The sequence below is a fragment of the Microcoleus sp. B3-A4 genome, from assembly GCF_036705385.1.
Classification (GTDB): domain Bacteria; phylum Cyanobacteriota; class Cyanobacteriia; order Cyanobacteriales; family Microcoleaceae; genus Microcoleus.
In genome coordinates, this window is record NZ_JAUBUI010000052.1 from 1 (window position 1) to 47,437 (window position 47,437).

The following is a 47,437-nucleotide window of genomic DNA, read 5'->3' on the forward strand; positions in this document are numbered from 1 at the left end:
TTTGGCTGGCATACATTATAACTAATGAGCGCTTATTCTATATTTAGATTATACAATCTAGCTGCGTATCAGCTTAGCATGGGAATTATTTCCATATACTATTCATATATCTCTTCTCTTTATCTGCGTGAATCAGCGTCAATCCATTGTCATCTGCGGTTAACAAATTATCTTTCTTTTTTTAACCGCAAATAGAGGCAGATAAATACAGATAAACGCAGATTAATTGTATCAACAATTCCGGTTGCACCGTCGGTGATTGTTGGCCCTTCGGCGAAGCTGAGTGGGCATCGCTGTTGAGTGGATTTTACGCCCGACGATGCTACCGGATTTGATATAACTCAAAAAATGAATAAACCCGCCCTAGGTAACGTGGTTGTGGGAGCGGGTTTATTTAGATTGTGAGTTATAGTCAGAGATTGTGGGTGAAAGTCGCCCTCACAAAATGCGGTTATTTCTATCTCAACTCGCGACAAATCTATCCGTTAATCACAGAGCCGCCGTTGGGATGCAAAATTTGACCTGTCATGTAAGACGAATCTTTTGAAGCTAAAAACACGAAACTGGGGGCAACTTCATCGGGTTGACCGGCGCGTCCCAAGGCCGTGTCCGCACCAAATTTCTCCACTTTTTCTTCAGGGAAAGTTGCAGGAATTAGAGGGGTCCAAATCGGGCCGGGGGCGACTCCATTGACGCGAATTCCTTTCTCAGCTAAACTTTGAGACAAAGAACGGGTAAAGGCAACAATTGCTCCTTTCGTGGAGGAGTAATCTAGTAATTGTTGATTGCCTTTATAGGCGGTGACAGAGGTAGTGTTGATAATTGCACTTCCCTCTTTGAGGTGTTTGAGAGCGGCTTTTGTGAGATAAAACATCGAGAAAATGTTGGTGCGGAAGGTGCGCTCTAATTGTTCGGCCGTGATGTCTTCAATGCTTTCTTGGGGATGCTGTTCGGCGGCGTTGTTGACGAGGATATCGAGGCTACCAAACTCTTTAACTGTTTGTTCTACAAGGTTTTGACAGACGCTTTCATCGCCGATGTCGCCGGCGATCGCAATACAGCGCTGGCCTTGTTGTTCGATCGCCTCTTTGGTTTTTTTGGCATCATCATCTTCGTTAAGATAGCTGATGACCACGTTAGCGCCTTCCTTCGCGAAAGCGATCGCCACCGCACGCCCGATACCGCTGTCTCCGCCGGTAATTAAGGCTACTTTGTCCCGCAATTTGTCGCTACCGCGATATCCCTCCGCGAAGGACTGAGGTTGCGGAGTCATTTGTGATTCAATACCGGGTTGCTGGTCTTGATGTTGAGCCGGATTGGTTTGTTGTTGAGTTGGCATAACATATTCCTCTAGGTTCTACCTCTATAAATAAAGGTTTTCTTGAGGCGGGGAATCGCTCTTTTTGCCGATCGCGCTCTACGACTAAAGACAGTAATTAAAGAGATAAATAAACCCGTCAGCCGAGCCCATGATTGTGGCGGGTTGATTTATATAAATTGTGAGTTTTCCTCAAAGATTGTCGGTAAAACCGGCTCCTTGGAGCATCGGCATATATTTGTTGTAGAGGCGGGTTTCACGAAAAATATTTCCGGTAATTAAAGAAATCGATAAACCCGCCGCGCGAACCTCTAATTATTGTCAAAACAGCAAAAAGCACGCCAAAATATGATTTGACGTGCAGTTTAAACAAGCTAGTTGCTAATTGCTGAGTCTCAAACTAGAGACCTAACTTAAGATTAAAGCCCCCCAATTCGTAGAAGACTTAGGAGGAGCTACGAACAATTCTTCATCGCCACGCTTCTGAGCTTCTAAAAACGGTGCGATCGCAGCCTGTGCCCCATCTTCCCACTTCTTGCCATTAAGAACATTAGCCGCACCAGGATTATCAAGTACGATCGAGTTGTCAAATATGCTGACTTGTTGAGCGACTAAGCCACCGCCGTTAGTCAGAATATCTGAAGTATCAGTCACAGGCTTGTCGCCAGTCAGCTTATCAGGGATGCTCTGAATAGCTCTTTCTGGAGTTGTCGGTACTGGCGTCGGTGCCACCACCGTAGGCACGGTGTTAGGGCCCGGCACGTCAAAGCTAACCGGGTTGGGCCCAGTTGGGATAGGGAACGGGTTATTAACGCTCGCATCGAAGACTTCCAAAACCGAGTAAGTGGCTGGAGACAAATTATTAAACCGAGCAATACCAGCAGCATCAGTTCTCACCAGCGGTTCTGTTGCAGCATCATAGCGGCCGTTGTCGTTCAAATCCAAGGTGAATGGTATATTGGAAAGGGGCTCTTCATTGGGGTCCCGTACACCGTTGCGGTTATCGTCCCGGAATTTAGGAACCAAGAGGTCATAGCGGCGAGAGTTACCGACCAAAGCACAAGTAAAGGTTTGATTCGCACCGAGAACAACATCCACCGGTTGAGTCGTTTGGAAGTAACCAGGAGGCGTTACTTCTCGAATGCTGTAATTGCCGGGGCGCAAATTGTTGAATGCAAAGATACCAAACTGATCGGTAGTAGTAGTGGGTTCATTTGCTTGCAACTGACCGTCACGATTACTATCGATAAAAATGGTGACACCAGGAATAGCTGGTTCATTCCCATCTCGATAACCGTTCAGGTTGAAGTCCTCAAACTTACACCCGGTGATGTTGCTGTTAGGTGTGTTGGCAAAGGTAACGTTGGCATCCTGAGTGCTGAGGGTCACATCGACGCGATCTGCCGTAGAAGGGGAGAAATTCGGCTGTGCAACTTCCCTGACGACATAGTTGCCTGTTGCCAAGTTGGTAAAGGCACCTCTCCCCTGGGCATTTGTCGTGATTTGCTGTTCTCCAGCGTCGGCAGTGCCATTGTTATTGGTGTCGAGGAAGACAGTGACACCGCTAATTGGCGCTTCACCTTGAGTTGGTTCAAAGCGACCATTGGCATTCAGGTCATTGTATTTGAAGACAGCGATGTTCGGTCGAGTGTTGCCCACACCGGCATTGTTGCCAATACCCGGAGTTGCTCCCACAGGAGTAAAGGTAAGTGCTGGCGATGGGTTGGGCGCTGGTAAAGTTGTAACTGGCGCAGCAAAAATCGGTCGCTCACCAGTGGTGGCGATCGATCTTTCACCTGGTTGTTGAACGCCGTCGCGGTTGGAGTCTACGAATTTAGGGTCGTTTGGTTTCAGCGTGTAGGTTGAGTCTGCTACTAGCAGCGGTTGCTCTCTGCTGATCGTACCCTGGAATCGCGCCTGAGGCCCTGGTGCCGAAACCAGAGCGGGGTTTGGAGTGGTTGCTACTGGAGCATTCAGGTTTCCTGGGGCACCGCCACCTACTTCTGCAGGCAGTACACTTGGAAAAATTTCCAACACTCTGTAATCGCCAGCTCGCAAATCCTTGAAGGTAACTACTCCGTTCGCATCTGTGATGGCTATCGGTTCGGAGTCTGCTCCATCCCAGCGACCGTTCGCGTTCACATCTAAAATAAACGGTACTCGGGCAATGGGGGGTTCCAAGACTCCATTAACCACATTTCGCGAGCCGTTGCGGTCTATGTCTCGAAATTTGTTAACTTCAATTTGATAGAGCGGAGTATCGCCAACTTGAGCGCAGGCAAAGGTTTGACCTGCTGCTACCGTCACGTCCAGTACCGGAACGTTGCCGGGGGGAGTGCTTTGGGGAAAATCTTGTGTTTCTAAGGGTTCTGCGTCCGTAGCATTAACTTCTAGTCCGGTAACAGAATTAATCTGTCGTCTGATCCGTTCTTCCCGAATCTTGTAGGTTCCGGGTAATACGTTGAACGACCATGCACCATTTTTGTCTGTTAAAGTGTTCTGTTCGTCTGCATCGCGTTGACCGTTGCCATTGGAATCAATATATATCCTGACATTTTTAATCCCCGGTTCATTTCCATCTCGGAAGCCGTCGGCATCTATGTCTAAGTATTTGCATCCTACGATACGACTGCCTGTAACTGGTGGAACTCCCGCGTTGCCAAAGAAAACGTTGACATTTCGGTTGCCGAGAGTGACAGCCAGGGGGTTGGGAGTAGTAGCGGTGAAACCAGCAGGTAGTACCGTTTCGGTGAGTACGTAATTGCCAGGGGCAAGATTTATGAATGAGAACGCGCCGTTAGCGTCCGTCGTGGTAGAGATTTCGCCAGTACCAGCATTAAATACACCGTTGGTGCTTGTTGCTGGTTCGAGGAGGATGGGGATATTTCCCAGACCTGGTTCATTGGGCTGTCTGACCCCATCTCGGTTCAGGTCATTGAACTTGATGCCTAAAATTGCCGGGCCAGCATTCCCAACCACAACAGGCTGTAGTTGACTGGCAATGAGCTCTTTTTTAGTTAAATCTGTCATGATTTCTCTCCTTCACACCTAAATCCACGTAAATTACAGACTACTGTATGGGTTGTAACTTGCTGAGTAGTTTTTACTAATAGCTGACAACCGCTACTCGATTTTACATACGTCTGCACTTGAGGTAATGTTCCCATCTCACACAACAATGCCTCAAGCTTTGTCGCTGGCAAGTATATCAGGTTTTGAAGAACCCTGGCAATTTGAGGGCAACATCTTCAGGATTTGCACACCTTCTCTGTCCGTACATACTTGCTGTTTCGAGCTTTAAAAAGCCTAAGACTGACTTCTCCCCCCTGATATCCAGCCCGGCTGCATTGTTCTTGTTCGTCCTGGTTCGCTGTCCTAGACTATGGCCTCCTCCGGGATTGCCAAGGACAGCTTTCCCAGCACCGATCGAGCTACCGGACTTGATAGGACTTGCTTTGCCTGCAAATACGCCGATCTGGTTTGGGGGATTTACCTGATAGTTTCTCACTCACAGAGATGCTACTGCCTCTGAATATTGCACCCAATATACAAGCCAGCTTCGGAGTTGCCGGAACTTAGGCTTGAGAGTTGGAGGTTGCCAACAATAGGGTATCACGCGATCGCCCTTTAACCTCTTCGGGATTTTTATCTGCGGTTTTGGATTCCGGGCGATCGAGCTTTATGTCACCCTACATAACCGAGAAATCTCTCACACTGATCGGCTACAAACGAGTGAGCGAGCGCCCCATTATTATTTAATTCATTGGTATTGACAAACTTGCCAACTTGTGCATTAGGCTCCAGGCCGACATTCTGTTGCCCAAAGTTAGGAATATTGCCTAAATTCGCCAAAAATCCATCACTCAAAAATTTACTAATTCGATCGCTATCATGACCCTGGCTCAAAAGCAAGCGATCGGCCCCCATATTGTCTGCAGGTTTGCCCGCATAGCTGCTGCCATCCGTCAGCGGGTCGCCCTTCAAGGATTTAGTGGACCTACCCTCAGCCTCTCCCGTCACCACATCGATGCTGCTAGCCCGAATCTCTGCCGAGACAACAACCACCGCAGGCGGAGTCGTTAGAATGAAACCCGGCGGCGGAACTTCCCTGACAACATAACTACCTACGGGAACATTGCGGAAGCTGTAATTGCCCTGAAGGTCGCTTAAGGTACTCGCTTCGCCCGGATCTAAACTGCTGTTATTGTTGAGGTCGATGTAAATAGGAGTGTTGGCGATCGGGGGTTCCCCGGGATCTAGGCGGCCGTTGGCGTTAAAATCGTTAAATTTCACACCGCTGATTGTACCCGTTACCAACACGTTGCCAAAGCTGAGATTAGTGGCATTTGTGCCGTTGCCCACGGTTATCGGAGTCGGATTGGGCGTGGTTTGTCGAAAACCTGGCTGCGGGACTTCCCTCACCACATAGGTCCCTGGAGGCAAATTGATAAAAGAGAAATTACCTTCGGGGTTTGTTAAAGTCGAAGGTTCGCCTGGATCTAAGCCGCCGTTGTTGTTGAAATCAAGGTAAATCGGCCAGTTGGCAACTCTCGGTTCCGTCGGTTCGTTGATACCGTTAGCGTTGAGGTCGTTGAACTTGAAGCCGCTGATGCTGCCGGTAGGAAAATTGTTGCCGAAATTGACGCCCACAGCGTTGGTATTGCCGGTTATGTCGATCGGGCCTGGATTTGGCGTAGTCTGTACCCATCCCGGTTGCTGGACTTCCCTCACCAAATATCGGCCCGGGGAAACATTTGCCAAAGTGTAGTTGCCTTGCGGGTTTGTGATGGTGGTGGGTTCGCCCGGGTCTAGACTGTTATTGCCGTTGAGGTCGAGGTAAAGTTGCCAGTTGGTCAGAGGGGGGTCTGTCGCGTCTCGGATGCTGTTGGCATTGAGGTCATTGTATTTGATCCCGCTGATGCTGCCGACAAAAAAGAGATTGCCAAAATTGATGTTGTTGACAGTGGCGTTGGAAGTAACGTTAACCGGGGCGGGGTCAGGTGTGGTTTGGATAAAACCCGGCTGCTGGACTTCTCTCACCAAATATGTCTCTGCAGGAATATTGACAAAAGCATAATTGCCTTCAAAATTTGTCAAAGTAACAGGTTCGCCGCCGTCGAGCCTGTTATTGCGGTTGAGGTCGAGGTAAATTTGCCAGTTAGCTAGCCCTTGTTCCCCGGGATCTCGGCTGCTGTTGTTGTTAATGTCGTTGAATTTTGTGCCTGCGATCGTCCCTGCGTTAAAGTTGTTGCCAAAATTTATATTGCCAGCATTTGTGCCGCTGGTAATCGTGATGGGTGCGGGATTTGGGGTAGTTTGGCGAAAGTTCGGCTGCTGGACTTCCCTAACTTGGTAAGTGCCCGGCGGCAGGTTGGCGAAGATGTAGTTGCCTTGGGGGTTTGTAAAAGTGGAAGGTTCGTTAAGTTCTGGCTGGCCGTTGTTGTTGAGGTCGAGGTAGATTTGCCAGTTGGGAATTGGGAATTCTTCAGGATCAGGGCGGCCGTTGGCGTTGAGGTCGTTGTATTTGGTGCCGCTAATGCTGCCGACTTGGAAGTTCCCGATGTTGACGTTGCCGATGTCTATTTGGCTGGCGGTTCTGAATTCGGACATGGTGTTGCTGGGGCCCAATGAACGCGGTTCAATGTTTTCTGTAGGGCAATCTAGCAGTTTTTTTGCCAATTGCAGCTATTTCAGGGGATAAATTATTTTTAGGAAAGGCAAGGGGAGAAAAGTTGTGAGTTTTGAGTTAACTGGTTCGCAGGCTGTTGATGGGAATCAGTTAATGCCTTATGCCCAATTCCCAATGCCGAAATTCCCAATTTTTTCCAGATTTGATGTACGATCGCTACCAGTTTTCCAGAGGTCGAATTCCCAATGTCCCAAAACTTGACAGCAAGCTGGAATGAAGCCCGCGAGGTTCCGAGTTTGCTCTTCGGCTGGAGTTTGTGCGGTTTATTGGTAATAGGCTCGATCGCCCCTACTCGTGTTGCAGCACAGCTACCTACCTCCGAACAAGGTAACATTAACAGCCCGATCGCTCAAACAGGTGCGATCGTCCGCCCCGCAATCAAATTGGGCAGCCGCGGCGAGGAAGTGATCGAACTCCAAGCTGCTCTTCAATTGTTGGGCTTTTATACTGGCGCTGTAGACGGGATTTTCTCACAAAGCACCGCTAGAGCGGTGTCTCAGTTCCAGGAAGCAGCAGGTCTGCCTCCCGACGAAATAGTCGGTCAAGATACTTGGAATCGGCTGTTTCCTGCGACTCCTGGCGCGATCGAAAACCCGATCGCTAACGATCCTGTAAATGCCGACAATTCAGAGATTAACCCCCAAGCGCAGCCAACCAATTTTCCGGTTTTAAGAAGACGAATGCGGGGGCCGGTAGTCAGAGATTTGCAAGAGCGACTGCGGGCCAAGGGATTTTTGCGCGTGAGTGCTGACGGCGTTTTCGGCCCGGAAACTCAAGCTGCTGTCAAGGCCGCTCAGCGACAATATCAACTGCCAGCAGACGGCATTGTCGGTCGCGCAACCTGGGAAGCTCTGCTGCGTTGACAGCAAGCAAATAGTGCCGGCTATGCACGTTGCGCGACCGGGCGATCGTACAAATTGTTAATAATCGCTTTTGGAAGTATTTCTGCACGTCAAAAAGTGTCAAGTTTGGTAAACAAAGTGTTTTTATGCGCGGAGTTGGTGTTAACTTAAAAACATGAGGGGCAAAACCAAGAAGCACAAAAAACTTGGATAAAAAATTTGGAATTAGAGTATTTGTCCCGATCGGCTCTAGTTCGCAGGCAACGCCTGAACCGTGTAGCTTATTAGCAAAGAAAGGTTGATATTGCGATCGGGATTGGTTAGATAGCTTGAGGCTATTGTATGAATCAAAAGTTGCGATCGCACAACAGTCAAACACAGAAGTCTGAATAGACTCCGCTGATAGCTAGCTCGTCTCCAGAGTAGTTGCAAAAAAGTCCACCTTAGTTGTAGTTTGCTGAAACTCAGCAGAGCTAAAAACCCACTTGAATCAACTTAATTTACAAACTTTTTAGGGTCTGGCATCCGATATGCTAGGCCCTAAAATTTTGTTGTTGGTTATTGGTTATTGGTTATTGGTTAAGCTCCTTTAAATGCCGAACAGCTTAGCGGGAACGGATATTCCCAATGCCCAATGCCCAATGCCCAATGCCCAATGCCCAATGCCCAATTTTCAATAACTATTTAATCTCCTCAATTCGAGCATTCCAACCGTTAGCACTGAGCATTTGTAGCAATTCCTCAGCTTTTTCACGTTCTCGAAAAGCACCGGCTTGCATCACCGGTCGTCCGTTGGAAAAAGAGCGAAAAGCACCCGTAACGAGGGATTGGATTTTTTGTCGATCGCCCGAACTGTTGGCATCCACCACAACTCGATACCGCAAACCCAAAGCAGACGGTAGATCGAATGACGGCGAATTTTCCGCAGCATCGGGCAAAGAATTTCCCCCTAAAGGTGCAGGTACATAGCCGCCCCTTCCGATAGGAATGTTGCGACCAGGAACCGGCAATCTACCCTCGGAAGAAACCGAACTCGAACTATCAAAATTGGGAGGAATCATTGGTTGCTGTACCGAAATTTCTGAAACCGATCGATAATTCGGATCGGGGACAGGAATTGCGATCGTCCCTTGGACTACCGATGAAGCAGCGGCATTCCTCGGAGAAAGCTCTTGCTGCAACTGAGCGCTTGGCGGTGTCGATCGATTTTGCACCGGTCGCCTTGAAATGGTCGCAGGTGGCGAAATTGGCGCTCTTTCAACTCTGGGAGTTAGCCGCCCGGGAGTGTAAACCGGGAGAGAAGTGTCTGGGCCACCGGTTCTGGGGGGTCGATCGGTCGTTAGCTGCAAAGCACTTCCCCCCATTGCCGGAGGGGTAAAAGTTCCCGCCACATCAACCGAGCCCGTCGTCCGGCTGCTCGACAATTGATTGCCGTAAGCGGGGATTACTTGACCTTTGGCCGCATTGTTCACATCGTACTGACCGTTGTTGCGAATAACATTCCCCCCCGGTTCGGCCGCAGTGCCCAAATCCGGCAGAGCTCTCGATATCGCCACAATTCCGTCCCGCCGGTTACTCTCGATATAATTGTTACGCAGCACCGGCCTAGCATTAGCTTGCACCACCACGCCGTCCTTATTGCGAGTAATTTTGTTACCGATGAGCAGAGGCGAAGCGTTCTGCGCTACATTCACCCCAAATCCCGTGTTTTCAAACACATTATCTCGAACTTCCGGCTGGGAACTGCCAAAAATCGTGATGCCGTTAGCTCCATTTTTCGAGAAAACATTCCCGCCAATCGTCGGCCTAGAAGTACCCACTACCGAAATGCCGTCGTGAGTGCTGCCAGAAAAAGTATTGTTGACAACCGTTGGAGAACTCGATTCGATCCACAAAGCGTAACCGCGATAGTTGGTATTCGTCACCGTCACCCCGCTGAGTCCCGCCCCATCTGCGCCTAAAATCGCAATATTTTGACCCGCCGAAGTCGGACTGATAAAATATCCTCCGCCTTTGATGACAATATTCTGACCGCGAGTGTTGGGATTTCCCTGAACTGTCACGCTGGGCCTGAGCATTAATGGAAATTTTTCGCCGGTTTGCTCGCTGTAAGTACCGGGCGCTAGCAAAATCGCTGTTTTGGGCGGGGCGACGCTTAAGGCGTAGGTAAGGGTTTTAAACGGAGCTTGATCGCTGCCGTTGCCTCCTGTGTCGCTGCCGCCGGTCGAGCTGACGTACAGTATGTTGATGTCGCTCTGCAGCGTCTGAGAAAGTAGCTGCACTCCCGGTATCCCGGCAGCGATAACTGACGGTTGATGGTTGCAAAGGGCGGTCATCGCAAAAACGAGCAGAAGGCAAGAACTCAAACAAGATTTTTGCGATCGCTTTTCTTTGCACTCGCTATATTGAGAATTTAGGAGCATAAATAAACCCCACTGATTTGCGATCCGAGTTCCGCTTCCCGAATTCGGTGTCGGGTTTTTGCGATCGAACTTTGATTTCACCCGCCTGCTGGGGTTTTCTTCTGTTAATCTTTTGTGTTGTTCTGCTAACCTCACGGCTCTCCTCCGAAGTGTGGTATGCAGTTTAACGATTCCACTCTCATCAAGTTTGATCTATTATGCTTTGTTTTCATCAAATTCAATAAAACTTAAAAAAATATTGTCGAATTTACATTGGTTTATGCCAAAATTAAGCCGCCTGCTTTGCCACAATCTTGACGGCGTGGGACAATGTAGCGGGTTGATTGGTAAGAATAATTATAATTAGGGTGGTTCTGAATGACCGACAAACAAAACAGAACTTTACCGGCACAGCCAGCCCTCTGCCGGATTTTAGATGCAAATTTAGATCGATCGCGCGAAGGGTTGAGAATTATTGAAGAATGGTGCAGGTTTGGTCTCAACAACGCCGATTTAGCTGGCGAGTGCAAGCAACTGCGTCAAGAATTGGCTGCTTGGCACGTCGCAGAACTTCGCAGTGCTAGGGATACGCCGGCTGATCCGGGTACGGAGTTGACTCACCCGCAGGAAGAGCAGCGTTCGAGCATTCAGCAGCTACTGGAGGCGAATTTCTGTCGAGTGGAAGAAGCTCTGCGGGTACTCGAAGAGTATGGCAAAATTTACGATCGGAATATGGGCGCGGCTTTTAAGCAGATGCGCTATCGGGTTTATACTCTCGAAAGCAATTTGCTGGCTTACCGACGCTACCAGCAGTTACTTCGATCGCAGTTATACCTTGTAACTTCGCCGAGAGACAACTTGATGGGAGTCGTGGAAGCTGCTTTGCAAGGCGGACTGACTTTGGTGCAGTACCGCGACAAAAGCTCAGATGACGGCGCAAAGTTGGCTAATGCGCGACAGCTTTGCGAACTTTGTCACCGCTACGATGCTTTGCTGATTGTGAACGATCGCGTGGATTTTGCGATCGCAGCAGATGCCGACGGCGTACACTTAGGACAGGGAGATTTCCCTGTGGCGGAAGCGCGCAAGTTGCTCGGCCCGGGACGCATCATCGGTCGTTCTACTACGAATGGCGAGGAAATGCAGCGAGCTATTGAAGAGGGAGCCGACTACATTGGAGTTGGACCGGTTTACCACACTCCTACTAAACCTGATAAACAGGCGGCAGGTTTGGACTATGTGCGGTATGCTGCTGATAAGTCGCCGATTCCGTGGTTTGCGATCGGCGGAATTGATATCAACAACGTCGATGAAATATTGAATGCCGGAACTCAAAGGGTTGCCATAGTACGCGCAATTATGGAAGCAGAACAGCCTACTTTAGTCACGCAGTTTTTCATCTCGCAGTTGATTCGGATGGAGAATCTGAAAGCTCAGAAAGCTTTGCACGGGAAAAGCTAGGTTTATTTGCGATTCGTAGGGCGGGTTTAGCACAGGAAATCTGTGCATAAAATATAATTTTGTTACAAAACCCGCCCTGAAAACTGATATTTTACTTATGATAAATCAAATTGCGCTGCAAGTTAACGGAGAAACCCGCAATTGTGCGATCGACACACCGTTACCAAAATTACTAGAACAATTGGGATTAAACCCGCGCTTGGTGGCTGTGGAGTACAACGGCGAAATTCTGCACAAACAATTTTGGGAAACTACACAGATGCAAGAGGGCGACATCTTAGAAGTTGTCACAATTGTCGGAGGAGGCTAGCCATTTTTTAGGAGTAAAAACGAGAGTTTTTTCTGCTTCTGTGGTTCTTCGTAAGCACCCAGAGTCCTTTCTCCGGGGAAACAAATGGCAAAAAGCTCTGCCTCCTGTAACTTTCTAATAACATAGAAAATCAGGAGGCAGAGCTTCAATTATATGCGTTCCCAGGCATAGCCTAGGAACCATAAAACTAAACTGCGACAGCTTCAGCCACGGGCTCAGCCACAGGTGCTGCTACAACAGGATAAATGCTGACTTTCTTGCGAGTTTTGCCTTTTCTTTCAAAAGTCACCACACCGTCAATCATGGCAAACAGAGTATCATCTCTGCCGATACCAACATTATTACCAGGGTGAACTTTGGTGCCGCGTTGGCGGATCAAAATGTTGCCAGCTTTGACAACTTGACCGCCGTACTTTTTGACACCCAGACGCTGAGAATTAGAGTCGCGTCCGTTACGTGTACTGCCTGTACCTTTCTTGTGGGCCATAATATCCTCAACTGTATTTACTATTTTTTATTCTGAATCAGTTTCGGCGGTTTGGGGAGTTTCAACAACTGCTGCAGTTAAGTCTCTGGCGGCTAAGACTGTACCGTTGACGCTAATCGAGTCAATCATAAAGCGAGTTGTTTCTTGACGGTGCCCTTTTTTCTTCCGAGTTTTCTTTTTCGGCTTCATCTTGTAGACGAGGACTTTGCGGCCCCGGAAATGCCGGAGAACCGTTCCTTCTACAGTGGCATTTTCTAGTAGAGGCTGGCCGATATGAACCTCGCCTTCGTGCTGGATCAGAAATACTTTGTCTATGGTGACTTTGGATTCAGCTTCAACGTGAAGCAGTTCGATGTCGTAGAAGCGGCCTGGTTCTACCCGAAATTGTTTGCCGCCGGTTTCAATGATTGCGTAAGTCATGGGATGGTTGTTGAGATTGCCGTACAGGTAGCTGATGAGTCTTTGGTCATTGGTCGTTGTGGACTTTTGACTGCTGACTGCTCTCCAGCTTTTGGAATGTCTTAACCTGATCCGAGCCGGATTTAGACAGACAATCTACTATTATTGCGGATTGTTGTACTTTTGTCAAGGTAAAAGACACTTAATCTTTTCTAATTGTTAGTTTGAGAACAGATTTGTGGCGACGAACTACGGAATGCTTACAGAGTTAAATGTAGATTTTGTCAGATTCTCTCTTCTGAAATAGGGCAGGTAAAAATGGCAAATCGCATCTGGAAACTCTTAACTACTGATATCAAAGAACTGTATTCCGCCGAAGCAGCGGAGGGCATCGGAGAAGCTGGGAAAACAGCCGCCGAATTGGCAAAAATGTTCAAAGAACAAGGGCTGGACAATAGCAACTTGCTGCTATAGCAATCCTAAATCATTATCAAGACTGTGATACAATTATATGCAATACTTAATTATGACAAAAAAAATGAATAACTTACAACTTTCACAAAAAAATATGGAAAAAGAAATAGCCCAATTAGAAGATTTCATTAAAAGCGATGTCGATGCCAGAGAACTCAAACGAGCAATAGCTGTAAGAATGGCGCTTTCAGGTAATATCTACCATGAAATTAGCAAAATATTAGGTGTAAGTAATTTTTTTATTGGTTATTGGAAAAAACAATTTAAAACCAAAGGCATCGCCGGAATCAAACTAGGACATAAAGGGTCAAAAGGGTATTTAACAGCTCAACAAAATACTGAAGTAATCGAGTGGTTAAAGAATAAAGAATATTGGAATTTAGATGAGCTAGTTACTTATTTAGCTCAAGAATTTGGTGTGATATATAAATCAAAAGAGAGTTACTATGAACTTTTCGACCGGGCGAAAATTACTTGGAAAAAAACTCAAAAAGCCAATCCTAAATTTGATAAAGAACTGGTAAAAAAAAAGACGGAAGAAATTAACGATATTTTATTTAAAAACAAGGCTGGTATAGAATCTGGGGAAATAATAGTATTGTTTTTAGATGAATGTCATCTACTTCATGGTGATCTAACTGGTTATGTTTGGGGTCAATCAAAAATCAGAATTGAAGTCCCAATTACCAATGAAAAAGATAAACAAACTTATTTTGGCGCACTCAATTATCAAAGCAAAGAATTCCATATTCAGAGCCATCCATCTGGTGATGGAAAATCAACAGTTACTTTCATAAAATACTTACAAGATAAATATGAAAGCCGCAAAATTATCTTGATTTGGGATGGAGCTAGTTATCATAAATATGGAGAATTTAGAGACTTTTTATTAGAACTAAATGCTGACAAAGAACCTGAAAATTGGTCAATTACTTGTATTTTATTTGCTCCCAATGCTCCCCAACAGAATCCCGTTGAAGATATTTGGTTACAAGCTAAAAACTTTTTAAGAAAGTATTGGTATTTATGTAGGTCTTTTAAGATTGTCAAATTTTTATTTGAGTTTTTTACTAACGAACATAAATTTGATTTCCCCAAAATACGTCAATATACTTACACAGAGAAAATCATTTAGGATTGCTCTAGATATAGAAAATCATTTAGGATTGCTATAGAGGTTTTGAACTCTCCCTTAGCTCAAGTTGTGGGAACTGGATTGCCATTTGTCGGGATTGCGGCAAAACTGCTGGCACTTTTTATGGAAAAAACTCAACAGCAGCCGACTTTAGCTGAGTGCATTTTCCTGGTCAGTCAGGCCGCTTATCTGGAAAGTTTTAAGGAGTTTCTTGGACAAGACGCAAGTTTGTTAAATCGCATCGGACAAACTCCGGTTTCTGATGGAGTTAAGCAGTTGCTTAAAAATTTAGCGGATTTAGAATTGAGCGATGAAGCAGCCCAAAAAACAGTTATTTGCTTCCGCGATTCGATATTAGCCACGGAATTTAACCTAGTGCTATCAGAACGGCTGCAACAAGCCGGACTCAATGCCGATGAAGCTCAAATTTTGACAAAGAGAGTTGCTGCTAATACTGGTCGCTATTTAATCGCAGCTTGGGCAATTTCCGGCGAGGCCATGAAGCATCTTGGACAGCCTTCTATCAGCGAATGGCGGGAGGAACAGGAGAAATATCACAGCATTGACAACTACCTGCAAGAACAGATTGCCTCTCTACCGCTACAACCTGTATTTGCAGAAAATTTCTCATTCAAGGATATCTACGTGCCTCTGAAGGCAAAGGCAATTGATGCAAATGGCAAGCTTATTGAAGATGCAGAAGCTTTCGATTTAGAAACTTGGGCAAAGCAATTGCTTGCAGATGAAAATAAACAAAATCGGGTGATGTTTGTCGAAGCTGGGCCCGGACGCGGTAAAAGCGTTTTTTGTCGGATGTTTGCTGACAGGGTGCGACAAGATTTGCATCCAGTTTGGACGCCTGTTTTAATTCGACTGCGAGATATTCCCGCATTGCAAAAGAGTTTTCGAGAGACGCTAAAAGATGCAGTTACTGCGGGTTTTGCTAGCGATGACGACTGGTTGACGGATCGAAACACGCGATATTTGTTTTTCTTAGATGGCTTTGATGAGTTGCTGATGGAGGGGAGAAGTAGCGGGGGTTTAGAGCAATTTCTCAAGCAAGTAGGGCAATTTCAGCGGGATTGTCAGCAGAGTTCGGAAATGAGGCATCGGGTTTTGATTACTGGCAGAACTTTAGCTTTGCAAGGGATTGAAAGGCAAATGCCAGATAACTTGGATCGAGTCGAAATTCAGGTGATGGATGACGGACTACAGCAACAGTGGTTGAGCAAGTGGGAAGCTCTATTTGGGGCGGAAAAAACCTCTGCTTTTCAGCAATTTTTGCAAGATGAATGCTGTCCAGAGAATGTAAAATCAGAACTGTCGCGAGAGCCGCTCTTGCTTTATCTGTTAGCGGCGATGCACCGGGACAAAATTTTGAAAGTTGAGGATTTTCAAGGAACTAACAGCACTCAAGCAAAAATTTTGATTTACAACCAAGCTGTGAATTGGGTACTCACTGAACAGCGGTCTAAATTGCTCAATCGCAATTTGACAGAATTGGAAACAGAGGATTTGCGGCGCATCCTGACAGAAGCAGCGTTGTGCGTGGTGCAGTCGGGAGGGGAATGCGCTCCTGTAGCGATGATTGAGGAACGATTGAAAGCAGATAGCTCGGTTAAAGCATTACTTGAAAAAGCACAAATACCGATTGGCGACAATCCTCTAAGAAATGCTTTGGCGGTTTTTTATCTTCAGCAAGGCAGTAAAGAAGGTTCTGTGGAGTTTGTACACAAGAGTTTTGGTGAATTTTTGTGTGCGGAACGATTGAAAGAAAGTTTGGAAGAGTGGACGGAACCGGGAAAGAAACGTATTAAATTTAATACTCAAGACTCTCAGATGGACTGGGAGATTTATGATTTGTTGGGTTATGGGCCGCTGACAGAAGAAATTGTGGAATATTTGATGGGGTTGTTAACAACTCCGGCTGTTGCAGGGGAAGAAAGTCAGTTTCGCCCTGTGGAGTTATTCCAGCGTCTGGAAGATTTTTATCTGCGGTGGTGCGAGGGGGAATTTATCGATATGCTGCCGGAAAGTTTGCCTCAGAAGAAGATGCGCCTACTGCGAGATCAATTGAAAACCCAAAAATTGGGACAGCGACAAATAGATGTTTATGCTGGTTTGAATGTGATGATGTTGCTGTTGGAGTTGCACCGTTACGGTCAGCAGAGAGATGAATTAAAAGACAAAATAATGTTTTATCCTTGTGGGAAACCTAATGCTGAAGGTAGACTTGACGATGCAAGTCGGTTGTTGCGTCTCATCGGTTATAGCTATTGTATTGGGTATTTTGGCTTTGTCCAAACAGTTCGGAGATTCCTCAGTGGTGCAAACCTCAGTGGCGCTCACCTCAGCGGTGCGAACCTCAGCGGTGCAAACCTCAGCGGTGCAAACCTCAGCCGCGCAGACCTCAGCGGTGCGAACCTCAGCCGCGCAGAGCTCAGCGGTGCAAACCTCAGCCGCGCAGACCTTAGCACCACAGACCTTACCATCGCAAACCTCAGTGGCGCGAACCTCAGTGGCGCGAACCTCAGCGACGCATACCTCAACGGCGCCAACCTCAGCGGTGCACAGATCAGCGGCGCATACCTCAGAGGCGCATATGTCTGTCGCACAAACTTCAGCGGCATAAACCTCAGCCGCGCAGATCTCAGCCGCGCAGACCTCATGGGCGCAAACCTCAGCGATGCAAACCTCAGCGATGCAAACCTCATGGGCGCAAACCTCAGCTACGCAAACCTCATGGGCGCAAACCTCAGCAATGCAAACCTCATCGGCGCAAACCTCAATGATCGCACTATTGGATATATCAAATGGGATGAAGACACAAACTGGGAGAATGTTCGAGGTTTGGATACAGCCGTTAATGTTCCAGAAGCGTTAAGGCAACAGCTAGGAATGCAGTAGAAACATTTTTCCCGGCTTGGCGTATCATTTTTATGAACAGGCTTTCCGGCCTGTTCCACAAAGAGTGAATTTTCTTGTGGGGTGGGCCCGAGAGTCCGCGCCCGAAAAGCCGATCGACCTTCGTATGTCGATCGACCTTATTTTATCCAAAAGGTCGATCGAACTGGATTCAAGCCGTCACAGAACATCTGCGCGATCGTAACAATTCCAAAGCTTGCTGTTTCACCCGACCTTCCATCACCTCTTTTTGCAAATTAATAAAAGCCTCAAAATCTTCTAAACCGTACTTAGTCATCTGCAACTGCTGTCGCAACTGTTCTTCGGCCTCAACCGTTAAGTAACCTGTTGCCAAAGCTTTTCGGACAATTTTACTGATTAAAGTCATAGTAGATTTACCCTGAAGACCTGCACATTAAAACACGGGAGTTTTGTCACCCGACTAACTCAGCTTTTAGTTTGTTTCATAATTACCCTTAAAATAGGTTAAATCTACCTTAAGGTTTATGTAAATAAAGTTATTTTTGATACATCCCTGAAGCTTTAGCGATTTTAAATGTACAGTGCGATTAAACTGATCTATTTAGTTTTGGCCAGACTAGATTATTATTTTAATACGAAAAATCCACCTTAAGGCATAATTTAAACATAACGATTTGTGACCTGGGAAATTGTATCGATTTTAACTGTAGAGTACGATTAAATTGGTATATTTAATTTCTGTCTAACAACAGCCGCCATTCTCTGACAGCGAAAGGAGGAATCAGCAATTCTGTTTCTTTCTGATTGTTTACGGGCAAATTCAACAGCAAAGGTCGATTACTTTCCAATTGTGTAATTATTGATTTGAAATCGTATTCTCCGACATTAATTGGCAAACTCGACTCGTTCCAAATATCATTAGCCTTGCCAATTTCACGCTTGCCCGCCGCAACTTTCAGCGGAACCGGGTGCTGCAATTCTGTTCCGGGAAATCCTACTAATCTCAGATTTAAAGACTTCACTACTCCCGACTTGACTCGCTTGTACAAAACAACTTGCCATGCTTTGTCATCTGTATCGCGCAGGCTTTGTACGGAGCGAAACATTACTGTCTCGGCAGTTTCTGGATATTTGTGAATCGAGGCAAAAACAGGCGGGTTGACAGCTAAGATTATATACAAGCACAAGCTAATAATAATGAAACTTCTACGCCAACAATAATATTTTTTCAACTTCCAATACCTCCAATAGTTTACATTTTTTTAGCAAAAAATAGAAAAAATGACAGGTTTGTATTGAGATTATTAAGGGATAAACAATAGAAGACAAGAAGCAGGCAGGCTTTGTATAAAGATTATTCATCTATTACCAAGTTACGCGCTAAACCTGCCCCTACATTATACCTCGGCTTGGTTTCCGGAAGTTAGGCGCTCAACCTGGTCTTACAAGGTAGATAGTCTGGTTTATTTCCAATCGGTTTCAGCTTGGGATAGCACGTAAGCTGAAACATCGATAATTTGTTGTTCCGACAAACGATCTTTGTAAGCGGGCATAATACCTTTGCCGTTGGTTACTAAGTTGGAAATGCTGGCGATGGAATCCATGCCGTATTTTTTTAAGGCTTTTTGTTTCAAGTTTTTGCCGCGCCTGATAATGTTGCTGCCGTTGATGTGACAACCTGCACAGTTGGCGCTGAAGACTTCGGCTGCGGTTGCGGGATTTGTAGCTGTATCTGCGAGGGCGATTTGGGAATTAGTGGCAATTTCTATAAAAGCCAGTGCCAGTATCAATAGAAAGGCGGTGAGAAATTTTTTTAAGTTATTTAGCGAAATCATTTATTTGCAAGTTGAAAAATAGCGCTGGATTTAATAATATCACTAAATACACATTTTCGGGTTAACTCAGCGATTTATTCTTCCCAATCGAATGTGCGGGAAACTGCTTTTTTCCAAAAGTGATATTTTTGTTCGCGAAGTGCGATCGGCATTTTCGGCTCCCAAGTACAATCCACCGCCCAATTGTCCCGCAATTCCGCTAGCTGACTCCAAAAACCCACCGCCAAACCAGCCGCATAAGCCGCACCGAGTGCAGTAGTTTCTGCTACCACAGGCCGCACCACAGGCACTCCCAAAACATCACTCTGAAATTGCATCAGCGTGTGATTTCCCACCATACCTCCGTCTACTTTTAGAGACAAAAGCTGCACAGCAGAATCCTGATTCATCGCATCCAATACTTCTCGCGTTTGCCACGCTGTAGCTTCCAATACAGCGCGGGCAATGTGTGCCTTAGTCGCGTAGCGAGTTAAACCTGCAATTACTCCCCGGGCGCTGTCTTTCCAATAGGGCGCGTAGAGTCCAGAAAATGCCGGGACAATGTAAACTCCGCCGCTATCTTCGACTGTATTTGCTAATGTTTCTACTTCTGCAGATGTGTTGATGATGCCCAAATTGTCCCGCAGCCACTGCACTAAAGCTCCGGCGATCGCAATACTGCCTTCCAAAGCATACACAGCGGGCGATTCCCCCATCTTGTAGGCGACTGTTGTTAGTAACCCGTTTTTTGAAGGGACGATCGCCTCACCAGTATTCAGCAGCATAAAACAGCCCGTACCGTAAGTATTTTTCGCCTCCCCCGGACTGAAACAAGTTTGCCCGACAAGAGCGGCCTGCTGATCGCCCAAAGCAGCAGCAATTGGAACACCTGCAAGCAATCCTTTTGCAGTTCCAAAAACTTGACTCGAAGGGCGAATTTCTGGCAGCATCTGGCGGGGAATTGCCATTATTTCCAAAGTTTCGGTATCCCAATCGAGGGTTTGCAAATCCATCAGCATCGTGCGGCTGGCGTTGGTAACATCGGTAATGTGCGCGCCGCCAGTCAGGTGCCAAATCAGAAAAGTATCGACATTGCCAAAAATCGCATCCCCTTGATTTGCGGCTTCCCGCAATCCTGTAATATTGTCCAGCATCCACTTAATTTTCGGCCCGCTGAAATAAGTAGCCAGCGGCAAACCGCATCGTTTTTGAAATCGATCTTTTCCGTCAACTTCCGCTAATTTATCGCAAATAAAGCGAGTGCGGGTATCTTGCCAAACAATCGCATTGCCGTAAGGTTTGCCAGTTTTTTTGTCCCAAACAATTGCTGTTTCGCGCTGGTTGGTAATACCAAGTGCAGCAATATCTTTCGGGTCGATATTGCCGATTTCGAGGGCATTTTTAATCACGCTTTGGGTGCGCTGCCAAATTTCCTCGGGATTGTGTTCAACCCATCCTGGTTGCGGATAGATTTGCTCGTGTTCTTGTTGGTTGCTGCAAATTATCTGTCCCAGGCGATCGAATACGATAAATCGCGTGCTGGTAGTTCCTTGGTCGATCGCTGCTACGTATTTTTTTGCCAATTGTCTAAAACCTTTTTAGTAATGAGCTATTTAACGTATATGATACTATGTAAAACACAAGCTAATCTCAAAAACTTTAGTTTAGGGAACTCCACAAGTTGAAACTGGCAGATTTGCTGAGGCTCGATCGCACAATTAAGGTTATTGGGTTTGACGACGCTCCGTTTTCTCGTACAAGCGGCAGTCGGGTGTCGATCGCGGGCATAGTCTGCGGGGGAACTCGATTTGAAGGAATGGTGTGGGGACAAGTTTTCCCAGACGGATTAGATGCCACAGATACTATTTGTGAGCTACTCCTCGGAGGGAAATTTCTGCCGCAATTGCATCTCATTTTGCTAGACGGAATTGCTTTCGGTGGCTTCAATATTATTGACCTTCCCGAGTTAGCATCGCGGCTGCAAATTCCTTGCGTTGCTGTCATGCGTCGCCAACCAGATTTAGCGGCTGTTGAAAAAGCCCTCCGCCATTTACCCGACTCGGAATACCGTTTAGAATTGTTGCGCCGCGCCGGGAAAATTCACGCTTTTGAACCTTTCTTTTTTCAAGTGTGTGGCGAACAACCAGAAGTAATAGCGAGGGTACTCCAGCGTTTGACAGACATTGGTAAAGTTCCTGAAGCTTTGCGTTTGGCTCATCTGATTGGGGCGGCTGTAATTAATGGAGTTAGTGGCAGTTCTGCTTGAATTATTGTTAAGAACGGGCAAGATGCCCGTTCCACACAGACTAAATTTTATTGTGGGGTGGGCGGGAAAGCGCACCCCTGAAAGGCTGATTGAGAATAGTGCAATATCTCAGCTTTTACTTGCTTACTTACACAATTTCGCCGTCCCTTTCACCGAATTCGATTTGAGTCCCCAATGCCAAAGTTAGGGTACTTTCAGGTTCTACCATTTTTATATCACCTTGAATGTCTGTAGCCCACCAAGCGCGATCGCACAAATTGGTCAATCCTAACGAAAGCTCGTTTCTCGATCGAGAAGTGACTATAGCTACAAGACCGTTAGAGGCTGCGGCTGTTAAACTCGGTATGTCAGAGGTGAATAGTTGAGTTCCCGCACTCAGAGGAATAACTCGACTGCCTAATTTCAGAGAAAATTGGCTGCTGGTAAAAGAATTTACTGCGGGCTGAGCTGATATAAAGGTAGGTGGAATATTTGCCGATGTTGGGGCTGGCAAGTCAGAGTTTCCTACTGTAATTGTACAGTTGCCGATTTTCTTTTGGTCGCCCGATCGCAAATAACTCACGGCCCCGCTATCAACATTCTCGCAAACAATTTGACCGGCTTCCAATTGAAATCGCATAGCCAAGGGCGAAACATTAGGAATGCAGATAATAGACAAATTTTCATCACTGCCAAAAGTGATCGGTTCCGAACCCAGAGTGAGAGTGCGATTTGCTCCCGTATCGTAACTAATTACCAGCCAAGCTTTGTTGAACAAAGTTTCAGCTACCACTAGCATAATTCCAATCCAAAAACCGATCGCAGCACAGCCAGCTAAACGGCCTGCACATTCAGCTAAAGGGTCAGCAGTACCCGATAAATTATAAGCAAACAGAATAAACAAACAGCCGCCCAAAACTCCTCCTACACCACCGCCTCCCGTCCCGCGAAGCGCTCCCAAATTAGGAATCCGCTGTGCAAGTCCAAGTCCTAACAAACTGCCAGCTATTCCCCAGCAAATTACTCGCAATAATTCGTTGTCTCCCTCGCCCATCCCGCTGTAAATACCTTGGGCAATTGCCCCAGAAATGGCTCCTGCTATTAAACCAAACAATCCGCCATTTTTTAAAGCCTGTTTAATTTGAGGCTTGCCTTTGATATAGTAATAATAGCCGAACATGATAGCAGTAGCAATCCCACTGCCTACCAATCCAAACCAGCGAGTTGTGAACAATACACTATCAAAAAAAGATTCCGAACCAGGGAGTCGCTGCATGAAAGGTTCGGTGATGAGATTGCCGACGAAACCGCCGACTGCACCGCTAATCCCAAACTGCAAAGCTTTTTTAAGGGCTGATAGATTTCTTTTCACGGCGCACCAGATTAAAAGTGAGAGTCAAATCTATCTACAAGCTCGAAAGTTATGATTTCTGATGATCTTAATATCTGGCATCGCGATCGAGAACACGCCCGACGGCCTGTTGCACAAACACAAAGAGTGAGTTTTCTTGTGGGGAGTAGGGGTTGGGCAGGAGAACCCGCCCGTCCAAGACTTATTCAGAATGGTGCAAGATGTGAGACGATCGCACATCTCCCCCTCTGTCTCCCGCCTGTCTCCCTTCCCTCTCAGGGAAAAGTCTTTGAGCGTTGCGCCGTCGCCCGCCACAAATCCCCCTTAATAATCTATCGCCTGTAACCCTTGCTGCGAGAGAATTACATCTATTTTTTTATCCGTGAAATTTTAACGCAGAACACCCTAGCGAGGGCCCAAATATGAAAAGGAATGTTACAAACTATTACAGTAACACTCAGAATGTGAACATAATGCCTCAAAATACTTGCGAGAGGTAGTTGTGTCAGAGAAGCAATATCCTTACTAACTGCCGGACAGTCACTCGATCGCCACTAAGTGGCCTGCTGCAATCTCGATCGTAAATTAAAGATCGCATCAGTCATTTGTGGTATTGTAAGCGACAGGCTTAGTGCGAGCACTCACAACCGCACCGGCGTGAAGAACGAGCGCCGTTAAGCACCGAAGGCAGTCACCCGCCAACAACTTCAACAGTTGCTGAGTGTGGAAAGTCCAGCCTTCCCCGTCAAAGCTCCTGCCTGAGCAGGAAAGATACGGGACGCAAGCGCCCGCCTTCGCTAGCCCAGCGCAGAGCAGTTCATATAGCAAAATATCCAGCGGGTACACACAAGATGAGTATCGTCACCAAATCAATCGTCAACGCAGACGCCGAAGCTCGCTACTTGAGCCCAGGTGAATTAGATCGGATCAAGAGCTTTGTCACCTCTGGTGAACGCCGCGTCCGCATCGCCCAAATTTTGAGCGAATCCCGCGAACGCATCGTCAAGCAAGCAGGCGACCAACTTTTCCAAAAGCGCCCTGATATTGTTTCTCCCGGCGGCAACGCTTACGGCGAAGAAATGACCGCAACTTGCTTGCGCGACATGGACTACTACCTGCGTTTGATCACCTACGGAATCGTAGCTGGCGACATTACTCCGATCGAAGAAATCGGTATTGTCGGCGTCCGCGAAATGTACAAATCTCTCGGCACCCCGATTGAAGGCGTCGCCGAAGGCATTCGCGCTATGAAAGGTGCAGCAAGCTCGCTGCTGTCTGGAGAAGATGCTTCCGAAGCTTCCTCTTACTTCGACTACGTTATCGGTGCGATGCAGTAAGGAATTTCGATTTTAGGTTTTCGATTTTAGATTGAAAAATTGGGGGTTGCCGGCAACAAGTTAAAAGCTTTTGCAAATAACCAGCCACTTAAAAATCTTAAATCCCAAATCCCAAATTCCAAATTCTAGCTCCAAAATTGGACTGACTCAGCCACTTTCTAGGAAACAAGACAACCATGCAAGACGCAATTACCGCCGTTATCAATTCCTCTGACGTTCAAGGTAAGTACCTCGACATCAGCGCTCTAGACAAGCTCAAGAACTACTTTGCTTCTGGCGAACTGCGCGTCCGCGCCGCTACCGCCATCAGCGCTAATGCAGCCACAATCGTCAAAGAAGCAGTTGCTAAGTCTCTGTTGTACTCTGATGTAACTCGTCCCGGCGGCAATATGTACACCACTCGTCGTTATGCAGCTTGCATCCGCGACTTGGACTACTACCTCCGCTACGCCACCTACGCTATGTTGGCTGGCGACCCTTCCATCCTCGATGAGCGCGTGCTCAACGGTTTGAAAGAAACCTACAACTCCTTGGGCGTGCCCATCGGTTCTACCGTACAAGCAATCCAAGCAATGAAAGAAGTCACCGCCGGTTTGGTCGGTTCTGACGCTGGTAAAGAAATGGGCGTCTATTTCGACTACATCTGCTCTGGCTTGAGCTAAGACTCAGGAAGAAGGAAGAAGGAAGAAGGAAGAAAGAAGAAGAAATAACATTTATTTCTTGCCTCTTTTAACTTTTAACTTTGGACTTGTTACCTTTGACTTTGAAAAGAGGTCAGGGAAGTTGAGAGTGATTGCTAGACCGTCAAAGGCTTGTCGAGAAAGCCCGACGAGTTTTAACGAGCTAGTTTTGACTCCTAACTCCCTGCCTTCAATCTTTAAAAAATCCATCTAATAATCTGTAAACCTACTCAGGAGTTAGTTTCCCATGAGAATGTTTAAGGTGACTGCTTGCGTCCCCAGTCAAACTCGCATCCGCACTCAGCGCGAATTGCAAAATACCTATTTTACTAAGCTGGTTCCTTACGACAACTGGTTCCGGGAACAGCAAAGAATTATGAAAATGGGCGGCAGAATTATTAAAGTGCAACTGGCTACCGGTAAGCCCGGAGCTAATACAGGTTTACTTTAAGAGCCGAAGCTGGATTAGTAGAGGGGTAAGAGGTCGCGATCGACCTCTTTTTTGTTTGTTATGATTTTAGCTAATAACTATAAGACTTATGGACTTGTAGTCATCAACCCGACTTCTTCGTAAATTTCTCGTTGCTAACCCAAGATTTTGCTTAGCAACCGGGTTGATGGCTGTAATTTTTAAACTAATGACTAATGGCTAATGACATTCGACGCTTGATTCCCTTTTTTGACCCCAGCGCGTCTCAATGGGCCGCTGAGGCTCGGTGGTTGAGGTGGCTGACTTTTCTGTGGCTGTTTGTAGGGCTGACCGCATTGTTTTCGGCTTCCTATCCCATTGCAAATTATGAATTTGGAGACGGCCTTTATTATTTTAAACGACAGCTAGTCGCAGTGGCGATCGGGCTGGCCGGCTTTAACTTGATGGTGTACTCCCCACTGCGCTACATCATGAAAACATCTCAGTTAGGTGTTTTGTTGCTGCTGGGATTACTGTGGCTGACCTTGGTTCCGGGGGTGGGAACCACAATCAACGGGGCGACTCGCTGGATATCTCTTGGTCCGGTTCCCATTATTCAACCTTCTGAGTTGATCAAGCCGTTTTTTGTTCTCCAAAGCGCCCGCATTTTCGGCAACTGGTCCCGGTTGACGAATAAAGTTCGCTTAACTTGGCTGTTAATTTTCGGTGCAATGCTGTTGGGAATTTTGTTGCAGCCGAATTTAAGTACCACGGCTTTGTGCGGGATGACTTTGTGGTTGGTGGCTTTGGCGGCGGGCTTGCCTTACTTGCAGTTGGGCGCAACGGCTATGGGGGGAATGCTTTTAGCCGTTTTAAGTATTAGTTTTAGGGAATACCAGCGCCGCCGGATTATGTCTTTTCTCAATCCTTGGGCTGATCCGATGCAAGACGGCTATCAGTTGATTCAAAGTCTCCTGGCTGTGGGTTCTGGGGGCATTTGGGGTGTGGGTTTGGGGATGTCCCAGCAAAAGTTATTTTATTTGCCTATTCAGTACAGCGATTTTATTTTTGCTGTGTTTGCTGAGGAGTTTGGTTTGGTGGGAGGTTTCTCACTGTTGCTGATGTTGGCGGCTTACTCTACTGTGGCGTTGAGGGTAGCGATGAAGGCTCGAAATAGTGAGAGTCAGTTGGTCGCGATTGGGGTAATGGTGGTGATGGTGGGACAGTCGCTGCTGAATATTGGGGTGGCGACGGGGGTTTTGCCGACTACGGGTTTGCCACTGCCGTTTTTTAGTTATGGGGGTTCTTCGATGTTGGCAAGTTTGTTGTTGTCGGGGTTGCTGATTCGGGTGGCGAGGGAGAGTTCTGAGGCTGATGTGGTTTCTTTAAACGGCCTCCGTGGAAAGCCTGGAAAGCCGAACTTGCGATCGAACAACGGCACTGCACAAACCGAATAATTTGTCAATAGCAAACTAACCCGGTTTTTGGCAAAAATCGGGTTAGTTTACTTACTTAAAAACTACTGGCAGAATACCAATTTATAGGAACCGGTATTGTAGGGAAGAACACTGATTTTGAGAAAAAAAGAAGTCGGGGATCTTAAGGCAATTCGACATTTATATCGTGGGAGATGAATGTCGATCGACTATTTCCGCCCGTCACCCTTATTTGGCGGTTGTTCTTGTTGTTCTTGAGGTTGAGCTGTGATGTCAGTTAATTCTTTTTTGTCTGGTTGCGGTGTTTCTGGAGTTGAGTTAGCCATTGAGTTTTTTCCTAAATAGATGCACCGCTTAATGATATCTTTTCCGGCTACAAATGTGTTGCTGTAGATAGGGGGAGGAAAATCAAGACAGACAATTATGATGCAATTCGATGAGATATTTAATATTAGACAGCATTATGTAGATGCAAATGGCTGTCGGTTGCTATACTGCTGGAGGGTTGCCGCCAAACAAATCGGAGGCAGACGCAAAAACACCTTTGTTAAGAATTAAATGCCGAGATGGCGCTCTCGATTGATTAACCCTTGCTGCTGCAATTTTCCCAGCATTCGCGTTACTGTTACCAGAAAGAATTGGTTTCAAGCCGGAACCCCGATCGGGAGAAATTAAAAAAAGACTATTCATTACTCCAATCCTCTTCCTTCCAGGTAGATGTCGCTATCTTGCGGTCAACAGTCAACAGTCAACAGTCAACTGAACCGCGTCGTGCAAACCGCATTAGCAATATCTTGATGTGTCAAGCGGATGCTCAAACCAGAGGCCTGTCAAAAGTTATGAAACTGCAAAAAATTGGATTGTCGGCACCGCTCTCAATCTTATCGGCGCTGACTGTAGGTGAGTTTCGGTTTATCCCTAACTCTCAGTTTAAAATAATCAATTCTCAGGCCTTGGCTCAAACTTCTGCTGAGCGGAAAGCCGAAGCAGACCGACTGTTACAGCAAGGGATTCAGCAGTATCAGATTAGTCACTTTCAAGCTGCATTGCAGTCTTGGCAACAGGCACTAATAATTTATCGAGAAATTAAAGACCGCCAAGGTGAAGGGAAAGCTCTGGGAAGTCTGGGAATTGCTTACCGTAGCCTCGGCGACTACGCCAAAGCCATCGAGTACGCTCAGCAGGTGTTGGCGATCGCGCGAGAAATTAAAGACCGCCAAAGCGAGGGGGCGGCTCTGGGAGATCTGGGAATTGCTTACGGTAACCTCGGCGACTACGCCAAAGCCATCGAGTACGCTCAGCAAGACTTGGCGATCGCCCGAGAAATTAAAAACCGCCAAAGCGAGGGGGTGGCTCTGGGAAGTCTGGGAATTGCTTACGGTAACCTCGGCGACTACGCCAAAGCCATCGAGTACACTCAGCAGAAGTTGGCGATCGCGCGCGAAAGTAAAGACCGCCAAAGCGAGGGGGAGGCTCTGGGAAGTCTGGGAATTGCTTACGGTAACCTCGGCGACTACGCCAAAGCCATCGAGTACACTCAGCAGAAGTTGGCGATCGCGCGAGAAATTAAAAACCGCCAAAGCGAGGGGGTGGCTCTGGGAAATCTGGGAATTGCTTACGGTAACCTCGGCGACTACGCCAAAGCCATCGAGTACCAACAGCAGCAGTTGGCGATCGCGCGAGAAATTAAAGACCGCCAAAGCGAGGGGGCGGCTTTGGGAAATCTGGGAAGTGCTTACCTTCCCCTCGGCGACTACGCCAAAGCGATCGACTACGCTCAGCAGTGGTTGGCGATCGCCCGAGAAATTAAAGACCGCCAAAGCGAGGGGGGGGCTCTGGGAAATCTGGGAATTGCTTACGGTAACCTCGGCGACTACGCCAAAGCGATCGAGTACCAACAGCAGCAGTTGGCGATCGCGCGAGAAATTAAAGACCGCCAAAGCGAGGGGAAAGCTTTGGGAAATCTGGGAAGTGCTTACCTTTCCCTCGGCGACTACGCCAAAGCGATCGAGTACGCTCAGCAGGACTTGGCGATCGCGCGAGAAATTAAAGACCGCCAAAGCGAGGGGGGGGCTCTAGGAAGTCTGGGAATTGCTTACCTTTCCCTCGGCGACTACGCCAAAGCGATCGAGTACACTCAGCAGTGGTTGGCGATCGCGCGAGAAATTAAAGACCGCCAAAGCGAGGGGGTGGCTTTCAACAATCTAGGATTGGCTCTCGCCAACTCTGGCAATCTCCCAGCAGCAGAGAAAACCCTACTTGATAGTATTAAAGTTTTGGAATCTCTCCGTGCTGGATTAGACGATGCCAATAAAGTGTCAATATTTGAAACCCAAACTAGCGCCTACGTCACTTTACAACAAGTCTTCATTGCTCAGAAAAAAACTAACGACGCTTTAGAAATTGCCGAACGGGGTAGATCCCGAGCTTTTGTGGAGTTATTGGCATCTCGCCTTGCCGCATCTGCGTCTGTCCCAACTACTATCAACCCGCCCAATATCCAGCAAATTCAACAAATCGCTAAAGAGCAAAACGCTACCCTCGTCGAGTATTCCATTATTAGGAATGAAGCCCTCTATATTTGGGTCATCAAGCCGACTGGTGAAATTACCTTTCGCTCCGTTGATATCAAATCTCTGAAAATCAATCTACCCGAAGCCACCGAACAGACAAGAGTATCTGCTGCTACCGGGAGGAGAGGATTAAACGAGCAAGATACAGCCTTAGCTGAGATGATTCGCGGCACTCGCGAGGCTCTGGGTGTATCGGGGGACATTGCCAATAAACAAACAGCTAATCCCCCTGCTTCTACCCCTGCTAATTCTCGGATAATCTACCCCAAATTACAGCAAAGTTATCAACTACTCATTCAACCCATTGCCGATTTTTTACCTACTGACCCGAATGCTCCGGTCATCTTCATTCCCCATAAATCCCTGTTTTTAGTTCCCTTTGTCGCCTTACAAGATCCGACAGGTCAATATTTGATTGAAAAACATACCATCCTCACTGCTCCCGCCATTCAAATTTTGCAGTTAACCCGCCAATCACGGCAAAAAGTCCGACAACTTTCTCTCCATAATAACTTAGTTGTAGGCAATCCAATTATGCCCAAAATTGGCACACCGCCGCGCCAATTAGCTCCCTTACCGGGCAGCGAACAGGAAGCAATTACAATTGCCCAACTTCTGAATACTAAACCGATTACAGGCTCTCAAGCCACTAAAGCATCGATTGTTCAACAGATGCTAAAAGCCCGAATTATTCATCTGGCAACTCACGGATTACTCAATGAAGTGCAGAGGCGAGATTTACCGGGAGCGATCGCCCTTGCTCCATCAGGAAATGATGACGGATTGCTGACTTCGAGCGAAATTTTGGATTTAAAATTAAATGCTGAATTAGTGGTATTAAGTGCTTGCAATACTGGCAGAGGAAAACTCACAGGTGATGGTGTGCTTGGATTATCTCGTGCTTTAATTAGTGCTGGTGTTTCCAGTATTATCGTTTCTCTGTGGTTAGTGCCCGATGCTGCGACAGCGGAATTAATGGCAGAATTCTATCGCCAGTTACAGCTAAACCCGAATAAAGCTCAAGCTTTGCGGCAAGCGATGCTGATGACAATGAAGATGCACCCAAATCCGCAAGATTGGGCGGCGTTTACGCTGATTGGCGAAGCAGAATAAGATTTTTTTCTGCGCTTGCTACACTGCTTGAGGGTTGCAGCCAAACAAATCTGACGATGTGGCAAAAACATCTTTGTTAAGAACTAAATGCCGATCGCCATCTCGACTGATTAACCCTTGCTGCTGCAATTTTCCCAGCATTCGAGTTACTGTTACCCGCGTCGTGCAAATCGCATTAGCAATATCTTGATGCGTCAAGCGGATATTCAAACGAGTTCCCTCAACCACAGGCTGACCGAATTCCTGTTGCAATAATAGCAGTAACTGATACAAACGGTCATCTACTCGCCGCTGTCCGGCGATCGCTAAAATTGCTTCCATTTGCCGCAGCCGCCGTACCATTTGAGGCAGCAACTCGTGAGCCAATTGAGGAGAAGCTTCGATTTCAACCATAGAATACCACATCAAATAAATATCTGATGTCGCCGTAGCTCGGTAAGTCTGCAAGCTTGTCAACCACAAACCGAAGCACATCGAAGGCCCAACCCAACCCAAAAGTCCTTCTTCCCCGGTTGGATAAAGCGTACTCAGTTGTGCTAAACCTTGACAGACTCGCCAAAGACCATGCGGCATCATAGGAATGGTTTCGCCCTTGGCATAAAAATGCAAGTTTCGAGTCGCTCCTGTGTTATGCTGGATTTCTGCTAAAAGTGCTTTGGATGTTGGTGGCATATCCGTTATTTCCAGCTAAAAAACATTGGTCTGAGACTTACGCCTCTCACTCTAGCCGGCCAAGGTAAAGGTTTGGTAATCGTCTGGTTAGCGCCAAGATAAGCTTTAGTCATTAGTTGTTATAGCAATCATAAATGAGTCGTAAACTTTTTACCCCACCCCAGCCCTCCCCTTATAAAGGGGAGGGAGTAAGAAATTAACAAATGATTTAGGATTGCTATAGTTGTTAGTTGTTAGTCATTAGTGATTATTTGTTATAAAATGACTGAGAAACGGGTAGATGATGGAAAATAAATGCAGTCGTTATTGCGGGCATATTAAATAAATATTTAAGTGGAAGAATCAATCAGAGTATTTGTTAATAAATAGTTGATCGAGCGAGGTTTTATAGAAAACAGAGGCGAGTTCTGAAGTTCGATCGCACGGACAGGCCCCCCGAGTCAACTGCTGCTATCTTCTGCCACAACCTTCAAGAACTTCTAAAATAGTTTAAGAAGATATCAAAAGACAAAGTAAGGTTTTTCATGGCCGATCAATTAATTCGCGCTACAGCCGCAGAGGGCGGAATTCGCGCTGTAGCCGTCATTTCCACCCGCCTCACCGAAGAAGCAAGACAGCGGCACAAGCTTTCCTACGTGGCTACAGCGGCCCTCGGGCGCACGATGTCGGCAGGGCTGTTACTCGCCTCCAGCATGAAGCGGCCCGAATCGAGAGTCAACATTCGCATCAAAGGAGATGGGCCGCTGGGCGGGCTTCTGATTGATGCGGGACTCGATGGAACAGTTCGAGGTTATGTGGACAATCCCGGAGTGGAACTGCCGCCCAATGCTAAAGGCAAACTCGATGTGGGCGGGGCAATAGGTGACGGTTATTTGTACGTGGTGCGGGACGTGGGATACGGTTTCCCTTACTCAAGTACGGTAGAATTGGTTTCCGGCGAAATTGGCGACGATCTGACTCACTATTTGGCAACCTCGGAGCAGACACCTTCGGCTCTGGTTTTGGGGGTGTTTGTGGGGGCGGGCGGGGTACAAGCGTCTGGGGGTGTGCTATTGCAGGTTCTGCCGAAGGCGGCAACGGACGAAAAATTGGTGCAAACTTTAGAATCTAGAGTTGCTGAATTGTCGGGCTTTACGCCACTGCTGCTATCGGGCAAAACGCTGCACCAGATTCTCGAAGAGTTACTGGGAGATATGGGCCTGGAAATTTTCCCGGAAACTCAGATGGTGCGGTTTCACTGCGGCTGTTCGTTCGATCGAGTTTTGGGAGCTTTGAAAATGTTGGGCGAAGCGGAACTCCAAGACATGATTGAAAAAGATGGCGGGGCTGAGGCTACGTGCCATTTCTGCAACGAGGTTTACAAAGCTAACAGCGACCAACTTGCAGAACTGATCGGCGATTTGCGATCGAACTCCGGTTCTTGAGACAATAATGTGTAATTGGCAATAATGAGTGCGAGTCGGGATGAAGGCCTTGACCAATTGCCAATTACCCATTATCAATTACCTAATCACAAAATTTTGATTTTTGTGGTTTGGCGATCGTCTCTTGTAGTCTTTCGCCTGCTGGAGTATTTAAAAGTGATGAAGACATTCTATAAAGCAGTCAATAGCAGCGATCGCTGTTTTGAAATAATTAAGACAGGCTGGTTGTTGTTTGTGGTGAGGATATGAGTCAAGATCGCAAAACACCAGGCCGTTGGTCTGCATCAGAATCCTTGGATTCAACAAAGGATACTTCGTCGCTGGTGCGGGTACCGGCAAGGAAAAACCGGGCTGAACGACTTAAAGAGCTCCGAGAGCTGGTTACTTCGGGAAAACTGCCGGGAGGGCATTTGGAACTACGGCCGAATTTGTCTGGGGAAAACTCACAGCCGCCCGGGCCACAGAAGTTGTGGCGGAGCTGGTCGAATAAGTGGCAGTTTTGGCTGGCGGTGAGTTTGCTGGTGTCGCTGGGTATGGGGTTTGTGGCAATTGCGTCTTTGCTCAACCTGACCTCGCAGTCGAATTGCTCAAAGATTTTTTGGCCGACGGCTTCTGCTAACGATCGCTTTTTTTGCGCTCAAGAAGCAGCAAGCAAGCGGACGGCAGATGATTTGCTGTTGGCGATCGAATTAGTGAATGCTTTGCCACAAAACCATCCGCTGCGGCCGAGAATTAACGGTCAAATCGCTCGGTGGTCGGAGGATATGCTCAGGCTGGGAAATGCTAGTTTCCAAGAAGGAAAGCTGCAGGAGGCGATTGCGATAGCGAACAAGGTTCCTCAAAACGTTCCTGCTTACCCGACGGTGGAAAAGCAGATTGAAAAGTGGCAGTCGATATGGAACGATGCAGAGAAAATTTACCGCACGGCCGAAGACCACTTGCGTAAGGAAGAGTGGACGCTAGCTTTCCGCCAAGCTACTTTGCTTTTGGATTTGGGAAATACTTTCTGGGAATCGACTAAGTACGAGGAATTGACTAAGCTAATTCAGGCGACTCGGACTGAGGGCAATAAGTTGGTCAAAGCCCGGAATACAGCCTCGGAGGGAGGTCTCGACAATCTGGTGACGGGGATTAAGCTGGCTCAGGGAATTGATCCAAACAGTTATTTGTATCAAGCTGCCAATAAAGCGATCGCGGAATTTAGCAAGAAAATTTTGGATATCGCCCAAAAACGATTGCAGGCAGGGGATTGGCAGGAGGCGATCGCGATCGCTAACAAGATTCCCGACACTGCAAATTTAACGGAACAAGTACAAGATTTTAATGAGTTGGCGAATGCTACTTCTCAGGCTTTGACTGGCTCTGTTGAGGGTTTCTCCAAGGCGATAGAGATTGCTCAAAAGTTGAAGTCCGGCCGCCCTTTATACAAACAAGCTCAAAATTTAGTCGGCCGCTGGCAGCAAGAAATGGCTGATGTGAAAGTTTTGGATTTGGCAAGCAGGCTGGCGGCGCCGGGAGGGGTAAATGATTTGAGGGCTGCGATCGCGCAATTGCAAACAGTCCCGGAATCAAATCCCCGCGCTTCGGAAGCTCGCAGTCAAATTAGCAGCTTGAGCCGTCAAATCGAGCTGCTGGAAGACAGTCCGTATTTGCAAAGAGCGAACGATTTGGCGAGTACAGGCGATCCGAATTCTCTGGAGGCTGCTGTGGCTCAAGCTTCTCGGATAGCTAGAGGTAGGGCGCTTTACGTGGAAGCTCAAACCAAAATTCAAGCTTGGATCGAGAGGAGACAGCGGCTTGTTGACCAGCCGTTTTTGGATAGAGCTCAGCAGCTAGCGGCGAGCGGCAATTTGGCGGGGGCAATTGAGATGGCCCGCCGGATTCGATCGGGACGGGTGCTTTATGAGGAAGCTCAATCGAACATTCGGGCTTGGGAGGCTCAATTTGAGGGCGAGCAAGGTTTGCAGAACGCCCGTCAGGCCGCCCGAGCGGGGACTGCGGAGGCTCTGCAAACGGCTATTGCGCTGGCCCTTCAGGTGCCGGAGTCGAGTTCGCTCCGGTGGCAGGCGAGTGAGGCGATTGATGAGTGGAGCCAGCGGATTTTGGCGCTTGGTGTGGAACAGTCGTCCTCGGATCTGGCTGGGGCGATCGCGACTTTGAAAAAAATTCCCTCGGGTACTCGGGCTTTTGAGCAAGCTCGATCGCAAATCGAACTTTGGGAGGAGTCGCTGAAGCCTTCGGATGCTGAATCTCCCCCTCCCGATCCCCCGGAAACTGAGCCTCCGAGCAGCCCTCCGAGTCGGTAAATTTGAGGGTGAGAAGGTGCTAACTAATATCTTTAGTTAATTAGAGAACCAAAAATGAAAACGCCCAAGCAAGTTCTCCAAGACTGGGTTTCTGCTTATAACGCTCGTGACCCTCACGCCCTTATCGAGCTTTATCACGACGATGCAGAGAACCATCAAGTTGCCTTTGGCGATCCTCTAAACGGGCGTGAGGCGCTGCTTGAGAGTTTTGTTACCTTCTTCCAAGCTTTTCCAGACAATTACACGCACGTTGAGAATCTGTTTGAGGAGGGGGAGTGGGCGATCGTTGAGTGGACTGGTGGCGGCACCTTTCTAGGTGAGTTTGGTGGCAACCTACCAACTGGCAAAAGTTTTACGCTGCAAGGCTGTGGCTTCTTTCATGTTGTTGATGGCAAAATCCATTTTCAACGCGGTTACATAGACAAGCACACTTGGTTCATGCAGCTTGGATTACCGATATCATAAGCTTCTATAGCCTTTCTCAGTAACATGAGGTTCACGCTTGATAAGCGGGCATAGGTCATAGGGCATAGGGCATACCTCACTTTATTGAGAACTGCTGTAGTTGTGCAACTGTACAATTATTCCCATCAAGTCTTTGCGGACTAAAACCTGCGTTGCCGCTAGATACGACCGAAAAACGGTGCTTTTTCCTGGTGCTTGCAATCCCTTTAAAATGACTAATTCCAGAGCCTAAACATCCGCCGGATTGAGGTGCATCATGACCCAAGTGGTGTAAGTGCCGATCGGACTCCAAAGTATATAAGGCAGCAATAACAGGGCGGCAGCCTCGGAAACTTGCAACACACTTAAAGCTAGTATTACGCTTAAAATAGCGCCCGTTCCACCGATTATTGTGCCGACTTTTAGGCTCCTAACTTTGCACATAACCGAGGTGTAAGACATAGTTACTATTTCTAAAAGCAGGTACAAACCCATTCTCAGCCACGTTTCCTGAGTTCCCGGTTCTTTTTCCCAAACAATCACTGCTGACCAAGCTGCACAAATAAAAATTACTGTCCAAATTAGGGGAATTGCTTTTTCAAATACTAGCCATCTCGGACGCTGCAAGCGGTTGAACCATTGGATGTCGCTGCGCGGGATTAAGTTAGCTGCTAGTGCTACTATCAAGGCGACGCCTCCAATTACCATCCAGGATTTAATCATTTTTTTACCTTGGGCGAGGTTGACAGGTTCAATTCAGCAGATATTATCTCTAATTTTGGCGATCGGGCAATCTGTCCCTAGTTATATTAGGTTTGGTTCCGTCGCACAACCCAACATCAGTTGAAAAGTAATTTAGACTTCTGGGAAATCTCAATTTATTTTCTTGTATTCCGTTTCATAATATAAAAAATGTGACTCTTGCTCCCTCCCCTTGAAAAGGGGAGGGTTCGGGTCTGCTTTTGAGTAAAATTGACCAGTAAATTGAACAAAAAGTCTCTTAGTCTTTCAAAAAAATCGGCGACTAGCCGAGGCGGTGATGCTGTTCTAATTCTAAACTAGAGTCATCCTCTTTTTTGGGAACCAGAAGCGTATTTTCGCTGCTTGGTTGCAACACAGCTTTAATCACTTGGAGAAAACGGTTAGGCTTTTTAGTTTGACCGTTGAGAGTGCGGCGGTCTTTCACTTTTTGAGAAAGGTGTCGCATCACAGATAAATCGAGTTCATCTATGAAATGGTCTGCTATACGTTCTCCCATTAAATCTATAGCTTCAGCATACTGATCTGTTAGCGTTTCTATGGCATCGTATGCTTCGTCAGCAACTTGACTTGCTACTGTTTTATTTTGGTCGCCCGGTGTCTGGGAATGGCTGCGGCGCCGGTCTAAAAGACTTTGGTAGTCAGCAATGCTCATTCCCAAATTGTAAAGATGGTGGTGAGCGTGATCCATCAAATCTACTTCACTCGGATAGAAGAAACCGCGAGTGCTGTTAATGCCGTGCAGTTTTGCCCAACGCCGCAGATTTGTCTCATCTTGCAGTTGGTATCGCTCCAACATTTGAGCTGTGTTCAGCTCTACTTCTGGCGTAACTTTGAAATCGCTCATCGGTAAATCCTCGCTGGTGAGTAAATAAATAAAATTGAAACTTAGAATCTGTGATTGGCGTACAGTCTGAAAATGATGATCAATCCTGTGACGGCATTGAGGGAAGTCTTGCGGGCATTTGCTAGCCGTCGATCGTGCGATCGTTCGATCGAGTCAGAAGATTTCAGGGTATCGTACTTTTGAGCTTTGTCTCGATCGCATCCGGGAGCAAGCACACAGGGTTAATAATATAGCTGATTTATGGTTTCAACAACCGTTAAAAATAGTAAACTTTGATTGTTGGGCTTGAATTCTTAGTAATGTTGAGCTATAATATTCTCAATAACCGTGCAATTAGTAATTTTAGTAGTTGCAAACGAGATTCTTAATATGCCTGTATACGATTATTTGTGTCCCGAAAACAACCAGCAGTTAGAAGTTTGGCACAGCATGAACCTGGAAGTTTCGACTTGGGGTCAACTGTGCGAGTTGGCTAAGTGCGAACCCGGGGAGACTCCCGCAGATGCTCCGGTACGCCGGCTGCTGAGCGCTCCGAGGTTGATGAAGCCGACATCAGACACCGATTATAAAAATTCTGGTTTTAGCAAGTACGTGAAGCGGGATGAAGGGGTTTATGAAAATGTCACGGCTAAGGATGGTGAAAGCCGTATTGTCAATCGAGATGGCAAGGCGATTAAAGACTGAGAATCCACAATAATCAAGTTTTCAGTTGAGTGAATTACAGATATTGGGTAGGGACACGGCAGTACCGTGTCCTGTATTTTATCCGATTGACAACTGCTATATTATTCAGATTATATTATTCCGATGCAGACGGAAACAAAACGCTCCACCGGACATAATATTATTAGCCAAACCAATCTTTCATTTTTTGTTGGGCTTGTTTTTTAGTATCAGCATTAATGTATACTGACACAGTAGCTATTGCCGCAAGCAAGACTCCCAAATCGTCTGTAAATCCGATGCCGACTAATATATCGGGAATGGCATCAACAGGAGATATAAAATAGGTCAAAGCTCCAACTACAACTCCTTTTGCCCAAGCAGGCACGTTTGGGTTCTGAGCCGTATAGTAGAGAATCAAAGCTTTTTCAACTACTTCTCTTCCTGCGGTTAAAGCAAACTTTTTAAGTTTAGTCCAAAAACTTTCATCTGAATAGTTAATTTTGGGGTTGCTGAGGTTTGTTGTGGTTCCTTTCCGGTCGATCAAATCGAGAGGAATGCCCTTAGTTTTAAGCTGGGAAACAGCAGACTTGAAGGAGGCTGATGCCTGATTTTTATTAGGGGCGGCCTCCCGTATTTGTTTCATGTCTGCGATGAATTCCTGCATGGCTTGGATTTGCACTTCGGAAACCGCCAGCAGTTTTTTTGCCGATTGGATCGCCTCGGTTTCTCCGGGATGCAGCGTCTTATTGGCCCCAGCAATGTTTATTAAAAAATACATGACTCCCAAACGCAGCGATTCTTCTGACTGGCTGAGTGTTTGCAAACAGTCGCTGAGTGAAGGGGGACTGGCTGTGTAGGATTGGATTTGAGTTTTTGCAGAGTCAGAAAATTTGTCTAAATTTATGGTTTTAAACAACAAATCTAGTTCGTCAATATCAACGGAACCATCGGCGGCTGCGATCGCAAACAAAGAACCATAAAAAGCTAAAAGTTCGCTTTCTGAGGATGTGGCAAAAATATCTCTCTGGGACACGATGCTACTCCGATTGATAACGATGCTTTGCATTTTACCATAAAACTCAGCGCGCCATGATTGCAGAAATCGGCAATAATTTTAGAGAGCATGACACAATGGAGAATTTTTTATGAAAGTTGCGATCGTCGGCTGCGGCTATGTGGGTACTGCGACCGCCAAACATTTACGCGACAAATCTGATTGTACCGTGACGGCGACAACTACGACGGCGACGCGAGTAGTTGAGTTGGAGGATGTCGCGCAGCGGGTAGCCGTGCTCAAAGGAAATGACAAAGATGCGATCGCCTCTGTACTGCAAGAACAAGATGCTGTTATGCTGTGCGTCGGTGCCCGAAATCCTCATGCTTATCGGGAAAGTTATTTAGATACTGCGACAACTTTAGTATCGGTTTTACAGCAGATACCAACAGTAAAGCAGGTTATTTATACGGGTACTTATTCTGTGTATGGCGATCGCCAAGGTGAATTGGTAAATGAAGAATCACCCATCGCACCGGCTAATCCAAATGGTGAAATTCTCGCAGAAACAGAACGGATTTTATTAGCAGCATCTAGTCCCAATCTTCAAGTCTGCATTCTCCGTTTGGGAGGAATTTATGGGCCAGGGCGAGAATTAGTTAAAATCTTTGGAGGCTGGGCTGGGAGCATTCGTCCCGGCAGGGGAGAAGATGCTACTAATTGGGTGCATCGAGATGATATTGTTGGGGGGTTAACCTTTGCTTTGGAATATCGATTGCAGGGAATTTACAATTTAGTCGGGGATGTGTCGCTATCCAGTGGTGAATTGCTGGATCGCATTTTTGAAACTCACAATCTGCCTCAAGTTTCTTGGGATGGAAGTCCTAGCGTGCGGCCTTATAATGCGAGGGTGTCGAATCGAAAGATTAAGGCTGCTGGCTATCAATTTATCCATCCTGAAATTAGGGAGTTTTAGTTGGGCGATCGCTCTTTTTCTTTACCGCAGATGCAGGCGGATAGACGCGGATGAACGTGGATGAAGAAAGGGCGATCGCATTACTTGGCTTTGAGAATTATTCCTCTCACCCAACTTCTAGTTGGATGGCTGAAAACCTTTGAGCTTCCAGAATGCAGCCGAGTAGAACAAACAACCGAGAAATAACCCAGAAATAAAACCAATAATTGCTCTAACAACGATGCCTGAAAAACTTCCATCCTCAGCTAAGTGCAACTTTACAGCAATTAATGCCAAGATACAAGAAGTCAGCAAAATGCAGCCAGTTGCTAATAGTTGCCAGCGCACAGGCAGCGTTTCTTTACTTGGGCGAGGTTTAGTTTTGAGCAGCCACACCAAGAACAAAATCGACAAACCGCAGAGTCCGAATATGCCGCTTCCATATTGAAGTAATTTGTAAAGTGGCAGGGACATAATCTTAAATTGAAGAATTGGAAATCTGACGACAAACCACCCAGTGGAATGAGTGAAATCATCCCACAAAATATGACTGATGCCGCCGAGCGCGATCGATGCTATAATTATTAAAAATTGTGAGAATGGGAAGAGGGAAAATCGCCCCATAGGTGGCAGTCTATCGGCTACGTAAGAGGGAGCAAGTGCCCGTAGCGGATACTTTAAAACCCAGTGAAACACTAGCAAAAGAACTAGCGAACAGGGCAAACCTTCGATGAATACTCCTGGCAAACTGTGCCCGAGCGTTCTGACTGGTTTCAGGGCGATAAAATATTGCATATCGGGTATCATTGTCCCAATTGCCAGAGCTAACAGATCCAATTTTCGTTTAGATAGCAACCAGATGGGAACTGCTGCGATTGGATGTGCGAGTGTAAAAGGCATTCTGCTAAACTTAATGTTAAAAAAACATAGGTAGGACTTACGCACCGACTCTATTTGTAGGGTGCGCCCTGCACACCTTACTACTATAGATAGTGTAAAAATTTAAAACTTGTGTAAGTCCTAATATGGTAACTAAGGTGGGTAAATGCCCACCTCAGCAACTTATCCCATAATTCCAGCAAAAAAGTCGATCGTCTCTTTCAACGCTTTCACAAACACATCAATCTCCTCGCGAGTATTGTAAAAATACAAACTCGCCCGCGCCGTAGATGAAACGTTCAAATAGCGGTGCAAAGCTTGCGTGCAGTGATGCCCGGAACGAATCGCGACTCCCTCCTGATCTAACAAGGTAGACAAGTCTTGAGGGTGAATTTCTCCCGCAGTAAATGCCGCTAATGCAGCCCTACCTTCGCCGTTGCTGTCTGGCTGTGGCCCGTAAATTTTGATTTCGGGAATTTGCCGCAATTGTTGGAACATATAAGCAGTCAATTCAGCTTCGCAAGCGTGAATCTTATCCATGCCAATGTTACTAAGATAATCGACTGCTGCACCAAGCGCGATCGCCTCGCCGATTGCAGGCGTGCCGGCCTCAAATTTGTGCGGCAAATCGGCATAGGTGGAATAATCGAGAAACACGTCAGCAATCATCTCGCCGCCACCGAAAAAGGGAGGCATTTCTCTCAGCAAGTCAAGCTTACCATACAGAAAACCGATGCCAGTCGGAGCGCACATTTTGTGACCGGAAGCAACCAGCCAATCGCAATCTATTGCTTGCACGTCTACTATCATGTGCGGCACGCTTTGGCAAGCATCAATTAAAACTCTTGCGCCGAAACTGTGGGCAATTTTGCAGATTTCTTTGACTGGGCTGATGCAGCCCAAAGTATTAGAAACGTGAACGGTTGACACCAACTTAGTTTTATGGGAAATCAGCGTTTTAAACTGTTCCAAATCAAACTCGTTAGTTTCCGTTAACTCCACAAACTTCAGCACCGCACCGCTTCTTTGAGCCATCATTTGCCACGGAACGAGATTGCTGTGGTGTTCCATCACCGACAGGATAATTTCATCTCCGGCTTGCAGATTGCTCAAGCCCCAAGAATAAGCAACCAAATTAATCGCTTCGGTGGCGTTGCGAGTGTAAACAATTTCTTGTCGCGACGCCGCATTTACAAACGCAGCAACTTTGTCTCTAGCACCTTCGTAAGCATCAGTCGCTTTGGCACTGAGAGTGTGAGCGCCGCGGTGCACGTTTGCATTGTATTGTCCGTAGTAATCACGCCAAGCGTTGAGCACAGCTAGGGGTTTTTGAGAAGTAGCTGCATTGTCTAAATAAACTAGCGGTTTGCCGTTGACTTTTTCATTCAAAATAGGGAAGTCGCCACGAACTTTTGATGCAAGTGTTTTTTCTTGAATAAGTGTCATATTTTTTGAAGTTAGTGATTTGTCGTTGGGTGGGGGCGGGTTTAGAAAATTGTTGGTTTTAGGCAATTATTATTCGTGAAACCCGCCCCTACAGGCTGTTAAAAATGGTGCAAGATGTGGTAGGGACACAGCAGTGCTGTGTCCTCTGTATCCTCATTTGTATGAGTTATCCTTGGATAGCCACGCAGGTAGAAAGCATTTTCGCCACACCTACAATTGGCAACAGATTGAGAATTTCGGCGGCAAAAGCATCGATTAGCAAATAGCGGCTTCTTTCTAAATCCAAACCGCGACTTTGCAAGTAGAAAAGTTCATCATCTTCTAATTGACTGACAGTTGCACCGTGGGAACATTTAACGTTGTCGGCGACAATTTCCAACTGCGGTTTAGTGTCTACGCGAGCTCTCGGCGACAGCAACAAATTCCGGCTCAATTGTCCGGCATCTGTCAATTGTGCGGCTTTGCGAACGAAAACTTTGCCGTTAAATACAGCGCGAGCTTTGTTGCCGACAATGCACTTGTGCAATTGGCGACTTGTACCGTGGGGGTAATTAAAATCGATTAAACTGTGGGTGTCCGCTAACTGTTCCCCAAAGGCTACGCTTAAGCCGTTTAAAGTTGTTTCAGTGGCTTCGCCGCGCTGAAATACTTCTAAATTGTGTCGCGATATTTTGCCTCCCAAGCTGATAGCATGGCAAGTGTAACGGCTATTACGAGATTGTTCGATCGCACTTTTGCCGATATGAACAACCTCCCCACCTTCCCGCTGAAGCCGAACGTGATTCACAGTGGCGTTTTCGCCGACAATAACATCCGTTACAGCATTCGTAAATGCAGGGACATTACCGATAGTTGCGTAATCCTCAACCAGCGTCACATTGCTTCCAGCCTCAGCTATGACCAAGCAGTGCGGCTGGGACATCGTGGGAGATGCACCAGGCGCTGTCAGGAACAGCAAGTGAATCGGAAGGTCGATCGACATATTGGCCGGGACGAACACCACCGCAGAATCCGTCAAACCCGCAGTATTCAGCGCCGTAAACACCTCGGTTTGCTGTCTGTGCTTGCTCAAAACATCGCTGATGCGGCCTTGATATTTTTCGGGTACATTGGATAGATTACCTGCGTAAAAGTCGATAGGCAAATTGGGAAAAACCGACGACTCCACCGTTGACAAATCCGGCGCATAAAATCCGTTGACAAACACCAATCTTAATGGTAAATCTGCCTTGTTTTTCACTGGCATAATGATATCAGCCAGCTTAACTGTTGACTGATTGCTCTGGGGTATATGAAAAGGAATTTGCAACACCGCCGACAAATCAGTAAAGCGCCATTCTTCATCCTTCACCGTCGGAAAACTCGAAGAAAGCACGTATTGAGTCGCCGCATCCCGCAAATCCTGCAACCCGTAAGCAGAACTTTCGTTATTAGTTGCGCCCAACTTGCCGCACTGATTCACCAAATCAGTCAAAAACATTTCCCTACTAGCAACTTGCGTATTCATCATCGCGCGCCTACTCCTGCTGCTTCCTCTTCCACAACCCAGTCATAACCGCGCTCTTCCAATTCCAGCGCCAACTCTTTCGGGCCAGTCAAGATAATTCTGCCCGCTTCCATGACGTGAATAAAATCAGGAATAATGTAATTCAGCAACCGTTGATAGTGAGTAATCACCAACATCGAATTCTCAGCAGTTGACAACTGATTCACACCGCCGGCGACAATCTTGAGAGCATCGATATCCAAACCCGAATCAGTCTCGTCCAAAATAGCCAACCTCGGTTCCAACAGCGCCATTTGCAAAATTTCATTCCGCTTTTTCTCGCCACCGGAAAAACCCTCATTAACGCTGCGGCCTAAAAAAGAATCATTCATCTTGACAATATCCAGCTTGTCTTCGATTAAATCTTGGAAGTCAAAAGCATCCAATTCTTCCAAGCCGCGATGTTTGCGGTGAGAGTTATAAGCCACGCGCAAGAAATCTAGATTGCTAACGCCGGGAATTTCTAAAGGATATTGGAATGCAAGGAAAACGCCAGCCAAAGAGCGTTCTTCCGGCGGTAACTCCAGCAGGTTCTGCCCCAGAAAAGTAACTTCTCCACCCGTTACTGTATAAGCAGGATGGCCCGCTAATATCTTGGATAAAGTGCTTTTTCCCGATCCGTTCGGACCCATAATCGCGTGAATTTCACCCGATTTAATTTCCAGATTCAAACCCTTAAGGATTTGGGTATCTTCCACATTCGCAGTTAAATCGCGGACGGATAGCACCACTTGACTATTTTCTACAATCATCTATTTTTGTCCTTTTCCTCAATGCACTTTACAGTTTTTTCTTCTCGTTCCTAGGCTGTACCCATTGGTGAGAATTTAACGTTAAACCGATAGTCCGCCAGGGAATGAATTCCCTGTCTCAAAGCTAAAGTCCTCTGAAGAGGACTGAGAAGAAAATTTTTAAACTCATTAGTCCTGTTTAGAGGAGTTTAGCTATTAGCCAAGGAATTCATTTCCTGGCGGACGGGGAGCTTAAGTTGTCACCGATGGACTCGGCCGGGAAGGGTTTATCGACCGCGAAAATTATCCGACACTTCCTTCTAGCTTCAGACTCAACAGCTTATCAGCTTCCGCCGCAAATTCCATCGGTAACTGATTGAAAACATCTTTACAGAAACCGCTAATCATCATCGAAATAGCATTTTCTGCGGAAATTCCCCGCTGTGCGAAGAAGAACAATTGCTCTTCCCCAATCTTAGAAGTAGAAGCTTCGTGTTCGACTTTAGCAGTGTGGTTCTGCACTTGAATATAAGGGAAAGTATTCGCTTGAGCGTTATCCCCAATCAGCATCGAATCGCACTGAGAGTAATTGCGAGAGCCTTTAGCATTCGGCCCCATTTTTACCAAGCCGCGATAGCTGTTGGATGAATTTCCCGCCGAAATTCCCTTAGAAATAATCGTGCTGCGAGTATTTTTACCAACGTGGATCATTTTGGTGCCGGTGTCAGCTTGCTGTTTGTTGTTTGTCAGCGCTACCGAGTAAAATTCGCCTACCGAGTTGTCGCCGACTAACACGCAACTGGGATATTTCCAAGTAATCGCGGAACCGGTTTCTACCTGCGTCCAAGAAATCTTAGAATTGACTCCTTGACACAAACCGCGTTTCGTCACGAAGTTGTAAATACCGCCTTTGCCGTTGGCGTCGCCAGCGTACCAGTTTTGCACTGTGGAGTATTTGATGTCGGCATTGTCCATTGTTACCAATTCCACTACGGCGGCGTGCAGTTGATTGGTGTCAAACATCGGCGCGGTGCAGCCTTCTAGGTAAGACACAGAACTGTTTTCTTCGGCCACAATTAGTGTGCGCTCGAACTGGCCGGAATCTCCGTTGTTGATGCGGAAATAGGTTGACAATTCCATCGGGCATTTTACGCCTTTGGGAATGTAAACAAATGAACCGTCGCTGAATACGGCGGAGTTGAGGGCTGCGAAAAAGTTATCGCCGACTGGTACGACGCTGCCGAGATATTTTTCTATTAATTCGGGATAATCTTTGACGGCTTCTGAAATGGAACAGAAAATAACACCATCTTTGGCTAACTTTTCTCTAAATGTTGTGGCAATTGAAACGCTGTCGAAAACGGCATCGACGGCGACATTTCCCAGCCGTTTTTGTTCGGAGAGGGGAATGCCGAGTTTCTCGAAGGTTTCTAGGAGTGTCGGGTCTACTTCGTCCAAACTGTTGAGCTTTTTGGGCTTTTGTTTGGGGGCGGAATAGTAGATAATTTGTTGGTAGTCGATCGCGGGATAGTTGACGTGGGGCCAGGTGGGCTCGGTCATTGTCAACCACTTCCGGTATGCTTTGAGGCGGAATTGCAGCATGAATTCCGGTTCGTTTTTCTTGGCGGAAATCAGGCGGACTACATCTTCGCTTAAGCCGCGGGGGATGGTGTCTGACTCGATGTCGGTGACGAAACCGTATTTATAGGGCTGGTTGACTAGGGTTGTGACTGTAGAGCTCATTAATTTTGCGCTTTCGAGTGTTCTGGATAAGTCTCTCAAAGATGGCAGACGTGGAACTGTCCGGGGCCCGGCGAGTTCTGGGGGCTGCTCTGGGAAGTTAAACAACTGATTTGTTGCTTTAGTATATTTTAAGCTACATTAACAACAGTGATATTGTCAAAGTCAAATTAATAATTTTTTGTGAAGATGATGGAGACTACTCAGCAGACTTCCACGAAACAAGACATCCTGCAATATTTGCTCAAGGGGGGGCAGGGGACAGCTCTTGAGTTGGCAGAGTCTTTGGATATCAGTCCGCAGGCGATTCGCCGTCACTTGAAGGATTTGGAAGCGGAGGGGCTGATTCAGTATCAGTCGGTTCAGGCTGGGATGGGGCGGCCGCAGCACATTTATGAGCTTACCAGTCAGGGGCGCGATCGCTTCCCGAATCGTTACGGTGATTTTGCAGTCTCTTTCCTGGATACGTTGGCGGAAACCGTCGGCCGCGAGCAAGTGATTACTATCCTGCGAAAACAGTGGCAGCGCAAGGCTATGGACTACCGGCGGCTAGTGGGTGCAGGTTCGCTGGAAGAGCGGGTGACTAAGTTGGTGGAACTCCGCAGGGCTGAAGGTTATATGGCTGAGTGTTATCCTGTAGAATCTGTAGAGGTTGGGATGTGCGATCGCACTGGTTTGGGCGATCGATTTGTGTTGATGGAACACAACTGCGCGATTTCTAATGTTGCTGAAACTTTTCCGAGTGTGTGTGGCAATGAGTTGGAAATGTTTGCGGGGGTGTTGCCGGACTGTACTGTGGAGCGGACTCACTGGATTATTAATGGGGAACACCGCTGCGGTTATTTGATTGCAAGAAGGAAGGAAGAAGTTCGGCAACGGATTTTGTAACGGATTTAACGGATGTCACGCATGGAAGTTCGGCAACCGATGAGTATAACGGATGTCAGGGATTACCAATTACCGATTACCGATTAGGAATTACTAATTTTTAATATATGGAACCGCTAGCAGATTTTTTAAAGCCGGAAGAGTGTGCGGAAGTTGACATGGCGCTGCTGTCGTCGAAGGAAAAGTTTTCGGCGCGGGTGGCAATTTATGCTTTGAGGGTGCTCAAGCAAATTGCTGGGGAGACTGGTTTGCCGGTGGCTGAGGTGACTAATGGGCAGGTGATGGATTGGATTAAGAATGATGAGACTATTAAAGGGTCGATCGAACTTGATGCGAGTTTTGAAAACTTTTTTACAAATTTGGTGGTTGCGTCTTTGCGACCTTTGAGGCAAATTGCAGCAGAAGCCGAGATCGGGATCGAACAATTAACAGTTAAGCAGGTGGTGGCGTGGTTTGTGAAGGACGGGAAGATTCGCAGAGAACAGGGAACTGATGCGGCGTTTTTGGACTTGTGAGTTAAAGGTCGATCGGCCGCACCCCCAAACTCGGCGTCAAACCCCGATAATTCCAGCGGTTTCGGGCGCTCAAAAAAAACTTTTGACAAAGGGGTTGACAGCCTGGGGAAAACTTGATAAGGTAATTAAGTCGAGCGAAAGAGATGCAGCGCATCAAACTGAACGCAGACACAGGATTAAAAGTTTCCAAAGCTTTCCTGGTGCTTATGATGTAATGGAACCACTCCGATCCATCCCGAACTCGGTTGTTAAACGTTGCTATGG

The 47,437-nt window shown here is 46.9% G+C and carries 44 protein-coding genes; 20 read left to right on the top strand and 24 right to left on the bottom strand.

Annotation, left to right across the window (positions count from 1 at the left end; genetic code table 11):
* Window positions 1-478: 478 nt before the first annotated feature.
* From QUB33_RS19415 to QUB33_RS19430, 4 genes are all read right to left on the bottom strand, one after another.
* The gene (locus QUB33_RS19415; RefSeq protein WP_333352815.1) at window positions 479-1,339 is read right to left on the bottom strand and encodes an SDR family oxidoreductase; all 861 of its coding nucleotides are present in this window, start codon (window positions 1,337-1,339) and stop codon (window positions 479-481) included.
* Between the two features lie 387 nt (window positions 1,340-1,726).
* The gene (locus QUB33_RS19420; protein WP_333352818.1) at window positions 1,727-4,348 is read right to left on the bottom strand and encodes an SdrD B-like domain-containing protein; all 2,622 of its coding nucleotides are present in this window, start codon (window positions 4,346-4,348) and stop codon (window positions 1,727-1,729) included.
* 178 nt (window positions 4,349-4,526) lie between these two features.
* Window positions 4,527-4,826 carry a hypothetical protein gene (locus QUB33_RS19425; protein WP_333352823.1) on the bottom strand — a complete coding sequence of 100 codons (300 nt, stop codon included), beginning with the start codon at window positions 4,824-4,826 and terminating at the stop codon, window positions 4,527-4,529.
* 176 nt (window positions 4,827-5,002) lie between these two features.
* Window positions 5,003-6,928 (bottom strand): SdrD B-like domain-containing protein, encoded by a 1,926-nt coding sequence (locus QUB33_RS19430; protein ID WP_333352826.1) that lies wholly within the window; start codon window positions 6,926-6,928, stop codon window positions 5,003-5,005.
* Window positions 6,929-7,192: 264 nt separating this feature from the next.
* Here QUB33_RS19430 and QUB33_RS19435 point away from each other — a divergent pair, with 264 nt between their 5' ends.
* Window positions 7,193-7,870 carry a peptidoglycan-binding protein gene (locus QUB33_RS19435; protein ID WP_333352829.1) on the top strand — a complete coding sequence of 226 codons (678 nt, stop codon included), beginning with the start codon at window positions 7,193-7,195 and terminating at the stop codon, window positions 7,868-7,870.
* 659 nt (window positions 7,871-8,529) lie between these two features.
* Here QUB33_RS19435 and QUB33_RS19440 read toward each other — a convergent pair.
* Complete coding sequence (locus tag QUB33_RS19440; RefSeq protein ID WP_333352832.1) at window positions 8,530-10,407, bottom strand: DUF1565 domain-containing protein; 1,878 nt, start codon at window positions 10,405-10,407, stop codon at window positions 8,530-8,532.
* 222 nt (window positions 10,408-10,629) lie between these two features.
* Between QUB33_RS19440 and QUB33_RS19445 the strand changes: the two genes are divergently transcribed.
* Window positions 10,630-11,712 carry a thiamine phosphate synthase gene (locus tag QUB33_RS19445; RefSeq protein ID WP_333352835.1) on the top strand — a complete coding sequence of 361 codons (1,083 nt, stop codon included), beginning with the start codon at window positions 10,630-10,632 and terminating at the stop codon, window positions 11,710-11,712.
* A 97-nt stretch (window positions 11,713-11,809) separates the two neighbouring features.
* On the top strand, window positions 11,810-12,022 hold the full coding sequence (gene thiS, locus QUB33_RS19450; protein ID WP_015176890.1) for a sulfur carrier protein ThiS: 213 nt from the start codon (window positions 11,810-11,812) through the stop codon (window positions 12,020-12,022).
* 187 nt (window positions 12,023-12,209) lie between these two features.
* Here the strand turns inward: thiS and rpmA are convergent, their stop codons facing one another.
* Together rpmA and rplU are read right to left on the bottom strand one after the other, a co-directional pair.
* Window positions 12,210-12,509, bottom strand: a complete 300-nt coding sequence (rpmA, locus tag QUB33_RS19455) for a 50S ribosomal protein L27 (protein ID WP_190738131.1) — start codon at window positions 12,507-12,509, stop codon at window positions 12,210-12,212.
* Between the two features lie 27 nt (window positions 12,510-12,536).
* On the bottom strand, window positions 12,537-12,929 hold the full coding sequence (rplU, locus tag QUB33_RS19460; protein WP_172190164.1) for a 50S ribosomal protein L21: 393 nt from the start codon (window positions 12,927-12,929) through the stop codon (window positions 12,537-12,539).
* A 297-nt stretch (window positions 12,930-13,226) separates the two neighbouring features.
* On the opposite strand from rplU, the gene QUB33_RS19465 reads away from it, so the two are divergent.
* From QUB33_RS19465 to QUB33_RS19475, 3 genes are all read left to right on the top strand, one after another.
* Window positions 13,227-13,382 (top strand): hypothetical protein, encoded by a 156-nt coding sequence (locus QUB33_RS19465; RefSeq protein ID WP_333352838.1) that lies wholly within the window; start codon window positions 13,227-13,229, stop codon window positions 13,380-13,382.
* 64 nt (window positions 13,383-13,446) lie between these two features.
* Window positions 13,447-14,517: an IS630 family transposase gene (locus QUB33_RS19470; protein WP_333352841.1), complete on the top strand. Its 1,071-nt coding sequence runs from the start codon at window positions 13,447-13,449 to the stop codon at window positions 14,515-14,517.
* 36 nt (window positions 14,518-14,553) lie between these two features.
* Complete coding sequence (locus QUB33_RS19475; RefSeq protein WP_445299539.1) at window positions 14,554-17,424, top strand: pentapeptide repeat-containing protein; 2,871 nt, start codon at window positions 14,554-14,556, stop codon at window positions 17,422-17,424.
* Between the two features lie 169 nt (window positions 17,425-17,593).
* On the opposite strand, the gene QUB33_RS19480 is transcribed toward QUB33_RS19475, so the two are convergent.
* From QUB33_RS19480 to glpK, 4 genes are all read right to left on the bottom strand, one after another.
* Window positions 17,594-17,809, bottom strand: a complete 216-nt coding sequence (locus QUB33_RS19480) for a hypothetical protein (protein WP_333044240.1) — start codon at window positions 17,807-17,809, stop codon at window positions 17,594-17,596.
* A gap of 325 nt (window positions 17,810-18,134) precedes the next feature.
* Entirely contained in the window at window positions 18,135-18,635 is a 501-nt protein-coding gene (locus QUB33_RS19485; protein WP_333352847.1) for a DUF3122 domain-containing protein, read from the bottom strand.
* Between the two features lie 231 nt (window positions 18,636-18,866).
* Window positions 18,867-19,238: a c-type cytochrome gene (locus tag QUB33_RS19490; protein WP_333352850.1), complete on the bottom strand. Its 372-nt coding sequence runs from the start codon at window positions 19,236-19,238 to the stop codon at window positions 18,867-18,869.
* 74 nt (window positions 19,239-19,312) lie between these two features.
* Window positions 19,313-20,800, bottom strand: coding sequence for a glycerol kinase GlpK (glpK, locus tag QUB33_RS19495; RefSeq protein ID WP_333352853.1), 1,488 nt, complete (start codon window positions 20,798-20,800; stop codon window positions 19,313-19,315).
* 98 nt (window positions 20,801-20,898) lie between these two features.
* Here glpK and QUB33_RS19500 point away from each other — a divergent pair, with 98 nt between their 5' ends.
* On the top strand, window positions 20,899-21,483 hold the full coding sequence (locus QUB33_RS19500) for an endonuclease dU (protein ID WP_333352857.1): 585 nt from the start codon (window positions 20,899-20,901) through the stop codon (window positions 21,481-21,483).
* A 127-nt stretch (window positions 21,484-21,610) separates the two neighbouring features.
* On the opposite strand, the gene QUB33_RS19505 is transcribed toward QUB33_RS19500, so the two are convergent.
* On the bottom strand, window positions 21,611-22,834 hold the full coding sequence (locus QUB33_RS19505; protein ID WP_333352861.1) for a hypothetical protein: 1,224 nt from the start codon (window positions 22,832-22,834) through the stop codon (window positions 21,611-21,613).
* Window positions 22,835-23,664: 830 nt separating this feature from the next.
* Between QUB33_RS19505 and apcA the strand changes: the two genes are divergently transcribed.
* From apcA to QUB33_RS19525, 4 genes are all read left to right on the top strand, one after another.
* The gene (apcA, locus tag QUB33_RS19510; RefSeq protein ID WP_333352864.1) at window positions 23,665-24,150 is read left to right on the top strand and encodes an allophycocyanin subunit alpha; all 486 of its coding nucleotides are present in this window, start codon (window positions 23,665-23,667) and stop codon (window positions 24,148-24,150) included.
* 176 nt (window positions 24,151-24,326) lie between these two features.
* Window positions 24,327-24,812 carry an allophycocyanin subunit beta gene (gene apcB, locus QUB33_RS19515; RefSeq protein WP_006634930.1) on the top strand — a complete coding sequence of 162 codons (486 nt, stop codon included), beginning with the start codon at window positions 24,327-24,329 and terminating at the stop codon, window positions 24,810-24,812.
* A gap of 265 nt (window positions 24,813-25,077) precedes the next feature.
* Window positions 25,078-25,281: a phycobilisome linker polypeptide gene (locus QUB33_RS19520; RefSeq protein ID WP_006634929.1), complete on the top strand. Its 204-nt coding sequence runs from the start codon at window positions 25,078-25,080 to the stop codon at window positions 25,279-25,281.
* Window positions 25,282-25,475: 194 nt separating this feature from the next.
* Window positions 25,476-26,696 (top strand): FtsW/RodA/SpoVE family cell cycle protein, encoded by a 1,221-nt coding sequence (locus QUB33_RS19525; protein ID WP_333352868.1) that lies wholly within the window; start codon window positions 25,476-25,478, stop codon window positions 26,694-26,696.
* Between the two features lie 468 nt (window positions 26,697-27,164).
* Here QUB33_RS19525 and QUB33_RS29700 read toward each other — a convergent pair whose 3' ends face one another.
* The gene (locus tag QUB33_RS29700) at window positions 27,165-27,365 is read right to left on the bottom strand and encodes a hypothetical protein (protein ID WP_445299538.1); all 201 of its coding nucleotides are present in this window, start codon (window positions 27,363-27,365) and stop codon (window positions 27,165-27,167) included.
* A 149-nt stretch (window positions 27,366-27,514) separates the two neighbouring features.
* On the opposite strand from QUB33_RS29700, the gene QUB33_RS19535 reads away from it, so the two are divergent.
* Entirely contained in the window at window positions 27,515-30,361 is a 2,847-nt protein-coding gene (locus QUB33_RS19535; RefSeq protein ID WP_333352871.1) for a CHAT domain-containing protein, read from the top strand.
* Between the two features lie 18 nt (window positions 30,362-30,379).
* Here the strand turns inward: QUB33_RS19535 and QUB33_RS19540 are convergent, their stop codons facing one another.
* On the bottom strand, window positions 30,380-31,033 hold the full coding sequence (locus tag QUB33_RS19540; protein WP_333352874.1) for a Crp/Fnr family transcriptional regulator: 654 nt from the start codon (window positions 31,031-31,033) through the stop codon (window positions 30,380-30,382).
* Between the two features lie 524 nt (window positions 31,034-31,557).
* Here QUB33_RS19540 and hslO point away from each other — a divergent pair.
* The 4 genes from hslO to QUB33_RS19560 are packed head-to-tail and all read left to right on the top strand — an operon-like array spanning window position 31,558 to window position 35,228.
* Window positions 31,558-32,457, top strand: coding sequence for an Hsp33 family molecular chaperone HslO (gene hslO / locus QUB33_RS19545; RefSeq protein ID WP_190734951.1), 900 nt, complete (start codon window positions 31,558-31,560; stop codon window positions 32,455-32,457).
* A gap of 24 nt (window positions 32,458-32,481) precedes the next feature.
* Window positions 32,482-32,706 (top strand): hypothetical protein, encoded by a 225-nt coding sequence (locus tag QUB33_RS19550; protein WP_333352878.1) that lies wholly within the window; start codon window positions 32,482-32,484, stop codon window positions 32,704-32,706.
* A complete protein-coding gene (locus QUB33_RS19555; RefSeq protein WP_333352881.1) occupies window positions 32,703-34,763 on the top strand; it encodes a hypothetical protein in 2,061 nt (686 codons plus the stop codon). Before QUB33_RS19550 ends, QUB33_RS19555 begins: the two co-directional genes overlap by 4 nt.
* 54 nt (window positions 34,764-34,817) lie before the next feature.
* Window positions 34,818-35,228 (top strand): ester cyclase, encoded by a 411-nt coding sequence (locus tag QUB33_RS19560; protein ID WP_333352885.1) that lies wholly within the window; start codon window positions 34,818-34,820, stop codon window positions 35,226-35,228.
* A gap of 228 nt (window positions 35,229-35,456) precedes the next feature.
* Here the strand turns inward: QUB33_RS19560 and QUB33_RS19565 are convergent, their stop codons facing one another.
* The 3 genes from QUB33_RS19565 to QUB33_RS19575 form a co-directional block, all read right to left on the bottom strand.
* Window positions 35,457-35,930, bottom strand: coding sequence for a TspO/MBR family protein (locus QUB33_RS19565; RefSeq protein ID WP_333352888.1), 474 nt, complete (start codon window positions 35,928-35,930; stop codon window positions 35,457-35,459).
* Between the two features lie 301 nt (window positions 35,931-36,231).
* Window positions 36,232-36,813, bottom strand: a complete 582-nt coding sequence (locus QUB33_RS19570; protein ID WP_333259581.1) for a hypothetical protein — start codon at window positions 36,811-36,813, stop codon at window positions 36,232-36,234.
* Window positions 36,814-36,854: 41 nt separating this feature from the next.
* Window positions 36,855-37,028, bottom strand: coding sequence for a hypothetical protein (locus QUB33_RS19575; RefSeq protein WP_333352891.1), 174 nt, complete (start codon window positions 37,026-37,028; stop codon window positions 36,855-36,857).
* A gap of 154 nt (window positions 37,029-37,182) precedes the next feature.
* On the opposite strand from QUB33_RS19575, the gene QUB33_RS19580 reads away from it, so the two are divergent.
* Entirely contained in the window at window positions 37,183-37,497 is a 315-nt protein-coding gene (locus QUB33_RS19580; protein WP_333352895.1) for a zinc ribbon domain-containing protein, read from the top strand.
* A 163-nt stretch (window positions 37,498-37,660) separates the two neighbouring features.
* On the opposite strand, the gene QUB33_RS19585 is transcribed toward QUB33_RS19580, so the two are convergent.
* Window positions 37,661-38,512: a DUF1232 domain-containing protein gene (locus QUB33_RS19585; RefSeq protein WP_333352899.1), complete on the bottom strand. Its 852-nt coding sequence runs from the start codon at window positions 38,510-38,512 to the stop codon at window positions 37,661-37,663.
* Between the two features lie 112 nt (window positions 38,513-38,624).
* Between QUB33_RS19585 and QUB33_RS19590 the strand changes: the two genes are divergently transcribed.
* Entirely contained in the window at window positions 38,625-39,449 is an 825-nt protein-coding gene (locus tag QUB33_RS19590; protein WP_333352902.1) for an NAD-dependent epimerase/dehydratase family protein, read from the top strand.
* A gap of 117 nt (window positions 39,450-39,566) precedes the next feature.
* On the opposite strand, the gene QUB33_RS19595 is transcribed toward QUB33_RS19590, so the two are convergent.
* From QUB33_RS19595 to sufB, 5 genes are all read right to left on the bottom strand, one after another.
* Complete coding sequence (locus QUB33_RS19595; RefSeq protein WP_333352906.1) at window positions 39,567-40,328, bottom strand: DUF4184 family protein; 762 nt, start codon at window positions 40,326-40,328, stop codon at window positions 39,567-39,569.
* A gap of 162 nt (window positions 40,329-40,490) precedes the next feature.
* Window positions 40,491-41,753 carry a SufS family cysteine desulfurase gene (locus QUB33_RS19600; protein ID WP_333352909.1) on the bottom strand — a complete coding sequence of 421 codons (1,263 nt, stop codon included), beginning with the start codon at window positions 41,751-41,753 and terminating at the stop codon, window positions 40,491-40,493.
* Between the two features lie 166 nt (window positions 41,754-41,919).
* Window positions 41,920-43,263, bottom strand: a complete 1,344-nt coding sequence (gene sufD / locus QUB33_RS19605) for a Fe-S cluster assembly protein SufD (RefSeq protein ID WP_333352912.1) — start codon at window positions 43,261-43,263, stop codon at window positions 41,920-41,922.
* The gene (sufC, locus tag QUB33_RS19610; RefSeq protein ID WP_333177138.1) at window positions 43,260-44,051 is read right to left on the bottom strand and encodes a Fe-S cluster assembly ATPase SufC; all 792 of its coding nucleotides are present in this window, start codon (window positions 44,049-44,051) and stop codon (window positions 43,260-43,262) included. Before sufC ends, sufD begins: the two co-directional genes overlap by 4 nt.
* A 282-nt stretch (window positions 44,052-44,333) precedes the next feature.
* A complete protein-coding gene (gene sufB, locus QUB33_RS19615) occupies window positions 44,334-45,773 on the bottom strand; it encodes a Fe-S cluster assembly protein SufB (protein ID WP_333051992.1) in 1,440 nt (479 codons plus the stop codon).
* Window positions 45,774-45,959: 186 nt separating this feature from the next.
* Here sufB and sufR point away from each other — a divergent pair, with 186 nt between their 5' ends.
* Together sufR and QUB33_RS19625 are read left to right on the top strand one after the other, a co-directional pair.
* Entirely contained in the window at window positions 45,960-46,658 is a 699-nt protein-coding gene (gene sufR, locus QUB33_RS19620; protein ID WP_333352916.1) for an iron-sulfur cluster biosynthesis transcriptional regulator SufR, read from the top strand.
* 107 nt (window positions 46,659-46,765) lie between these two features.
* Window positions 46,766-47,173, top strand: a complete 408-nt coding sequence (locus QUB33_RS19625) for a hypothetical protein (RefSeq protein ID WP_333352919.1) — start codon at window positions 46,766-46,768, stop codon at window positions 47,171-47,173.
* A gap of 1 nt (window position 47,174) precedes the next feature.
* On the opposite strand, the gene QUB33_RS19630 is transcribed toward QUB33_RS19625, so the two are convergent.
* Window positions 47,175-47,437 (bottom strand): hypothetical protein (locus QUB33_RS19630; RefSeq protein ID WP_333352922.1); only part of this gene is annotated, 263 nt, incomplete at its 5' end.

Bases quoted from the DNA above. Each gene is read 5' to 3' on its own strand.
- rplU (WP_172190164.1), bottom strand. From the start codon at position 12,929: ATGACTTACGCAATCATTGAAACCGGCGGCAAACAATTTCGGGTAGAA.
- QUB33_RS29700 (WP_445299538.1), bottom strand. From the start codon at position 27,365: ATGAATAGTCTTTTTTTAATTTCTCCCGATCGGGGTTCCGGCTTGAAA.
- sufB (WP_333051992.1), bottom strand. From the start codon at position 45,773: ATGAGCTCTACAGTCACAACCCTAGTCAACCAGCCCTATAAATACGGT.
- apcA (WP_333352864.1), top strand. From the start codon at position 23,665: ATGAGTATCGTCACCAAATCAATCGTCAACGCAGACGCCGAAGCTCGC.
- QUB33_RS19550 (WP_333352878.1), top strand. From the start codon at position 32,482: ATGAGTGCGAGTCGGGATGAAGGCCTTGACCAATTGCCAATTACCCAT.
- QUB33_RS19555 (WP_333352881.1), top strand. From the start codon at position 32,703: ATGAGTCAAGATCGCAAAACACCAGGCCGTTGGTCTGCATCAGAATCC.
- QUB33_RS19420 (WP_333352818.1), bottom strand. From the start codon at position 4,348: ATGACAGATTTAACTAAAAAAGAGCTCATTGCCAGTCAACTACAGCCT.
- QUB33_RS19590 (WP_333352902.1), top strand. From the start codon at position 38,625: ATGAAAGTTGCGATCGTCGGCTGCGGCTATGTGGGTACTGCGACCGCC.
- QUB33_RS19445 (WP_333352835.1), top strand. From the start codon at position 10,630: ATGACCGACAAACAAAACAGAACTTTACCGGCACAGCCAGCCCTCTGC.
- QUB33_RS19470 (WP_333352841.1), top strand. From the start codon at position 13,447: ATGAATAACTTACAACTTTCACAAAAAAATATGGAAAAAGAAATAGCC.
- apcB (WP_006634930.1), top strand. From the start codon at position 24,327: ATGCAAGACGCAATTACCGCCGTTATCAATTCCTCTGACGTTCAAGGT.
- QUB33_RS19570 (WP_333259581.1), bottom strand. From the start codon at position 36,813: ATGAGCGATTTCAAAGTTACGCCAGAAGTAGAGCTGAACACAGCTCAA.
- QUB33_RS19525 (WP_333352868.1), top strand. From the start codon at position 25,476: ATGGCTAATGACATTCGACGCTTGATTCCCTTTTTTGACCCCAGCGCG.
- sufR (WP_333352916.1), top strand. From the start codon at position 45,960: ATGATGGAGACTACTCAGCAGACTTCCACGAAACAAGACATCCTGCAA.
- QUB33_RS19595 (WP_333352906.1), bottom strand. From the start codon at position 40,328: ATGCCTTTTACACTCGCACATCCAATCGCAGCAGTTCCCATCTGGTTG.
- QUB33_RS19435 (WP_333352829.1), top strand. From the start codon at position 7,193: ATGTCCCAAAACTTGACAGCAAGCTGGAATGAAGCCCGCGAGGTTCCG.
- sufD (WP_333352912.1), bottom strand. From the start codon at position 43,263: ATGATGAATACGCAAGTTGCTAGTAGGGAAATGTTTTTGACTGATTTG.
- QUB33_RS19520 (WP_006634929.1), top strand. From the start codon at position 25,078: ATGAGAATGTTTAAGGTGACTGCTTGCGTCCCCAGTCAAACTCGCATC.
- thiS (WP_015176890.1), top strand. From the start codon at position 11,810: ATGATAAATCAAATTGCGCTGCAAGTTAACGGAGAAACCCGCAATTGT.
- hslO (WP_190734951.1), top strand. From the start codon at position 31,558: ATGGCCGATCAATTAATTCGCGCTACAGCCGCAGAGGGCGGAATTCGC.
- QUB33_RS19625 (WP_333352919.1), top strand. From the start codon at position 46,766: ATGGAACCGCTAGCAGATTTTTTAAAGCCGGAAGAGTGTGCGGAAGTT.
- QUB33_RS19415 (WP_333352815.1), bottom strand. From the start codon at position 1,339: ATGCCAACTCAACAACAAACCAATCCGGCTCAACATCAAGACCAGCAA.
- QUB33_RS19535 (WP_333352871.1), top strand. From the start codon at position 27,515: ATGAAACTGCAAAAAATTGGATTGTCGGCACCGCTCTCAATCTTATCG.
- QUB33_RS19565 (WP_333352888.1), bottom strand. From the start codon at position 35,930: ATGATTAAATCCTGGATGGTAATTGGAGGCGTCGCCTTGATAGTAGCA.
- sufC (WP_333177138.1), bottom strand. From the start codon at position 44,051: ATGATTGTAGAAAATAGTCAAGTGGTGCTATCCGTCCGCGATTTAACT.
- QUB33_RS19490 (WP_333352850.1), bottom strand. From the start codon at position 19,238: ATGATTTCGCTAAATAACTTAAAAAAATTTCTCACCGCCTTTCTATTG.
- rpmA (WP_190738131.1), bottom strand. From the start codon at position 12,509: ATGGCCCACAAGAAAGGTACAGGCAGTACACGTAACGGACGCGACTCT.
- QUB33_RS19560 (WP_333352885.1), top strand. From the start codon at position 34,818: ATGAAAACGCCCAAGCAAGTTCTCCAAGACTGGGTTTCTGCTTATAAC.
- QUB33_RS19430 (WP_333352826.1), bottom strand. From the start codon at position 6,928: ATGTCCGAATTCAGAACCGCCAGCCAAATAGACATCGGCAACGTCAAC.
- QUB33_RS19480 (WP_333044240.1), bottom strand. From the start codon at position 17,809: ATGACTTTAATCAGTAAAATTGTCCGAAAAGCTTTGGCAACAGGTTAC.
- QUB33_RS19540 (WP_333352874.1), bottom strand. From the start codon at position 31,033: ATGCCACCAACATCCAAAGCACTTTTAGCAGAAATCCAGCATAACACA.
- QUB33_RS19580 (WP_333352895.1), top strand. From the start codon at position 37,183: ATGCCTGTATACGATTATTTGTGTCCCGAAAACAACCAGCAGTTAGAA.
- QUB33_RS19600 (WP_333352909.1), bottom strand. From the start codon at position 41,753: ATGACACTTATTCAAGAAAAAACACTTGCATCAAAAGTTCGTGGCGAC.
- QUB33_RS19465 (WP_333352838.1), top strand. From the start codon at position 13,227: ATGGCAAATCGCATCTGGAAACTCTTAACTACTGATATCAAAGAACTG.